The following is a 57,671-nucleotide window of genomic DNA, read 5'->3' as shown; positions in this document are numbered from 1 at the left end:
TCGTGCGCCAGACGCCGTTTGCCGTCGACAGCACCTTCCGCGTGCTGCAGTTCTTTTCCGCCTCGCTCTATTCGCTCGGACATGGCGGCAACGATGCCCAGAAAACCATGGGCATCATCGCCGTGCTGCTCTATTCGCAAGGCATGCTCGGCGAGAAATTCTACGTGCCGCTGTGGGTCGTCCTTACCTGCCAGTCGGCGCTGGCGCTAGGCACGCTGTTCGGCGGCTGGCGTATCGTCCATACGATGGGCTCGAAGATCACCCGGTTGAATCCGATGCAGGGTTTCTGCGCCGAGACCGGCGGTGCCATTACGCTGTTCGCCGCCACCTGGCTCGGCATTCCCGTATCGACCACGCATACGATCACCGGTGCCATCATCGGCGTCGGCGCCGCCCGCCGCGTCTCGGCCGTGCGCTGGGGCCTTGCCGGCAACATCGTCATCGCCTGGATTGTCACCTTGCCGGCGACGGCGGCGATTTCGGCTCTTACTTATTTTGCCGTCAACCTGGCGGGTTGAGGCAACATCGCGGCGCGCGGAGCCCCCGCCAATCGTGATGCGGTCTACTGGCTCACAAGATTGAGGATGTTGCCGTCCGGATCCTTGAACCAGGCGACCTTCATGCCCTGGCCGACATGGACGTCGCCCTCGATCGTCAGCCCGGGCATTTCGTAGTGTTCGAAGGCAACGCCTTTCGATTTCAACGATTTGACGACAGTCTCGATCTGATCGCCGACCGTCCAGGTCACCGCCGTCGCCTTGTTGGTCCCGGCAAATTGTGAATGATAGACGTTGATGAACGTGCCGCCGCTTTTGTAGACGATCAGTTCGCCACCCATGTCGTCGACCTGCTTGAGGCCCAGCGTTCCCTCATAAAAGGTCTTTGCTCTCGCCAGGTCCTTCACCGCGATGTTGGCCGTGGCGTTGCTGTTTTCGAGCATGATCTCTATCCTTCCCTGATTGTCTTCCCTCATGCTCATTGAAATAGGTCGCGCGCCATGCTTGGCGACTTGTGCCCGCCGCGGCTCTCGTTCGCATCAGCCAAGGAGGCGTCAAGGGGTGCGTCGAGGCGGCTGCTTGGTTCTGCCCGAAAACTACACTATCTGAGGGGCCGAACGCCGAGGAAAAGATCATGTCCGTTACCAAGGAAATCGTCACCGAGCGCCTGAAGACGGTCAATGGGCCTGACTTCACCAGCAATATCGTCGATCTCGGCATGGTCTCCGAGATCTTCATCGCCGACGCAAAAGTGTTCTTCTCGATCACGGTTCCTGCTGCCAGGGCGCAGGAGATGGAGCCGTTGCGCGCCGCCGCGGAGCGTGTCGTCAAGGCAATCCCCGGTGTCGCCGGCGCCGTCGTCGCGCTGACGGCCGAAAAGAAGGGCGGCGGCATGGAGGCGCCGGTTCCGGCGCGTCCCGCTGCCAGGCCGGCACCATCGGCTCCGCCCGCCGCTGCCTCACCACGCGCTGCCCCACAGGCTCCCGCCTCGCACAGCCATGGCAAGCGCGGCGTGCCCGGCATTGAGGCGATCATCGCCGTTGCTTCCGGCAAGGGCGGCGTCGGCAAGTCGACCACCGCCGTCAACATCGCGCTTGGCCTTGCCGCCAACGGCCTGCGCGTCGGCGTGCTCGATGCCGACATCTACGGTCCGTCAATGCCCAGGCTGCTCAACATTCACGGCCGGCCGCAGACGGTCGACGGCAAGATCCTGAAGCCGATGGAGAATTATGGGCTGAAGGTGATGTCGATGGGTTTCCTCGTCGACGAGGAGACACCGATGATCTGGCGCGGCCCGATGGTTATGTCGGCGCTGACGCAGATGCTGCGCGAGGTCGAATGGGGGCGGCTCGACGTGCTTGTCGTCGACATGCCCCCCGGCACCGGCGACGCCCAGCTGACCATGGCTCAGCAGGTGCCTCTGGCCGGCGCCGTCATCGTCTCGACGCCGCAGGACCTGGCGCTGATCGATGCCCGCAAGGGGCTGAACATGTTCAGGAAGGTTGACGTGCCGCTGCTCGGCATCGTCGAGAACATGAGCTACTTCCTGGCGCCCGACACCGGCAAGCGCTACGACATCTTTGGCCATGGCGGCGCACGCCGCGAGGCCGAGCGCCTCGGCGTCACCTTCCTCGGCGAAGTGCCGCTGGAGATGGGCATTCGCGAAAGCTCCGACGAAGGTTCGCCGGTGGTGGCGTCGAAGCCCGACAGCGCCGAGGCGAAAATTTATCGCGATATTGCTTCGAAGGTCTGGGATCGGGTCAACGAGGAGCGTGGCGCCGCCGAAGCAGCGGTGCCGAACATCGTCTTCGAGTGATTCTCAAGGGGGAGGGCCTAGCCGCCCACCTTCTCGCCGAATGTCGAAAAGAATTGTCCGGCCAGCTTCTTCGAGGTCGACTCGATCAGCCGGCTGCCAAGCTGGGCGATCTTGCCGCCGACATCGGCCTTGGCCGCGTATTTCAGGACGGTGGCGTCCGGCCCATCCGGTGTCAGCGTCACGTCGGCGCCGCCCTTGGCAAAGCCGGCAATGCCGCCCTTGCCTTCGCCCTGGATGGTGTAGGAATGCGGCGGCTTGAGGTTTTTCAGCGTCACCTCGCCATTGAAGGTCGCCTTGATCGGTCCGATCTTCAGGACGACCGTCGCCGCCATCTCGGTCGGCGACTTCATCTCCAGGCTCTGGCAGCCGGGAATGCTCTCCTTGAGCACCGCCGGATCGTTCAAAGCTTCCCATACTTTCTGTATGGGTGCGGCGATACGTTCCTCGCCCTCGATCACCAAAGCCATCAAAACCTCCCGGATCACCGATGTCGGATTGGTCGTAGCGTGCGGGTCGATACAAGTCTATCGCACCAAAGTGCGGGTTCAGATCACGCGTGCCCCTTGCCTGCATCCGCGCGTTGTCATATCGATTTGTCATACAAATACGGAGATCATGATGGCTGGCGCCCCCACGAAGAAGAAAAAGTTTCGCTCGCAAGAGTGGTTCGACAACCCTGACAATCCGGGAATGACCGCGCTCTATCTCGAGCGCTACCTGAATTACGGGCTGACGCGCGCCGAACTAATGTCGGGAAAGCCGCTGATCGGCATCGCCCAGACCGGCTCGGACCTTTCGCCTTGCAACCGGCACCACATCGAACTCGCCAAGCGTGTGCGCGAAGGCATTGTCTCGATGGGCGGTATTCCGTTCGAATTTCCCTGCCATCCGATCCAGGAAACAGGCAAGCGCCCGACCGCGGCCCTCGACCGCAATCTTGCCTATCTCAGCCTCGTCGAGGTGCTCTACGGCTATCCGCTCGACGGCGTGGTGCTGACCATCGGCTGCGACAAGACGACGCCGGCGCTGTTGATGGCGGCGGCCACTGTCAACATTCCGGCCATCGCGCTGTCGGTCGGCCCGATGCTCAATGGCTGGCACAAGGGCAAACGCACCGGCTCCGGCACCATCGTCTGGGAATCGCGTGAGCGCCTGTCGGCCGGCGAGATCGACTATGACGAGTTCATGGACATCGTCGCCTCCTCGGCGCCGTCCACCGGCTATTGCAACACCATGGGCACCGCCACGACGATGAATTCGTTGGCCGAGGCACTCGGCATGCAGCTCCCGGGCTCGGCCGCCATCCCGGCGCCCTATCGCGAGCGCGGCCAGATTTCCTACGAGACCGGCAAGCGCATCGTCGAGATGGTGCATGAAGACCTGAAACCGTCCGACATCATGACGCGCAAGGCCTTCGAGAACGCCATCGTCGTCAACTCGGCGATCGGCGGCTCCACCAACGCGCCGATCCACCTCAATGCCATTGCCCGCCATCTCGGCGTGCCGCTCGACAATGACGACTGGCAGAAGATCGGCCTCAAAGTGCCGCTCATCGTCAATCTGCAGCCGACGGGCGAGTATCTCGGCGAGGATTACCATCATGCCGGCGGCGTGCCGGCCGTGGTGGCCGAACTGATGAAGGGCGGGCTGTTGCCGCATCCCGATGCGCTGACCGTCAACGGCAAGTCGATCGGTGACAATTGCAAGGGGGTCGCCAACGAGAATGCCGAAGTCATCCGCAGCGTCGACAAGCCGCTGAAGGCCAATGCCGGCTTCATCAACCTCCGGGGCAATCTGTTCGATTCGGCGATCATGAAGACCAGCGGCATCTCGCCGGAATTCCGCGAGCGCTATCTGTCCAACCCGAAGGATCCCGAAGCCTTCGAAGGCAACGCCATGGTCTTCGACGGCCCAGAGGATTACCACGCCCGCATCGACGATCCGGCGCAAGGCATCGACGAGCACACCATCCTGTTCATGCGCGGCGCCGGCCCGGTCGGCTATCCCGGTGGCGCCGAGGTGGTCAACATGCAGCCGCCGGCCTACCTGATCAAGAAGGGCATCCACGCACTGGCCTGTATCGGTGACGGCCGCCAGTCGGGCACGTCGGGCTCGCCGTCGATCCTGAATGCCTCGCCCGAAGCCGCGATCGGCGGCGGCCTGGCGCTGCTCAAGACAGGCGACCGCGTCCGCATCGATCTCAGGAAGGGCACCGCCGATATCCTGGTCACCGATGACGAGATCACGCGGCGCCGCGCCGAACTGCAGAGCAATGGTGGCTATCACTATCCCAAGCACCAGACGCCGTGGCAGGAGATCCAGCGCGGCATGGTCGACCAGTTCTCCGAGGGAATGGTGCTGAAGCCGGCGGTGAAATACCAGGATGTCGCGCACACCAGCGGCGTCCCCAGAGACAATCACTGATCGCTCCGGGGACAATCCCTGATCGCTCCGGGGACAATCGTTGACTGCTCCGGGGACAATCATCGATTATTCCCAGGGATAGTCATAGATTATTCCTGGCGACAATCACCGATGTTGGATCGACGGCTGGCGGCCTGGTCACCCAGGTCGCCAGCCGTGTTTCGTTTGGCGTGGCGCGTCGATGGCGGGCCGAGACCGTGCGCGATGCTTGACAAGGGCGCCCGACAAATCCACTGTCATGGCAAGGGGTGCATCGCGACGACCCCGTGAGGCGTCAGCCCAACGTTCGCGTCCAGGCTTCTCTATCAGGAGGTGGACGCCATGCCGTCAACAACCGCTATCACCGTATCGCAACTGTCCCGTCTGGTCGGTCTGCCGGGTGCACCCGCAATCATCGATGTCCGCATCGATGAGGATTTCGACGCCGATCAGCGCCTGCTGCCGGCCTCAGGCCGACGCAATTTCAAAACCGTTTCGACCTGGGCTTCCGAATTTGCCGGCAGCCAGGTCTCGGTCGTCTGTCAGAAAGGTCAAAAACTCTCGCAAGGCGTAGCCGCATGGCTGCGGCATGAGGGTATTTCCGCTGAATCCCTCGAAGGCGNAGGTCAAAAACTCTCGCAAGGCGTAGCCGCATGGCTGCGGCATGAGGGTATTTCCGCTGAATCCCTCGAAGGCGGCTTCGAAGCCTGGCGCGACGCGAATGGGCTTTTGGTCCGCACCGAAAAATTGCCGCCGCGCGATGAAAAAGGCCGTACAATTTGGGTGACGCGATCGCGCCCGAAGGTCGACCGCATCGCTTGCCCCTGGCTGATCCGGCGTTTCGTCGATCCTCATGCGATCTTCCTGTTCGTCGAGGCGGCCGAAGTGCCTGCTGTCGCCGACCGCTTTCAGGCCGTGCCTTTCGACATCGACAATGTGTTCTGGAGCCATCGCGGCGATCGCTGCACCTTCGACACGATGATCGAGGAGTTCGGGCTGGAATCCGAGGCGCTCGATCGCCTTGCCCTGATCGTGCGCGCCGCCGACACGGCAAGCCTCGATCTGGTGCCCCAGGCCGCCGGCTTTCTGGCGGCATCGCTCGGCCTGTCGCGCATGTTTCGCGACGATTTGGAGCAGTTGGAAGCAGGCATGCTGCTCTACGACGCGTTCTTCCGCTGGTGCCGCGACGCCACCGAAGAAACCCACAATTGGCCAGGAGCAGCTGGGGGTAAACCAGCATGAGCGCTCTTGTGCCGCAGGATGCCGGGGTAAACGTCGAAGTGCCGGCCGCACCGACTTTTGCCGAAGCCCTGAGGCTCTGGGCAAAAATCGGATTGCTCAGCTTCGGCGGGCCGGCCGGGCAGATCGCCTTGATGCACAAGGAACTGGTCGAGGAGCGGCGCTGGATCGGTGAACAGCGTTTCCTGCATGCGCTGAACTACTGCATGCTGCTGCCTGGCCCGGAAGCACAGCAGCTCGCCATCTATATTGGCTGGCTGCTGCACCGGACGATCGGCGGCCTCGTCGCCGGCATGCTGTTCGTCGTGCCGGGCGCGCTCGTCATGCTGGCCCTGAGCGTTCTCTACGCACTCTATGGCGACGTGCCGCTCGTCGAGGCGCTGTTTTTCGGGGTGAAGGCGGCGGTGCTGGCCATCGTCGTCCAGGCGGTGATCCGGATCGGACGGCGCGCCCTGAAAAACCCGGTCATGGTGTCGATCGCGGTCGCGGCTTTCATCGCCATCTATGCGTTGAATGTGCCGTTCCCGCTCATCGTCCTGCTGGCGGGCCTGACAGGATGGCTGGGAGACCGCCTTGTTGCAGGCCTGTTTTCCGGCTCCGCCCATGGCAAGGGCGACACTGCCGATATCAAGGGCGCGGTCGACCTGATGTTCGAGCGCGGCGAACTGGCCCATGTCACGCCGACCAAATGGCATGCGCCGCGCACTGTCGCCATCTGGCTGCCGATCTGGCTCGGACCTGTCCTTGCGATCTGGTGGTTCACCGGCTCCGCGAGCGTCTGGACCGAGATAGGCCGATTTTTCAGCCTTATGGCGGTCGTCACCTTCGGTGGCGCCTATGCGGTGCTTGCCTATGTCGCGCAGGCGGCCGTCCAGTCCTTCGGCTGGCTTGCCCCCGGTGAAATGGTCGATGGTCTCGGGCTTGCCGAGACCACGCCAGGCCCGCTCATCCTGGTGCTGCAGTTTGTCGGCTTCATCGCCGCGTTCCGTCACCCCGGGGGGCTGGACCCATTGCTTGCCGGGTCGCTCGGGGCGCTGCTCACACTGTGGGTGACGTTCACGCCCTGCTTCTTCTGGATATTCCTCGGTGCGCCCTACATCGAAGCCCTGCGCGGCAACAAGGCCTTGTCGGCCGCATTGGGCGCGATCACCGCCGCCGTCGTCGGCGTCATCATGAATCTCGCTTTGTGGTTTGCCTTGCATATCGTTTTTCGTGAGGTTCACACGATAGGCCCAGGCATGAATGTGCCGGTACTCTCGTCGATCGACTGGCGCGCGGCGCTGCTTTCCCTGGCCGCCATGATCGCCATCCTGAAGCTGAAGATCGGCATGCTGCCGACGCTCGCCGGATCGGCTCTGGCCGGTGTCCTGTTGTTGGCGGTAAGCGGCTAATGCATGTCGCCCAAAAGTGACTCGGTTTTGGGAGAACGACATGCATCAAAACAAAGACCAAAGCGCGCGGCGCGCTTTAGGTTCCGCTGCCTTTGTAATCCGCTTGCGAACCACCTAACTGGTTGGAAACGGATTGGACCATCATGGCGGGACGGCGCTCTTCCCTCGGCTTCCTCGGGATGTTCGGCCGCTCGGGCGATCTGAGGCAGCTCGACACGGCCTTGCGCGGCGCCGACCTGCATCCCGCCCTTGTTCCCGAGGGCGTAAAACTCACCATCGTCAATCTGATGAAGGACCACTGGCCCGGCGAGCCGCCGCCGCAGGCCTATCCGCAAGTCGCGCGCCTGTTCAGCTATTGCATTGCCGGGCCGGAGGCGTTCGAGCGGTCCCAAGGCCTGCAGCAGCGCCAGGACGCCGAGCACCGGATCGAGGCCGCGGTCGAGGCCGGCGACAGTTTCGACGCGAAGATCGTGCTGATGGCCCTGCACGCCAAGCTGATCGATGCCGAAGTCGTCGAACGTTATGGGCTCGGGACAGACTGAAGCCTTGACGAAAAGCGGCGCTACCCGCCCATATTGGCGCGCGGCAGCTTGATCATCTCGCCAAAGCGAGCGCGCAATTTGTCGTCGAGCGGCTTCGGCACGTGGCGCGGGAAACGTTCGGCAAGGACGCGCTTCTTCTCGATGATCGCGCGCTGCAGGATGTCGGGCCGGCCCTTCTCGTTCCATTCCTTCGGCGAAAACCGGTCGCCGACGGCGGGATAGAAATATTCCGTCTGCATCAGCCGCAGCGTCTGCTCGTTGCCGAGATAGTGGCCAGGCCCCCTCAGGCAGACATCGGCGATAGTGTCGATCGACAGCGCCTCGTCCGTCACCTCGATGCCGCGCACGCAGCGCAGGCAGTGGCCGAGCATGTCGTTGTCGATGATCAGGCTTTCCAGGCAGAAGCCGAGCAGCGAGGCATGCATGCCCGCCGATTCATAGACCAGGTTGAGCCCGGCAAGGCCGGCCATCACATCGGTGATGCCCTTCTCGTAGCCGGACTGGATGTCGGGCAGTTTCGAGTCCGTCATGCCGGCGGCCGAACCACCCGGCAGATCGTAGAACTGTGCCATCTGCGCGCAGGCTGCCGTCAGCACCGCCTGTTCGGCCGAGCCGCCGGACATGGCGCCGGTGCGCAGATCGGACACGAACGGCCAGGTGCCGAAGATCGCCGGATGTCCCGGCTTCAGGGCGTTGACATAGACCAGACCGGCCAGCACTTCGGCCACGGCTTGCACGACGGCGCCGGCAATCGCCGCCGGCGCGGTCGCGCCGGCCTGTCCGGCCGACAGCAACAGGATCGGGATGCCGCCATCGACGCAGGCTTCGAGCACGCCGCAGGCGTCCTCGGCGAACTTCATCGGCGGCACGACGAAGCAGTTCGAGTTGGACACGAACGGCCTGGCGCGGAAATTCTCCTCGCCGCCGGCGATGGCATAAAGCATTTCGAGTGCCGGCTGCACGTTCTCGCGCACCGTGAACGAGGTGCCGACATGCTTGGACGTGCCCATCACGCAGGCGTAGAGCGTGTTGAAGTCCATTTCGAGCGGATCGGGAATGTCGCGCGGCACCATCGGCCGCTGGAAGAAATGGATGTTGTCGAGCCCCTCGACGATGCGGGCGGCGTCATAGATGTCCTGCAGCAGCGATTCGCGGTATTCGCGCTTTTCGACATCGACCAGGTGGACCGCGGCTCCGGCCGTGCCGTAATGCACGCGCTTGCCCTGGATCACCATATCGTGTTTGGGATCCTGGCCGTGCAAGGTGAAATTCCGGGCAGCTTTCTTGATCGTGTCGAGCACCAGCGCGCGTGGAAAACGAATGCGGCCATCGTCGCCATAGGTGGCGCCGACCTTGGTAAGCGCCTCGATGCAGGAAGGGATGGCGTTGGCAAAGCCGACCGTCTCCAGCAGCGTCAGCACCGCCTCATGGATGCGCTCCTGGTCATTCTCCGCCAGCGGTCCGTAGCTGCCCCCCTCGAGGCCGGCGCGCACCGGCTTGATGTCGTCGGCCAACGGCGCTGCCCGCATCGCGCGGCGCGCTTCGCGCCCGCCGGAGCGGCGCGAACGCTGGTCCGCCGCTTCCTGCTTTTCAACAACCACTGACATGGAGGCACTCCACCTTTTCTTGGAAACAGGGCGGCGGTTGGTCCACCATCGGCTGCTTCTTCCCCTTTGTGCCACGACTATGCCGCCGGCATTGGCACAGACTATGAGCCAGCCGGTCTGGTTGCATGTGCCAGAGCTACAGGAGCCGGAGCCGCTGTTATGCGGCTCCGGTCAAGAGGATCGGAGAGTGGATCAGGCCGCTGCCGGCCTGCGTCCGGCCGCGGTGGCGAGCTCGCGAATGCCGGGCTCGATGTGCTGCAGCGCGATCGAGGAAATGCCCAAGCGCATGAAACGCGAAGGCTTTTCCGTGCGATCGAAGAACCGGTCGCCAGGCTCTATGATGACACTGCGCGAGGCCGCGGCCTCGGCCAGTCCACGCGAATCGGTGCCGCGTGGCCCTTCGAGCCACAGCGAGGTGCCGCCGGCCGAGTCGGTCGAACGCCATTCCGGCAGGAAGGCGGAAATCGCATGGACCAGGCGCTTGCGCCGTTCATCGAAGGCGCTCGACAGCCGCCGCACCAGCGCTTCGTGATGCCCGAGCGACAGGAAGAGTGCCACGGCGCGCTGGTTGTTTGCCGGCGGGTGACGCAGCATGAAGCGGCGCAGGGCCCTGAGCTCCGCGATCAGTCCAGCCGACGCCACGATGTAGCCAAGCCGCAAGCCCGGAGCCAACGTCTTCGACATCGATCCGACATAGACGACGCGGCCGGAGCGATCGAGGCTCTTCAGCGCCTGCTGCGGCGCCTCGTCGAGAAGCTGGCTGTCATAGCCGTCCTCGATGATGATCTGGTTGTGCCGGTTGGCACGCGCCAGGAGATCCTGCCGCCGCTCGGCCGACAAGGGCACCATGGTCGGGCAATGATGGCTGGGCGTGACGAAGACAAAGCCGGAATCATTGGGGATAGAAGAGGTTACGATGCCGGACTGGTCGACCGGCACTGGCTGGATGTCGGCGCCCGCAAGCCGGAAGATCGAGCGGGCGTCGGGGTAGCCGGGATCTTCCATCGCCACCTTGGAACCCTTGGTCATCAAAAGTGTCGCCAGCATGTACAGCGCGTTCTGGGCGCCCAGCGTCACGATGATCTCGTCGGGATTGGCGAAGATTCCGCGCCGGGGCAGGAGCCGCGCCTGGATCTGCTCGATCAACAGCGGATCGTCGCGATCGACCATGTCGGACGCCCAGTTGCGGATTTCCAGCACCGCCAGCGCCATGCGGTTGCACTCGCGCCACTCGGCGGTCGGGAACAGCGCCGGGTCGAACTGGCCGTAGACGAACGGGTAGGACGACTTGATCCAGTTCTCGTGCTTGGCCGGCGGCGGCATGTCGCTTGCCGCGATCTGCCGGCGTGCCTTCCAGTCGATCTCGTTGGCCTGGTCGGGCGCCTTCTGGTGCGGCTTGGCGGGTGTCGCCAGCACGTCGGGATTGACGAAATGGCCGCGACGCTCGCGCGCCACCAGGAACCCCTGGTCGACGAGCTGCTGGAAGGCCAGAACCACGGTTCCGCGCGCCACGCCGAGTTTCTCGGCCAGGATCCGGCACGAGGGCAGCGGCATCGAAGCGGCGATCTGCCGGTCTAGTATGGCGGCCACGATCGCCTGGCGGATCTGTGCCTGGAGGGTCTGGCCGGATTCGGCCGAAATCCGGAACAGGCCGGACCATATGGCCGTGTCGTTGCGCTGTGGCATGGGGAATGTTCCTCGATGGCCAGCCTTTTTCGTTTGGCTGGACCAGTCGAATGTAACGGTGGCACAAGGGGTTGCGCCAATCAATTTTTCTGATCTTTGGGATTTATGCCAGTGATCCTTCCGCCGAGATCGGCGGCTGCAGACTGCGCCGATGTCACATTCTGTCATCGCATCGTGATGCGATGCGGCATAACCGCGTATTGACCGGACCGAGTTCGGCTCAATAGTTGTGGCGCGACGACACGCGCCGGAAACATCCGGTCTGATATTGTGCGTCGAAGACGCCAGGAGTTTCCCGCCAGTGGATCAGTCAGCCTTTCAGAAACAGCTCGCCGCCTTACGCGACCATCGTGCAAGCGCGCCGGGCGACATGCGCCAGGCCTTCGCCGCCGATCCGCAGCGGTTTGCGACGTTCTCCGCCACCGACGATGATATGTTGCTGGACTGGTCGAAATGCGCCGTCGACGCGACCACCATGGATTTGCTGGAAGAGGCCGCCAAGGCTGCCGATCTCGAAGGTCGCCGTGCAGCCATGTTCGCCGGCAAGAAGATCAACATCACCGAGGACCGCGCCGTGCTGCACACGGCGCTGCGCAACCTGAGCGGCAAGGGTGTCACGGTCGACGGCCAGGACGTCAAGGCCGACGTCATCGCCGTGCTCGACGCGATGGGCGCCTTCGCCGACGCTATCCGCTCCGGCAAGGCGGCCGGTGCCACCGGCAAGAAGATCACCGACATCGTCAACATTGGCATCGGCGGTTCGGATCTCGGTCCGGCCATGGTGACCCTGGCGCTCGCCCCCTATCATGACGGCCCGCGCGCGCACTATGTTTCCAATATAGACGGCGCCCATATCCATGACACGCTGAAGAGCCTGTCCGCCGAAACCACGCTGTTCATCATCGCCTCCAAGACCTTCACCACCGTCGAGACGATGACCAATGCGCAGACGGCGCGCGACTGGGTGCAGAAGGCGCTCGGCAAGGAGGCGGTCGGCAAGCATTTCGCCGCCGTCTCGACCGCGCTCGACCTGGTCGCCAAGTTCGGCATCGCGCCCGATCGCGTCTTCGGTTTCTGGGACTGGGTCGGCGGCCGCTATTCGGTCTGGGGCGCGATCGGCCTGCCTGTCATGATCGCGGTCGGTCCGCGGAATTTCCGCGCCTTCCTCGATGGCGCGCACGAGATGGACGAGCACTTCCGCACCGCGCCGTTGCGCGAGAACCTGCCGGCGCTGCTGGGGCTGGTCGGCTGGTGGCACCGGGTGATCTGCAAATACCCGGCCCGCGCCGTCATCCCCTACGACCAGCGCCTGTCCAGGCTTCCGGCCTATCTGCAGCAGCTCGACATGGAATCGAACGGCAAGAGCGTCACCCTCGAAGGCACCGCGGTGACCACGCCGACCGGACCGCTGGTCTGGGGCGAGCCCGGCACCAACGGCCAGCACGCGTTCTTCCAGCTGCTGCACCAGGGCACCGATTTCATCCCGGTCGAATTCCTCGCCGCCGCCGTCGGCCATGAGCCTGATCTCAAGCATCAGCATGACCTGCTGCTCGCCAATTGCCTGGCGCAGTCGGAAGCCTTCATGAAGGGCCGCACGCTGGAGGAGGCGCGCGCGCAGATGCTGGCCAAGGGCATGAAGCCCGCCGACGTCGACCGCGTCGCGCCGCACCGCGTCTTCTCGGGCAACCGCCCCTCGCTGACCATCCTCTACCGCAAGCTCGATCCGCGCACCTTGGGCCGGCTGATCGCGCTTTACGAGCACCGCGTCTTCGTCGAGGGAACGCTCTTCAACATCAACTCCTTCGATCAATGGGGCGTCGAGCTCGGCAAGGAACTGGCCACCGGCCTCCTGCCTGTCGTGGAAGGCAAGGAAAGTGCCGCAAAGCGGGATGCCTCGACCGCCGGCCTTGTCGGACATATCCACCAATTGCGTGGTTCGGAGTGAAGCGTTTGGCCGACATCAAGGGAATATTGTTCGACAAGGACGGAACGCTTGTCGACTTCAACGCGACCTGGCTTGGCGTCGCCGACTTCATGGCCATGGACGCGGCCGAAGGCGATCGCTGGAAGGCCGACAGGCTGCTTGCCGCGGCCGGCTTCGATTTCGCCAACCGCCGCTTCAAGCCTGATTCAATCTTTGCCTCGGGTACCAACATGGACGTCGTCGAATTGTGGTTCCCGCGGCTGTCCGACGAGGACCAGATGCTGGCCGTCGCCCGCTTCAACGAAATCACCTCGATGCAGGGCTCGGCGATGGCGGTGGCGCTGCCTGGTATCGTCGACACGCTGGCGGCGTTGCACAAAAGGGCCTACCGGCTCGGTGTCGCCACCAACGATTCGACCAGCGGTGCTGAAAAGACGCTGGTCACGCTGGGCGTCGCCCAACTCTTCGATGCCGCCTATGGCTACGACGCGGTGGCCAATCCCAAGCCTGCACCCGACACGATCCAGGCCTTCTGCGATCTCACCGGCCTGAAGCCGGCGGCGATCGCCATGGTCGGCGACAACCGCCACGATCTCGAAATGGCGCGGGCCGGTGGCTGCGGCCTCGCGGTGGGCGTGCTCTCCGGCACCGGCACGCGCGAATCGTTGGCCGAGATCGCCGACGTCATCCTGGATTCGGTTGCCGACCTGCCGGATTTCCTGTCAGCGCGGGTCAAGGAGACCGTCTAACCGCCCGATCCGGCCTCGAAACGAAAGACGCTGCTCGGTTTGGTCGCCGCACCCTTCGCGTCGCCAAAATCCGGCACCTGGTATTCGGCGACCAGGCGCAGCCGCGAGCGGGGCAAATAGGCCCGGCCCGGATCGCCGACCAGCACCTCGATGCCGGCGGCGCGGCAGCGGTCGAGGAAAGGCATGACGCGGCGGGCGACGTCCTGCCCGTAGAAGACATCGCCGGCGAGCACCATGTCGACCGCCGGTGGCGCACCCTTGGTGACATCGTCTGCGACCACGCCGATGGCGACGCCGTTGGCAGCCGCGTTGAGCCCGATTGCGGCGACGCCGTTGCGATCGATCTCGGCGGCGATCACAGCGCGCGCCCCAGCCTTCGCGGCGGCGATGCCGACGATGCCCGATCCCGCCCCGAGGTCGAGCACGCGGCGGCCCGCCACGGTCGACGGATTGTCCAGGATGTAGCGCGCCAGCACGGCGCCGCCGGCCCACGCGTAAGCCCAGTAGGGCGGTTGCGATTCGGGCCCGTCGTCGTCCCCATCACCTTCGTTTTCAGGGTCGACGAGCCGTCTCAAGCCGCTGCCCGGATGGGCCGTGTAAAACCGGATTTCGGGAAGCGCGGGCACCGGGACGAGGCGCATGTTCGCTTTGATGAATTCAGCCGGGTCGAGGCGCAATCCAAGATCCGGCCCACTATCGCCGGCACGATCGTTATCCAAGATCGTTCCTATTCGCGCAATGCCCGCCGCAGGATCTTGCCGACCGGCGTCTTCGGCAATTCCGTCCTGAACTCGATGTATCTCGGCCGCTTGTAGCCGGTCAGGTTCTCGCGGCAAAAGGCGGTGATCGTCTCCACGGTCAGGGCCGGATCCTTCTTGACGATGAACAGCTTCGGCACTTCGCCCGAGTGCTCGTCCGGCACGCCGATGGCGGCCACCTCGAGCACGCCCGGATGCATCGCCACCACCTCCTCCAGTTCCGTCGGATAGACGTTGAAACCCGAGACGAGGATCATGTCCTTCTTGCGGTCGACGATCTTGGTGTAGCCGCGCTCGTCCATGAAGCCCATGTCGCCCGACTTGAAGAAGCCGTCCTTGGTCATCACCTTGGCGGTCTCGTCCGGCCGGTTCCAGTAGCCGACCATCACCTGCGGTCCCCGGATGCAGATTTCGCCGACTTCTCCCAGCGGGACGTTGTTGCCGTCATCGTCGCGGATGGCGATTTCGGTCGAGGGCAGCGGCAGGCCGATGGTGCCGGTGAAGTCGCCGGAACTGAATTTGTTGGCCGTCGCGACAGGCGAGGTCTCCGACAGGCCATAGCCTTCCGAGACCGGGCTGCCGGTCAGCGCCTTCCAGCGCTCGGCGACACCCTTCTGCACCGCCATGCCGCCGCCCAACGTCAGGACCAGCGGCTTGAAGTCGAGCTTGCGAAAATCCTCGTTGTTGAGCAGCGCGTTGAACAGCGTGTTGAGACCGGGAAAGATATGGATCGGATACTTTCCCAGTTCCTTAACGAAACCTGGAATGTCGCGCGGATTGGGGATCAGTATATTCTGGCCGCCCATTTGCATGCCCATCAGCGCATTCACGGTCAGCGCGAAGATATGGTAGAGCGGCAGTGCGCAGATGAGGTTGAGATGCGCGGGTTTGGGCTTGATCGTGTAGGCGTCCTCGACCCAGAGCGAATTCTGCGCGACGTTGGCCAGCACGTTGCTGTGCAGCAGGGTAGCGCCCTTCGAGATTCCCGTGGTGCCGCCGGTATATTGCAGGAAGGCGACGTCATTGGCGGCCACCGTGGCCGGCTTGAAATTCATGCCGCCGCCGGCCTTCAGGGCGGCGTTGAACTTGACATGGCCGGGCAACGACCATGTCGGTACCATTTTCTTGACGCGGCGCACGACCAGATTGACGATCGTGCCCTTCAGGCCGCCGAGCATGTCGCCCATGGCAGCGACGACGACATGCTTGACCGAGGTCCTGGCGACGACCGCCTGCAAGGTGTTGGCGAAGTTTTCCAGGATGACGATGGCCTGAGCGCCGGAGTCCTTGAGCTGATGTTCCAGTTCGCGTGGCGTGTAGAGCGGATTGATGTTCACCACCGTGTAGCCGGCGCGGACCACCGCCATCATCGCCACGGGATACTGCAGCACATTCGGCATCATCAGCGCGACGCGTGCCCCCTTCTGCAAACCCGTCGACTGCAGATAGGCGCCGAAAGCCGCCGAGAGCCGCTCGAGCTCCGTATAGGTGATGGATTTTCCCATGCAGGTGAAGGCCGGCTGGCCGGCAAACTGCTTGCAGGCGCCAACGAGAAAGTCGCCGATGGAGTTGTAGGGAAGGGCACCGATTTCGGCCGGCATGTTCTTCGGATAGCTCTTCAGCCACAGTTTTTCCGGCAGGCCGGCGGTAAGTTCGGTGAGCGCTTTCGGCAGCCGCTTGGCCGGCGCCGGCTTCGATGCCGGGACTGCCTTGGCCGGCGATGCGGCCTTCGCCGTCCCGGTCTTGTTCGCCCCAGTTTTTGCCGAGGAAGCCTTTGCTGGAGTAGCCTTTGCTGGAGAAGTCTTTGCGGCGGAGGCCTTTGTCGGAGAAGTCTTTGCCGGGGCGGCTTTCGCCGCCGGCTTGGTGACGCTCTTGGTGGCAGCGGCCGCTTTTGCCGCGGGTGCCTTCACGGCGGGCTTGGCTGCTGTCTTAGCGGCCGCGGTTTTGGCCGTGGCCTTTCCTCGCCCGTCGGTGCCGGCGGCTGGTTTCGAGACTGCCTTGGCCGACGCCTTCACCGGTGTCTTCGATGCTTTTGCCACCCGTTCCCTCCTCGAGAATTCCTGTTCGACTGTTTCTTGGTCGCCCGTGCCGCGCCGCCTCCAAATTGATGGAGACGTCCTCCGCTGCCGCCAGCCTGTCCATCCCAGCCTGTTTATCTATGTATTGCCTCTATCGGCGGCGGTGCAAGTCTTGCCCCAGCGGCAAGGCGCCGAAAGATTTGCCGTCGAAAATCTTTCCTCACGGTAACCTCTGGAACGGGCATCTTTCGAAGCCGTGGATTGGCTGGAAGCGGCCGCGGCATCGATACCGCCAGACGGCAGATCAATAAAAAAATGCGGTGGTTAATAATAGCGTGAATGGAAAAAACTGCTAATTTTTTCTGCGATTTAGCAAAATCGCGGATTTTTTTCCTGCTTCCCGCGGGGTAAGCAAACGGGGTGTTCCAAAGCCGGAAAAACGGTGCTTATATGCGCGCTTCGCGAGCCTGATAGAGGGGCTTGGAAGAACATCAGGGAGTGCTCAATGAAGAAGAAACTGACTTTTGCAGCCGCGTTGCTGGCTGCAAGCGTCCTGGGAGGCGTGGCCAACGCGAAAACTCTGGTTTATTGCGCGGAAGCATCGCCAGAGGGTTTCGACCCGGCGCCGTACACTGCGGGCCAGACGTTCGACGCGTCCTCGCGCACCGTCTTCAACCGCCTCGTCGAATTCGACCACGGCAAGACCACGACCTCGCCGGGGCTGGCTGAAAGCTGGACGATCTCCGACGACGGCAAGGAATATACGTTCAAGCTGCGCAAGGGCGTCAAGTTCGCCGCCACCGACTATTTCACCCCGACGCGCGACTTCAACGCCGACGACGTGGTGTTCTCGTTCCAGCGCCAGGTCGACAAGACCGGCCCCTGGTTCCAGTATATCCCGGGCATCGCCTACCAGTATTACAATGACCAGTTCGGCGACAACATCACCAAGGTCGAGAAGGTCGACGACCTGACCGTGAAGTTCACCCTCAAGGAACCGGCGATCACCTTCATTCCGACGCTGGGCATGGACTTCGCCTCGATCGTCTCCAAGGAATATGCCGACAAGCTGCAGGCTGACAAGACGCCTGAACTGTTCAACCAGAAGCCGATCGGCACCGGCCCGTTCATCTTCGTCGACTATCAGACCGACGCCGCCATCCGCTACAAGGCCAACCCGGACTATTGGGGCGGCAAGCAGAAGATCGACGACCTTGTCTTCGCCATCACCACCGATCCGGCGGTGCGCGCGCAGAAGCTCAAGGCCGGCGAGTGCAACATCATGTCGTATCCGGCACCGGCCGACATCGCCGGCCTCCAGGCCGATGCGAACCTGAAGGTCGACGAGCAGGAAGGCCTCAATGTCGGCGCGCTGATGTACAACACCCAGCAGAAGCCGTTCGACGACGTGCGCGTCCGCAAGGCGCTCAACATGGCCATCAACAAGAAGGCCATCATCGACGCGGTCTTCCAGGGCGCTGGCCAGGTGGCGGTCAACCCGATCCCGCCGACCATGTGGTCCTACAACAAGGACGTGAAGGACGATCCGTACGATCCGGATGCGGCCAAGAAGCTGCTTGAGGAAGCCGGCGTCAAGGATCTCAAGATGAACGTCTGGGCCATGCCGGTGTCGCGTCCGTACATGCCGAACGCGCGCCGCACCGCCGAGCTGATCCAGGCCGACTTCGCCAAGGTCGGCGTCACCGTCAACATCGTCAGCTACGATTGGGGTGAATACCTCAAGCGCGCTTCGGCGGTCGATCACGACGGCGCAGTCATCGTCGGCTGGACCGGCGACAATGGCGATCCGGACAACTTCCTCGGCGTGCTCCTGAGCTGCGCTTCCGTCGGTTCGAACAACCGCGCGGAATGGTGCAACAAGGACTTCGATGCGCTCATCAACAAGGCCAAGACGGTTTCCGACCAGGCCGAGCGCACCAAGCTCTACGAACAGGCACAGGTCATCTTCAAGGAGCAGGCACCGTGGGCGACGCTCGCCCACTCCAAGGTGTTCATGCCGATGCAGAAGACCGTCTCCGGCTTTGCGATGGATCCGCTCGGCATCCACCGCTTCGACGGCGTCGATATCGCCGAATAAGGTTCGCGAAACGGGGGCGGCGCCGCACGGTGCCGTCCCCACTCGCCCGCCATGCTGCGTTATATCCTCGGTAAGCTCGCCCTCATCATCCCGACCTTCATCGGGATAACCATCCTCGCCTTCGGCTTCGTGCGCATCCTGCCCGGTGATCCGGTACTGGTGCTCGCGGGCGAACGCGGCCTGTCGCCCGAACGCCACACGGCGCTGATGCATCAGTTCGGTTTCGACCTGCCGATATGGCAACAATACCTGACCTATCTGACCAACATCCTCAGCGGTGATTTCGGCACCTCGTTTTCCACCAAGACGCCGGTGCTCAAGGACTTCCTGGTGCGGTTCCCGGCAACGGTCGAGCTCGCCATCTTCGCCATGATCTTTGCCGTCGTCCTCGGCGTCGCCGCCGGCATCTTCGCCGCGATCCGCCGTGGCTCCTGGTTCGACCAGCTCACCATGGGCACCGCGCTTGCCGGCTATTCCATGCCGATCTTCTGGTGGGGCCTGCTGCTGATCATCGTGTTCTCCGGCACGCTGCACTGGACCCCGGTTTCCGGCCGCATCGACCTTCTCTACTTCTTCAAGCCGGTCACCGGCTTCATGACCATCGATTCCCTGATCTCGGGGCAGAAGGGCGCCTTCCGCTCGGCACTATCGCACCTCGTCTTGCCCACCATCGTGCTTGGCACCATACCGCTGGCCGTCATCGCCAGGCAGACGCGGTCGGCCATGCTCGAAGTGCTGGGCGAGGACTATGTGCGCACCGCGCGCGCCAAGGGCCTGGCGCCGCGCCGCGTCATCGGCCTGCATGCCTTCCGCAACGCGCTGATCCCGGTCGTCACCACCATCGGCCTGCAGGTCGGCACTCTCCTGACCGGCGCCATCCTGACCGAGAGCATCTTCTCCTGGCCCGGCATCGGCAAATGGATGATCGACGCCATTTCCAAGCGCGACTATTTCACCGTGCAGGGCGGGTTGCTTTTGATCGCCCTCATCGTCATGTCGGTGAACCTTATCGTCGACGTGCTCTACGCCGTCATCAACCCGCGTATACGGGCGAATTGACATGACCAACGAAGGCCCAGCCACAATCGAAGCCGCGACTGTCGTCAAGCCGCAGGACGCGCGGCTGCAGATGTTCGCCGAGTTCTGGCACTACTTCTCCGTCAACAAGGGCGCGGTGATCGGCCTGTTCGTCTTCGCGCTGCTGATCCTGATCGCCATCTTCGCGCCGCTGCTTGCCCCGCATTCGCCTGACGACCAGTTCCGCGACTTCTTCCTGACGCCGCCGGCCTGGCAGGCGGGCGGCAACGCGCAGTTCCTGCTCGGCACCGACGCTGTCGGCCGCGATATGCTGTCGCGCCTGATCTATGGTTCGCGCTTCTCGCTCGCCATCGGCTTCGTCGTCGTCACCACGGCGCTGATCTCCGGCGTCATCCTCGGCCTGCTCGCCGGCTACTGCCGTGGCTGGGTCGACACGCTGATCATGCGCATCATGGACATCATCCTGGCCTTCCCGTCGCTGCTCCTGGCGCTGGTGCTGGTCGCGGTGCTTGGGCCTGGCCTCGTCAATGCCATGATCGCCATCGCCTTCGTGCTGCAGCCGCACTTTGCCCGGCTCACCCGCGCCGCCGTGATGGCGGAAAAGAACCGCGAATATGTCATCTCCGCCAAGGTCGCCGGCGCCAGCCATCTCAGGCTGATGCTGGTCACCATCCTGCCCAACTGCATCGCGCCCTTGATCGTGCAGGCGACGCTGTCCTTCTCCAACGCCATCCTCGAGGCCGCCGCACTCGGCTTCCTCGGCATGGGCGCGCAGCCGCCGACGCCGGAATGGGGCACGATGCTGGCCGAAGCGCGCGAATTCATCCTGCGCGCCTGGTGGGTGGTGACCTTCCCGGGCCTCGCCATCCTGATCACCGTCTTTGCCATCAACCTGATCGGCGACGGCCTGCGCGATGCGCTCGACCCCAAGCTGAAGAGGTCGTGAGCATGTCCCTGCTCGAGATCAAGAACCTCACCGTTTCCTTCGACACCGCGGCCGGGCCGTTCATGGCCGTGCAAGGCATCGATCTGTCGATCGAGCCGCGCGAGGTGCTGGCGATCGTCGGCGAGTCCGGCTCCGGCAAGTCGGTGTCGATGCTGGCGGTGATGGGGCTTTTGCCCAACACCGCGACGGTCAAGGCCGACCGCGTGGCATTCGACGGCGTCGACCTCCTGAAGCTCAGCCCGTCCGAGCGCCGCAAGATCGTCGGCAAGGACATCTCGATGATCTTCCAGGAACCGATCGCCAGCCTCAATCCGTGCTTCACGGTCGGCTTCCAGATCGAGGAGGTGCTGCGCTTCCACATGGGCATGGACCGCGCCCAGAGGCGCGCGCGCGCCATCGAACTGATGAAGCTGGTCGGCATTGCCGATCCGGAAGAGCGGCTGAGTTCATTCCCGCACCAGATGTCCGGCGGCCAGTGCCAGCGCGTCATGATCGCCATCGCCATTGCCTGCAATCCGAAGCTGCTGATCGCCGACGAGCCGACGACGGCGCTCGACGTCACCATCCAGAAGCAGATCCTCGATCTCCTGGTTTCGCTGCAGGCCAAATACGGCATGGGCCTGATCATGATCACCCACAATATGGGCGTGGTGGCCGAGACCGCCGACCGCGTCATCGTCCAGTACAAGGGCCGCAAGATGGAAGAGGCCGACGTGCTGTCATTGTTCGAATCGCCGAAAAGCAATTACACGCGCGCGCTGCTCTCGGCCTTGCCCGAGAACGCCGTCGGCGACCGGCTGCCGACCGTTTCCGACATGCTGTTCGAGCCGGCACCCTCTGCCGCGGGAGCTCCGGCATGAGCACCACGGTCCTCGAAGGCAAGAACATCGTTCGCGACTACCATATCGGCGGCGGGCTGTTCACCGGACCGCGCACCGTGCATGCGGTCAAGGGCGTCTCCTTCACGGTCGACAAGGGCAAGACGCTTGCCATCGTCGGTGAAAGCGGCTGCGGCAAGTCCACGCTTGCCCGCATCATCACGCTGATCGATCCAGCGACGTCGGGTGACCTGTTCATCGACGGCAACAAGGTCGATATCGCCAGGGGCGGATTGACCAGGGAGATGCGCCGCAAGGTGCAGATCGTCTTCCAGAATCCCTACGGCTCGCTCAATCCGCGCCAGAAGATCGGCGACGTGCTGGGCGAACCGCTGCTGATCAACACCGACAAGCCAGCCGCCGAGCGGCGCGACCTGGCGATGAAGATGCTGAAGAAGGTCGGCCTCGGCCACGAGCACTACAACCGCTACCCGCATATGTTCTCGGGCGGCCAGCGCCAGCGCATCGCCATTGCGCGCGCTCTGATGCTGAACCCGAGCCTCTTGGTGCTGGACGAGCCGGTCTCGGCGCTCGATCTTTCGGTGCAGGCGCAGGTGCTTAATCTGCTCGCCGACCTGCAGGACGAGTTCCAGCTGACCTATGTCTTCATCAGCCACGATTTGTCCGTCGTGCGCTACATCGCCGACGACGTGATGGTGATGTATTTCGGCGAAGCGGTCGAATACGGCTCGCGCGACGAGGTCTTCTCAGACCCCAAGCACAGCTACACCAAGACACTCTTCGCCGCGACGCCACGCGCCGACGTCGCCTCGATCAAGGCGAGGTTGGCCAAGAAGAAGGCGGCCTGAGTCGGCGTGTCGATATTCAGGTGAGGCCGGTCTGCGAATGGCAGCTTCCTGCGCTTCCGGTGCTCACGTACTTAAGTACGCTCCGCTCCGGTTCTCGGAAACCGCCACTCTCGACTCGGCCTGACCTGAATCTCGACACGCCTTAGCCACTCGCCATTATCAGCTAGTCACGACAGCTTGGCGATGATGGCGCGCAGCGCTTTGCCGAACCGATGCACCTCATCAATGGTGTTGTAATGGACCAGCGAGGCGCGGATGGCGCCGCTGTCCATCGACAGGTTTAGCCGCTTCATCAGGCGCGGCGCGTACATGTGGCCGTCGCGGATGCCGATCTGCATCTCGGCCATCTCCTCGACGATCCGCTGCGGCGACAGCTTGCCGATGTTGAAGCAGAAGGTCGGCACGCGCTCATGGATGCGGGCCTCCTCGGAGACGCCATAGATGATCGCCCCGCACCCTTTCAGCACAGCCAGCATCTCGCGCGCTAAAAGCAGCTCGTAATCACGGATGGCGCCCATGCCGGCGACGATGTTGTCGCGCCGCGAGCGGTTGTTGGAGGGCGCGAGATTGCGGCCGATCAGCTCCAGATACTGCACGGCCGCGTCCATGCCCGACACGTTCTCGTAGATGAAGGTGCCGGCCTCGACCTTGTAGGGCGGTTCGTCCGGGATGAAATCCTCGCGGAAGGTCGGCAGCCGCTTCAATGTCTCGAAGCGACCCCACAGGAAGCCCATATGCGGCGAGAAGTTCTTGTAGCCGGAGCAGACGAGGTAGTCGCAGTCCCAGGCCTGCACGTCGATCAGCCCGTGCGGTCCGTAATGCACGCAATCGAGGAACACTTCGGCGCCGACCGCATGCGCGATTTCAGCCACGGAAGCGACATCGACGATCGAGCCGATCGAATGCGCCGTCACCGTGCAGGCGACGAGGCGGGTGCGCTCGGAGACCAGCGGGCGCAGATCGTCGACATGCAGATTGCCGTCCTCGCGCATCCGCCACCACTTGAATTTGGCACCGGCGGATTCCAGCGCGAGCCATGTGGCGATGTTGGCGTCGTGGTCCATGTCGGTGATGACGATCTCGTCACGCTCGCCTTCCGTGTCCTTGACAAGCATCTGGCCGATGCCGAGGCTGACCAGGCGGATGAACGAGGTGGCGTTCATGCCGAAGCAGATTTCCGCCGGGCTGTAGGCGTTGATCAACAAGGCCACGCTCTCGCGCGCGTCGGCGACCGACTGGTCGACGGTGACGCTGCGGCCATAACGGCCGCCGCGCTGCACATTGTGCGAAACCAGATGGTTGGTCACCGCGTCGAGCACGCTCTGCGGGATCTGCGCGCCGGCGGCGTTGTCCAGGAAGATGAAATCGCCGGCCCGCTGCAGAGCGGGAAACATGGCCCGGATGGCGTCGACGGGGAACGCGGCGGCGCTCGCATTGTCGGTTTGGTGCTTGTTCACGGGCAGGCTCCTGCGAAGGACTTGGTCGGGGTGGGATTGGTTGGCGAGGTCAGCGTGTCTTTTCGGTCTTGAAGCGGTCTTCAAGCAGGCTGACGAGACGGACCATCGGCCAGAGGAAGATGAGATAGACCAGCGCCGCGCCGATCAGCGGCGAGGGATTGGCGTAGAGCGACTGCGCATTGGTTGCTTCCTTGAGCAACTCCGGCAGCGCCACGGTCGAGGCGAGCGAGGTGTCCTTGAACATGGAGACGCAATTGCTGGTCATCGGCGGGATCACTACGCGCACCGCTTGCGGCAGCACCACCTTGCGCAGGGTCAAGAGGAACGGCAGGCCAAGCGCCTGCGAGGCTTCGAACTGGCCGCGCGGAATGCTCTCTATGCCGGAGCGGAACACTTCCGCCGAATAGGCCGACATGATGATGGCGAACGCTGTCACGGCGGACGCCCAGGATGACAAGCGAATGCCGAGGAAGGGCAGCGCGTAATAGATCAGGATCAGCACCACCAGCACCGGCAGGGCCCGGAAAATGTCGGTGTAGCCGACCGCCAGCCAGCGGAGCGGCTTCGGCGCATAGAGCCGCAGCAGGCTGATCACCAGGCCGATGGGGATGCCGATGCCGATGCTCAGGATTCCGAGCAGCAGCGTGTTCAGGAAACCACGCAACAGCGCCGGCAGGCTCGACGCGATGACATCGGCGTTGAAGAAAGTGTCGATCAGCGACATGGGAGCGTTCCCGAGAGCAACGGATGCTCAGGTTGAAACCAGTTGACCCGCGCCTGCAGCGGGATGGCCTGCGGCAGCCGGTGCCGGAGCATGAAATGAATCGTGCCGGCGTGGAAGGCCGGCACGATGTCAATGCATTGGCGCTCAGGCCTTCGGCAGAGGCATTTCCTTGACGGTCGACGACTCGGCCGGCGCGTCGCTGCCGAACCACTTCTTGTGGATCGCGGCCAGCGTGCCGTCCTTCTTCATCGCGGTCAGCGCGTCGTTCAGCTTGCCGAGCAGCGGGTGGTCCTTGGTCATCATCAGGCCGTACTGTTCGCCGGTCTTGATGCGCTGCTTGACCTTCAAATCCTTCATCTTGGTGAAGGAGTATTCCATGCCCGGAATGTCGCTGACGGCGGCATCGACGCGGCCGGCGCTGAGGTCGAGCAGCAGGTTCTGCTGCGTGTCATAGCCCTTCACGTCGCTGAAGCCATCGGCTTCCTGGTGCCCCTTGACCCAGGTCTCGCCGGTCGAGCCCGACAATACGCCGACGATCTTGCCCTTGAGGTCGGCCTCGGTGCTGACAGCGCTGTCGGTCTTCGTCGCGATGCCCATGTCGGAATCATAGTAGGGCTGCGTGAACGACTGCGACTTCAGCCGCTCGGGCGTGATGGTGATCGACGAGATCGCGACATCGATGCGCTTCGAGGTGGTGGCGGCGAACAGCGCCTGGAAACCGAGATCGGCGATGTCGGTGGTCATGCCGGCGCGCTTTGCCGCTTCGTTGACGATGTCGACTTCGAAACCCTCGAAGGTGCCGCTCTCGTTCTTGTACTCGAAGGGCGGATTGGTCGGGTAGGCGCCGACATTGAGCACATCGGCGGCATAGGCGGTGGCAGGCCCGGCGGCGATACCGATGGTGGCCGCGAGCAGGATGAGATTGCGACGGGTGAGCTTCATTGTTGGTCCCTCTGGGGTGTTCCCTCTGGTTGTTGATCGGGCGGGATTTCCCGCACGGTTTTTTGCCGCCCCACCTCCCAGCGGGGCGTCAATTCATGGCAGCGAGCCTGCGCGCGCGATTGGCGAGATTCTTTGTATGCGGAGCACGGGCGCGCACGCCATCGAAAGCATAGCGCGCGTTCGACGATGACTGGGCCGGTACAAACGACAAGGACTGAAACCCCTCCCACCCCGAACTCGACGACGGACTGGCCGGCAACCCTTTGGCACGGCAGTCGCCCATCGACTTTGAATGCTTATCCAAAGTGAGGCGCTTTTCAAGGCGAAAGTTTTAAGCTTAAAAAGCTTGGCTGGCCTGTTGCCTGGCCGATACGACTTTTTGCCTGGCTGCGCCCGTCTCAAGCCAATTCGTCGCGTGCGGCGGCACAGTTGGCCGCGGTGCCGGCGCCAAGAAACATCGTGTCGCTGGCCAGCACGAAGAAACTCGCCCCGATGGCCGCCCATCGGCTGATAGTCTGCGGGCTGGCGCAAAATATGCCCGCTGTCCTGCCATGCGCGATCGTCGCGCCGATGATCGTCCGGATTGCATCAGCGAGCTTGTCAGCGCCGTTCGGTCCGACCGCATCGATCGACGCCGAGAGATCGCCGGGGCCGACGAAGACCATGTCGACGCCTTCCACGGCTGCGATCGCCTCGATGTTGGCAAGCCCCTCCGCTGTCTCGACCTGGACCGCGACGACGGTGCTGTCGTTGGCGCCGGAAAGATATTCGGGAATGCGATAGCCGTAGCCGGCGGCCCGGCCGGGTCCGACGCCGCGCTCGCCTTTCGGCGGATAGCGAGATGCCTTCACCGCTGCTTGCGCCTGGGCGGCGGTCGAGACGCGCGGCACCAGCACGCCTTGGGCGCCGCTGTCGAGTGCGGCCTGGATCGCTTCCGGCGCATGGCCGGGAACCCGCACCATCGCCGGAACGCGGTGGACATCGGCCGCACGCACCATGGTCTCGATCATGTCGCGCGAAATCTGGGCATGCTCCCAGTCGATGCAGAGGAAATCGAGGCCGGACTGTGCCATCACTTCGACCGCGACGGGATGAGGAATGGCGGCGAAGGAACCGACGAGGTTCGTCTTGCCGATGCATTTCTGGCGGAATTCGCTCATGCCGTCCCCTTTTTCGTGCTGCCTGGATTCATATCCTCAAACCATCGCCAGACGAAGCTGTTTCATGCTTGAAATATTTTCGCGGGGCCGTAGCGTGCGATCTTCGCCGGGAGGTCGCGACATGAACAAACCACATCCCTTGCACGGCCCCAACAAACTGAAGCTCGGCGTCTTTTCCACCAATGCCGATGGCGGTCTGGCCATCACCGATGTGTCGGAACGCTGGACGGCAAGCTGGCAGGACAATCTGACGGCCGCCCAGATCGCCGACCGCGCGGGGCTGGAGTTCATGCTGCCGATCGCCCGCTGGCGCGGCTTCGGCGGCCGCAACAAGGTGCGCGAATGGTCGTTCGAGACTTTTACCTGGGCGGCGGCGCTGGCCATGGCCACCGACCGGATCGGGCTGTTCATGACCGTGCATGTGCCGCTGGTGCATCCGCTCTATGCCGCCAAGGCGCTTGCAACGGTCGACCACATCAGCCGGGGCCGCGCCGGCCTCAACATCGTCTGCGGCTGGAACCCCAGGGAATTCGGCATGTTCGGCACGCCCTTGGTCGAAAAGGGCTACGACCAGGCTGCGGAATGGATCGAGATACTGGAAAGGCTTTATGCATCGAGCGAGCCTCTCGACTATGAAGGCACCTACTATCGTCTCAAGGAAGCCGTCAGCCGGCCGGCCAGCCTGCAGGTTCCGCGTCCGGTGACCATGAACGCCGCTTTCGGCGGGCCGGGCCGCGATTTCGCCGCCGCCCGATGCGACTATCTGTTCACGACTTTCTCCGAAATGGGCGATGCCGGCAAACATGTCGCCGACATCAGCGAGCGGGCCGAAAGAGTGGGCCGCGATGTCGGCGTCTACACCGTGGCGCATGTCGTCTGCCGCCCGACCATGGAGGAGGCGCAGGCCTACTACACGCGCTATGCCGTCGATATGGCCGACCATGACGCGGTCGATGCCCATATGGCCGGCAAGAAGGAATTCTCGCAGTCGCACGACCCTCATGCCTATGACCGTTACCGGCAGCGTTTCGCCGGTGGCGCCGGCACATATCCTTTGATCGGAACACCGGAAACGATCGCCGCCGACATGGCCGCCATTGCCGGGCATGGCTACCAGGGCATCGCCCTGTCCTTCGTCAATTACATGCAGGAGCTGCCCTATTTCTGCGATCACGTGCTGCCGATTTTGCGGAAGGCGGGGCTGCGCGCATAAATTATTCCGGGAACAACGAATTCTTTATTCCGGACGTTAGTCCGGAATCACCGCCGTCGCCTGGATCTCCACCTTGGCGCGGTTCTCGACCAGCGCCATCACCTGCATGGCGGCCATCGCCGGAAAATGTCGGCCGATCACCTCGCGATAGGCCTCGCCGATCCCCCTGAGATTGGCTAGATATTCGGCCTTGTCGGTGAAATACCAGGTCATCGAAGTGATGTGCTGCGGCGTGGCGCCCGCCTCGGCAAGCACCGCCACGATATTAGCAAGCGTCTGCCGCACCTGGCCGACAAAATCGTCGGTTTCGAACTGGCATTGCCCGTTCCAGCCGACCTGTCCGCCGACGAAGACGAGCCGCCCACGCGCCGCGACGCCATTGGCGTAGCCGACCGGTTTGGCCCAGCCCGCCGGCTGCAAAATCTCGTGCATTTCAAGCCTCCCGGTATTTCAAAAATCCAAGTCTCAAAATCGAATATCTCGCCGTCAGGCCGCGCCCATCACTTGCCGCGCGATGACGACTTTCTGCACGTCCGAGGCACCCTCATAGATGCGCAGTGCGCGGATCTCGCGATACAGGCTCTCGACGATGTGGCCTTTGCTGACCCCGTCGCCGCCATGCAGCTGCACGGCCTTGTCGATCACGTCCTGCGCCTTGTCGGTAGCGAACAGCTTGGCCATCGCCGCCTCGCGCGTCACCCGGGCCGCGCCCATGTCCTTGGTCCAGGCGGCGCGGTAGATAAGAAGGGCCGCCGCATCGACGTCGAGCGCCATGTCGGCGATGTGTCCCTGCACCATCTGCAGTTCGCCCATCGGCGCGCCGAACAGCTTGCGCTCGGCCACCCTCTTGATGCTCTCATCCAGCGCGCGGCGGGCAAAGCCGAGCGCCGCCGCGCCGACCGTCGAGCGGAACACGTCGAGCACCGACATGGCGATACGGAAGCCGTCGCCGGGCTTGCCGATCAGTGCGGAGGCCGGCAGGCGCACCTGGTCGAAGGACAGCCGCGCCAGCGGATGCGGCGCGATCACTTCGAGACGCTCGGCGATGCCAAGCCCTTTGGCGTCGCCTGGCACGAGAAAGGCGGAAAGCCCCTTGGCACCCGGCGCCTCGCCGGTGCGGGCAAAGACGACATAGAGATCGGCGATGCCGCCATTGGAAATCCAGGTCTTTTCGCCCGCAAGGACATAGCCGTCGCCGTCCCGGGTCGCCGTCATCTCCGTATTCGCGACATCCGAGCCAGAGCGCGGTTCCGACAGGGCAAAGGCCGAAATCGCCTTGCCGGCGCGTGTCTTCGAAAGCCATAGCTGCTGCTCCGGCGTACCGAACAGGCTGAGCGCGCCAGTGCCCAATCCTTGCATGGCGAAGGCGAAATCCGCCAACCCGTCATGCCGCGCCAGCGTCTCGCGCGTGATGCACAAAGTGCGCACATCGAGTGGTCCCGGATTGTCCGTGTCGAGTGCCGTCGGTTTCAGCCAGCCGTCGCGGCCAAGTTTCGCCACGAGTTCGCGGCAGGCGGCGTCGACGTCGTGGTGGTCGACGGGGAGGTTTTGCTGGCACCAGGATTCGAGGCGCTCGGCGAGGTCGCGATGGCGGTCCTCGAAGAAGGGCCAGTTGAGGAAGGAACGGTCAGGCATTGGTGCCTCCGCGGTACTTTGGGCCTTGCGCTCTACGGCGCCCCCCTCTGTCCTGCCGGACATCTCCCCCTCTAGGGGGGAGATTGGCAGCTTGGGCGCCGGCGCCCATCTTGCGGCGCTGGCGATTGGCGAAAGCGTGCACGACAGCCGATCTCCCCCCTAGAGGGGGAGATGTCCGGCAGGACAGAGGGGGGCGCTGTCCCGCCAACGTCTCCAAAAAACCGCCCATCTCAATCCCCCTCGAACACCGGCTTTTCCTTGGCCACGAACGCCTTGTAGGCGCGCTCGAAATCGCGTGTCTGCATGCAGATCGCCTGCGCCTGCGCTTCGGCCTCGATCGCCTGGTCGAGGCCCATCGACCATTCCTGGTTCAACTGCGTCTTGGTGATGCCGTGGGCGAAGGTCGGACCGGAGACGATGCGCGCCGCCATGTCGAGCGCGTCGGCCTCGAGCGCTGCCGCGTCGACCAGCCTGTTGTAGAACCCCCAGCGCTCGCCCTCGGCGGCCGTCATGGTGCGGCCGGTGTAGAGCAGTTCGGCGGCGCGGCCCTGGCCAATGATGCGCGGCAGGATCGCGCAGGCACCCATGTCGCAGCCGGCGAGGCCGACGCGCGTGAACAGGAACGCGGTCTTGGCTTCCGGGGTGGCGATGCGGATGTCGGAACTCATGGCGATGATGGCGCCGGCGCCGACCGCGACGCCGTCGACCGCCGCGATGATCGGCTTGCCGCAATTCAGCATCGCCTTGACGAAATCGCCGGTCATGCGGGTGAAGGCCAGGAGCTCTTTCATGTCCATCTTGACCAGCGGACCGATAATGTCGTGGACATCGCCGCCGGAGCAGAAGTTGCCGCCGTTGGAGAGGAACACGACGGCATCGACATCGTCGGCATAGACGAGATCGCGGAACGTGTCACGCAACTCGGCGTAGCTGTCGAAGGTCAGCGGATTCTTGCGCTCCGGCCGGTCGAGCCGGACCTTGGCGATCCTGCCTTCGACTTGCCACAGGAAATGCTTCGGCTTGAGCCCGGCCATCGCGGTCATTCGCGTCCCTCCCAGTTGCTGCGGAACGAGGTCAGCATGCCGGTCAGCCGGCGCGCGTCGTCCTCGCTGACCTTGCCCAGCAATTCGCCGATCCAGCCCTCATGCGCGGCGGCGATGGTGGCGAAGGATTTGGTGCCTTCATCGGTCAGCCGCACCATCGAGGTGCGGCGGTCGCCATTGCGGCGCGCGCGGGCCACCAGCCCTTCCGAAACCAGCCGATCGACGATGCCGGTGACATTGCCATTGGACACCAAAAGGAAGCGCGACAGGTCGCTCATCAGCATGCCTTCCGGCGCGCGATAGAGTGCTGCCATCACGTCGAAACGCGGCAGCGTCGTGTTGAAGTCCTTCTTCAGCCGCTCTCGCAATTCAGCCTCTATGGTGCGCGAGGCACGCAGCAGCCTGATCCACAGGCGCAAGCGGTCCTTGCCGGGTCCCGATGGCGCGGGCAGGGGGCCGGCTACCATGTTTCACCTCCCGAGATGGAAATCGCCTGTCCGGTGATCGATTGCGCCGCATCGCCGCACAGCCACAGCACGGCAGCGGCGACCTCTTGCGGCTGGATGAAGCGGCCTTGCGGATTGGTCGAGGCAAGGCTCGCTCGCGCTTCGCCGGCCGAGCGGCCGGTCTTTTCGATGATGCGCTGGATGGACTGTTCCAGCATGTCCGTTTCCACGAAACCCGGACACACCGCATTGACGGTGACGCCGGATTTCGCCGTCTCGGCGGCAAGAGCCCGCATCAGGCCGACGACGCCATGCTTGGCGGCGACGTAAGGCGCGACATAGGCGTAGCCTTTCAATCCGGCCGTGGAGGCGATGAACACGATCCGCCCTGCCTTGCGCGCAGCCATCCTGGCCAGGGCCGGCTTCACCGTCAGGAAGGCCCCGGTCAAATTGACGTCGAGCGTGCGCTGCCAATTGGCGAGCGTCGTCTTGTGCGCCGGCGTGCTGCCGGCCATCCCGGCATTGGCGACGACGATGTCGAAGGCCCCGCGCGCGGCTTCCGCCGTCTCGTAGAGCGAGGACATAGACTCCTCATTGGTGACATCGGCGGTGATGCCAAAAATGCCTTCGCTTTCGCCGGCCACCTTGGCAAGCTCGGCTTCCCGGCGACCGCAAATGGTGACGTCGATGCCGGCGCCCGCCAGCGCCAGCGCAATGGCCCGGCCGACGCCGGAGCCGCCACCGGTGACCAGCGCGTGCTTGCCGGGGATCCCGGTCGCGCCCGTCATACTTTCAGCCCCGCGGCGGCATCGCGTTCAGCCAGGCGGTAGAGCTGATCGCGTCCGGGCAGATAGGGATCGGGCCACTTCACGCCGCGGTCGCCAAGCGTCACGGCGGCATGCAGCGTCCAGTAGGGGTCGGCGAGATGCGGCCGGGCCAGGGCCACCAGATCGGCGCGGCCGGCCATCAAGATCGAATTCACATGGTCCGGCTCATAGATGTTGCCGACCGCCATCGTCGCCATGCCGACCTCGTTGCGGATGCGGTCGGAAAACGGCGTCTGGAACATGCGGCCATAGACCGGCTTCGCCAGCACCGAAGTCTGGCCGGCCGAGACGTCGCAGATGTCGACGCCGGCCTCATGCAGCAGCCGCGCGATCTCGACCGCGTCGGCCGGTGTCACGCCTTCGATGCCGACCCAGTCATTGGCCGAAATGCGCATCGAGATCGGCTTTCCCGCCGGCCAGGCGGCACGCACCGCGCGGAAGATTTCGAGGGGATAGCGCATGCGGTTTTCCAGCGAACCGCCATATTGATCCGTGCGTCGGTTGGTGACCGGGGTGATGAAGGACGACAACAGATAACCGTGCGCGGCGTGGATTTCGAGCATGTCGAAGGCGCAGCGATCGGCCATCTCGGCCGAGGCCACGAATTCGTCGCGCACTTTGTCCATGTCGGCGCGGTCCATCGCCTTCGGCATCTGATTCTGCGGCGACCACGCGACGGCGGAAGCCGCCATGACCGGCCAGTTGCCCGAGGTCAGCGGCACGTCGGTGCCTTCCCAGCCGAGCCGGGTCGAGCCCTTGGCGCCGGAATGGCCGATCTGGGCGCAGATCTTCGTTTCGGTCTCGGAGTGGACGAAATCGACCAGCCGCTTCCATGCCACCTCATGTTCTGGCGCGTAGAAACCGGGACAGCCGGGCGTGATCCGCCCCTCGGGGCTGACGCAGGTCATCTCGATATAGATGAGGCCGGCGCCGCCCTTGGCGCGCTCGGCATAGTGGGTGAAATGCCAGTCGGTCGGGCAGCCATCGACCGCCTTGTACTGCGCCATCGGCGAGACGACGACGCGGTTGCTGAGCTGCATGTCGCGCAGCTTGAACGGGGCGAACATCGGCGCGCGGCGCAGGCTGTTGCCGCCGGCGCCGGCCTGGCGCTGGAACCATTCTTCCGCGCCACCCAGCCATTCGGCATCGCGCAGCCGCAAATTCTCGTGGCTGATGCGCTGCGAGCGGGTCAAAAGCGAGTAATTGAACTGCACCGGATCGAGGCCGAGATAGCGCTCGACCTCCTCGAACCATTCCAGCGAATTGCGCGCCGCCGATTGCAGCTTCAGCACCTCGGTGCGCCGCGCATCCTCATATTTGCGGAAGGCGGCGTCGAGGTCCGGTTCGGTCTCGACATACTCGGCCAGCGCCACGGCGCTTTCCAGTGCGAGCTTGGTGCCGGAGCCGATCGAGAAATGCGCCGATGCTGCCGCGTCGCCCATCAACGCCAGGTTCTTGTACGACCAACGTTCGCAAAGAACGCGCGGGAAATTGATCCAGGCCGAACCACGGATATGGTTGGCATTGGTCATCAGTGCATGGCCGCCAAGATGTTTGGCGAAGATCTTCTCGCAGACGGCGATCGATTCCTGCTGCGTCATCGCGCCAAAGCCGAAGGCAGCCCAGGTCTGTTCGCTGCACTCGACGATGAAGGTCGCGGTGTCGCTGTCGAACTGGTAGGCATGCGCCCACACCCAGCCATGCTCGGTCTTCTCGAAGATGAAGGTGAAGGCATCGTCGAATTTCTGGTTGGTGCCCAGCCAAACGAACTTGCATTTGCGGGTGTCGATGTCGGGCTTGAAGATTTCGACGAAGCTGTTGCGCGCCCTGGAGTTCAGCCCGTCCGCGGCAACGACCAGATCATGCGTCTCCATGTAGGGCTTGGGATCGGCGATATCGCTCTCGAACATCAGCTTGACGCCGAGTTCGCGCGCGCGCCGCTGCAGCAGGATCAACAGCCGCTTGCGGCCGATGCCGCAGAAGCCGTGGCCCGACGAGACCGTGCGCACACCATCATGGATGACGGCGATGTCGTCCCAATAGGCGAAATGCTTCTTGATCCAGACGGCGCTGACCGGGTCGTTCTTCGACAGATTGTCGAGCGTCTCGGCCGACAGCACGACGCCCCAGCCGAATGTGTCGTCGGCGCGGTTGCGCTCGTACACCGTCACATCATGCGCGGCATCCCTGAGCTTCATCGAAATGGCAAAGTAGAGGCCGGCTGGTCCGCCGCCGAGAACCGCAACCTTCATCCGTGCGATCTCCTCTTCGCTTGCTGCATCTCAAGTATCGCGCCGGAAGCCAGATATTTCAAGCTTAAAGTTTTATGCCGAAATCATTGGTCCACGTCGGGCGGCGCGCTTGCGTGTCGCTCCGCAAGCGCACCGCCCGATGTCACTTTTCCGGGTTCTTCGGGCTCCACAGCACTGTCTCGGCGCCCTTCTCATAGGCCATCCCCGTGGGATAGCTGATCGCTTCCAGTTGCAGTCCCCATGGCGCCTGGAAATAGAGGATGGTCTGGCCGGCGGCGGGCCCTTCCTTGACCGGCAATGGCCCCATTCTGGTCTTGACGCCCTTGCCATCGAGATAGGCTTTGGCGGCGGCCACATCGTCGACATAGAAGGCGATGTGGAAGCCGCCAATGTCGCTGTTCTTCGGCGTCAGGTCCTTCTGGTCGGGCGCGGTGTATTTGAACAGCTCGATGTTCGATCCATAGCCGCAGCGGACCATGGTGACCTGCTCGATGACAGCCTTGGGATCGACACCCAGGAGATCCTGCATGAAGGTGCCCTTGTCGTCGGCGAACGGGCCGAACGACATCGCCTTCTTGCAGCCGACCACTTCTGTGAAGAAGTCGACCGCTTGCTTCATGTCGGGAACGGTGATGCCGGTGTGATCGTGGCCGCGCATGCCCGGGATCGAACCGGCGCTGGCCATGCTGGCGCTGCCGAGCATCGCGGCGGCGAGCGTTGCAATTGTGATTGTGGTCTTCATGTCGGTCCTCTCCATTTGACGGGACTTGGGTCTTTGTGGTCGCACGTCCGGACCCGCTCTTCGGCGTGCGTATGCATTCATGTCGGCGCCTTGACGGCGGAAGGAATGTCCAGCCAGCCCGCATCGATCTCGGGCAGCGGAATGGCTGCGATGAGGTCACGCGTGTAGGCCTGCTGCGGCTTGTCGAACAGCGCGTCGGTGGCGCTCGCTTCGACAATCACGCCTTCGCGCATGACAATCACCTGCTGGCAGAGCCGCCGGATGACCGACAGATCATGGCTGATGAAGGCGACCGTCAGCCCCATCTCCGCCGCGAGCTTTTCCAGCAGGGTCAGGATCTGCGCTTGCGTCGAGACGTCGAGCCCGGAGACGATCTCGTCGGCCAGCACGAATTTCGGCGACAGCGCCAGTGCGCGCGCAATGCCGACGCGCTGGCGCTGGCCACCAGACAATTCGTGGCGGTAGCGGCTGGCGAAGCTCTGCGGCAGGCCGACCCGCTGCAAGGCCTCGGCGACGCGTTCCTTGAGCCTGTCGCCAAGACCGTTCTGCTTCAGCGGCGCCGCGATGATGCTGGCAATGGTGCGGCGCGGGTTGAGCGACGACATCGGATCCTGGAAGATCATCTGCAGGTCGCGGCGCAACGGCCGCAGCTCATTCTCCGGCAGATGCGTGATATCGCGGCCGTCGAAGCGGATGCTGCCGGCGCTGGGTTCCGAGAGCCGCACCAAGGCGCGGCCGAGCGTCGACTTGCCGGAACCGGATTCGCCGACGATGCCGGTTACCGATCCCTGGGGCAGGTCGAAGTCCAGCCCTTTCAGGATTTCGGCCAGCGGCGCGCGGCCGATCAGCGGCTTGCGCGTCATGTCGGGCAGCGCGACCTTCAGCCCGCGCACGGAAAACAACGGCTCAGCCATGCGGTCGCCTCCAGGCCTGGTCGGCGGCGGAGATCTCGGCGGCGAGCCCGGCCAGCACCGTCTCGTCCACCGGTTTCAGCGAGGCGAGCGGGTCCGTGTAGCGCGGCGTGGCAGCCATTAGCGCCCGTGTGTAGGGGTGCTGCGGCGCGGCGAACAGAGCAGCCGTGTCGGCCTCTTCCACCACCTTGCCGGCATAAAGCACCGACACTTTCTGGCTGATCTTGGCGACGACGCCGAGGTCATGAGTAACGAACAGGATCGCCGTGCCGTGTTCGCGCTGCAATTGCGCGATCAGCCGCAGGATCTGCTTCTGCACGGTGACGTCGAGCGCAGTGGTCGGTTCATCGGCGACGATCAGCCTTGGCTCGGCGGCAAAGGCTGCGGCGATCAGCACGCGCTGGCGCATCCCGCCGGACAATTCATGTGGATAGCTTTTCAGCACCCGGTCGGGGTCGCGGATCTGCACCTCGTCCAGCAACTGGCGAATTCGGGTGTTGGCCTTCACTGCATTCCAGCCGAGAATGCGTACTAGCCGGTCGGTCATCTGAGGACCGATGCGGCGTGACGGGTTGAGCGCGGTCAGAGGATCCTGCGGGATCAGCGCCGTCCGCGCGCCGATCAGCGTGCGCCGTGCCTTGGGCGCTAGCTTGCCAAGATCCTCCCCTTCGAGCCGCATGTCGCCTTCGACGATGTGCACGCTTGACGGCAGGACACCGAGCACCGCCTTGCCGATCATCGTCTTGCCGGCGCCACTCTCGCCGACCAGCGCGCGGACCTCGCCAGGCTGCACGGAGAGCGAGACCGAGCGCAGCACGCGCTGGCCGTTCGGCAGCAGGGCGCTCAGATTGGTGATGTCGAGACAGGCGCTCATCGCAGCACCGGGTCGAAACGCGTCTTCAGTGCTTCGCCGAACTGGCTGAACGACAGCACGGTGAGGATCAGCGTGACCAGCGGAAACACCAGCACCCACCATGCCTGATGGATCGACAGCCGGCCCTCGGCGATGATGCCGCCCCAGGTCGGATCATCTGTCGAGATCGACAGATTGACGAAGGACAGGATCGCCTCGACGATGACGGCGATGCCCATTTCCAGCGACAGCAGGGCGACGATCGAAGGCACCACATTGGGCAGCACTTCGCGCAGCATGATGCCGATGCGGCCATAGCCGGCGATGCGGGCATTCTCGACATAATCCATGCGCGACTGGCCCATCGTCTCGGCCCGGATCACCCGGCAAAAACGCGTCCAGTCGATGACGGCAATGGCGATGATGACCGAGCTCAGGCCGGTGCCGAGTACGGCGACCAAAAGGATGGCGAACAGCACCGGCGGGAACGCCATCCAGACATCGACGATGCGCGAGATGATGCGGTCGGCCCAGCCGCCGAAATAGCCAGCGATCAGTCCGAGCGTCGAGCCGACCAGGCAGGCGGCGATGGCCGCGGCAAAGGCAACGATGAAGGCGATGCGCCCGCCGAAGATCAGGCGCGACAACAGATCGCGGCCGAGGCTGTCGGTACCGAGCCAATAGCCGGGTTCGGCTCCATCGATCCAGAACGGCGGCAGCCGTTCCAGCATCAAATCCTGCGCCAGCGGATCCTGCGGCGCGACCAGTGGTGCGAAGATCGCGGCCAGCAGTGCCAGCAGCAGCCAGCCGCCGGCCAGCCACAGGCGTGGTGACACACCTCGCCTTCGTGCGCGACCCTCATCCATAGCGCAGCCTCGGATTGAGCAACGCATACATCATGTCGACAGCGAGATTGATCAGCACGAACAGCAGCGCGAAGACCAGCACGATGCCCTGGATCAGCGGCAGGTCGCGGTTGATAACGGCATCGATCGCCATATTGCCGAGGCCCTCATAGGAAAACAGCCGTTCGACGATGACCGTGCCGCCGATCAGGAAGGTGAACTGCACGCCGACCAGGGTCAGCGTCGGCAAAGCCGCGTTCTTCAGCGCCTCGCGCAGGATGACCTGCGTTTCCGAAAACCCCTTCACCCGCGCCAGCACGACATAGTCGAGGTCGAGCACTTCCTTCAGCGACTGCTTCAGCAGCTGCGAGATGATCGCGGCCAGCGGCAGCGCCAGCGCCACAGCCGGCATCAGCATGTGCTTCAGCAGGTCCCAGGTCAGGTCGAAGCGCAGGCGTAAAATGCTCTCGAACAGATAGAACTGGGTGACGAAGGGCAGGTCGAGTTGCGGCGACACGCGGCCGGAAATGTCGAAGATCGGCACCAGCACGCCGAACAAAAGGATCAGCACCAGGCCCCACAGGAAGTCGGGAATGGACAGTGCCGTCCCGCTGGCGACGTCGATGCCGGCTTCGACCGCCGTGCCGCGCTCGCGGGCGCCGAGGACCGCCGTCGTGCCGCCGAGCGCCACCGCCATGATCAGCGCTACGGTGGCGAGTTCCAGCGTCGCCGGCAGCCGGTTGAAGACAAGGCCGAGCACGTCTTGCCTGAGCGAAATCGAGGTGCCGAAATCGCCCCGGACCACGCCGGACAGCCAGATGAAGAATTGCTGCACGATCGTCTTGTCGAGCCCATAGAGCGCCCGCAGCCGGGCAATGTCGGCATCGGTCGCGCCGGGCGGCAGCATCATCGCGATCGGATCGCCGGGCGCGACGCGGATCACGACGAACACGACGACGGCCACGCCGAACAGCGTGATCAGCATCGTCAAAAGACGGATCAGGAGGCGTTGCAGAAGCATGCCGGCGTAAGTCCAGTGCGGTTCAGTAACGGATGGAACGCGCGGCCCCTTCATCCGGCCGCTTCGCGGCCACCTTCTCCCCCAGGGGGAGAAGGGGTCGCCGACAGTTGAGCCAGTCTCTTCTCCCCGCCGGGGAGAAGGTGGCCCGATGGGCCGGATGAGAGGGCCTGCGTAGTCGGAGAGGCACGTCGCCTTCGCGACGGCATGCCTCTTAGCTTGTCTCAGGCCGGGGTCATCAAGGCCGGCAGCAGGGCGCCGGACACATGCTGGACCACGTTGACGCCCTTGGCATGCACGATCGGCTGCGCGTACTGCATCAGCGGCAGCACATAGGCCTGCTCGGCGATGTACTTGTCGACCGCCTTCCAGCCGGCTATGCGCTTGGCTTCGTCCTTCTCGCCCCATAGCGGGTTGATCATGTCGATCAGGTCCTGGCTGTCCCACACGGAGTGCGGGCTCGGGCCATACATGGCAAAGCCGGTCGACGTGGTTGGATCGCCGATGGCATTGCCCCAATTGTAGAAGGCGGCCGGCGCCAGCTTGTCGGCGGCGCGCAACTCGTAGTGCTTGGCGATTTCGTAGACCTCGATCGTCGCCTCGATGCCGACCTTGCGCCACATGCCGACGATCGCCTGGATCATCTCATAGTCCTTGGGCTTGAAGCCCTTGGTCGTCTGGATGGTGAACTTGACCGGCTTCTCCGGCGAATAGCCCGAGGCCGCCAGCAATTCCTTGGCCTTTTCCGGATTGTGCTCGACCTTGATCGAGGCGTCGAAGGCCGTGTACTCCGGTGTCTCCAGCGTAGCGATCGGCTGGCCATAGCCTCGCAGTAGCCGCTTGACCAAAAGCTCCTTGTCCACCGCCATGACGGCGGCTTGGCGGACATTCTTGTCCAGCATCGCTTCAATGTCGTTGAAGAAGATCATGCCGATGTCGGAAACCGGCTTGCAAGAGCCGGCAAGCCCGTCCTTGGCGATCAGCCGGTCATACTCCTCATAGGGGATTTCGAGCGTCACCTGCGAGGAGCCGGACTCGATCTCGGCGACGCGGCTCGCCGCATCGGCGACGAACTTGATCGTCACATTCTCGAACGCCGGCTTGCCGCCCCAGTAGGTCGGATTAGCCTTCAGCCGCAGGAAGGCATTGCGCTCGAACTTCTCGACCATGTAGGGGCCGGTGCCGATCGGCGCTTTCTCGAAGCCTTCGGCGCCGACCTTCTCGTAATAGGCCTTGGGCAGGATGTAGCCGGTCAGGAACGACATCCATTTGAAATAGACCGGGTCGAACTGCACGACATCGCCGGTGATCTTGTTGCCGTCGATCTTGAAGTTGTTGACGTTCTTCCAGACGAACTGGATCGGGTTGCCGGTTTTTTCGTCGCCCGCCCGCTGCAGCGACCACACCACGTCCTCGGGCGTGAAAGGCGAGCCGTCATGCCATTTGACGCCTTCGCGCACCGTCATCATCACCTTGGTGCGGTCGTCGTTCCAGCCCCATTCGGTAAGCAGGCCCGGCGCGAAGGACAGGTCCGGCTTCTGCGGGATGAACTGGTCGAACACCGACTGGTAGAGGCCCTGGATCGTCGGGTTGACCGCCGAAGGGCCGGTCGTCGGATCCCAGGACGGCAGGTTGACGTTATAGGCGATGGTCAGTTCGCCGGCAGCCTTGGCGATCTGTGGCAGGCCAATTGCGGCCACGCCGAGTGCCGCGGCACTGTATCCGAGCAATTCGCGTCTGTTGATTGTCATGGTCGTTCCCCTTGTTGGTTATTGTCGTTGCGCGGCGGTGTCGGTTCATTGTCTCAGGCTTCGTGGGCAGCAGCGCCTTGCCTCCCGTCGCCTCCATAAAATCTTCGGGCCTACCTCCCGCCAAGCTGTTGCGCCAGCATGAAGCCCGAGGCCGCACCGGTGCCCGCGCCCGGCCATGTCGCGGCTCCGGTGAGATGCAAATTGGCGACCGGCGTGTTCCAGCCGGCATGGCCGCGTGCCGGGCGGAACAAAAAGTTCTGCGCCAGATGGTGGCTGCCGCAGACCTGGTCGCCACCGACGAGGTTCGGGTTCTCGCGTTCGAGGTCGATGGGCGAAAACACCGCCCGGCCGAGGATTTTGGTCCGCAGGCCGGGCGCGTAGGTCTCGATGATATCGAGCACGCGCTCGGCGTAGACATCCTTGACCTGGTCCCAATGCGCGGCCGCGATCTTGCCGGCGGCATCGCTGAGGATTTCGGCGGGCAGCATGCGCACCTGCACCCACAGCACGTGCTTGCCCTGGGGCGCGCGCGACGGATCGATCGCGGTCGGCTGGCCGACGACCAGCACCGGTTCGTCCGGCAGCATGCCTGCCATCGCCTGCTGGTAGGTTCGCGACATGGCGTCGAGCGACGGCGACAGATGCACATAGGCGAACTGCCGAAGTTCTGATCCAGCGCGCCAGTCCGGCAAGTCGTCGAGTGCCAGGTGGATCATCATCGTGCCCGGCGCATGGCGGAATTTCTGCATCGCCGTGTCGAAGCCGGCATCGCCCGAACCGTTCGGCAGCAGCTTGCCGGTCAGCGCCTTGGGCGCGACGCCGGCGATGACCGCCTTGGTGGCTGCATGCGTTTCACCCGAAGCGAGCCGCACACCGGTCGCCTTGCCGGCTGAAACCGTGATTTCCGCCACCTCGGCGCCGGTGACGATCCTGCCGCCGGCGGAGGTCACCATGCCCGAGAGCGCCCGGATGATGGTGTCGGCGCCGCCCTTGCCGAGCACCATGCCGAAGCTCTGGCTGGCCATCGATTCCAGATAGGGGAAGACGGCGCCGCCGGCGATGTCCGGCGCGAAGTCGAGATGCATGCCCCAGGTGGCGAGCGTCGCCCGCACATGCGGCGACTCGAAGTTTTCCTCAAGCCAGGCGCGGGGTGAGGACAACAGCAGCCGGCCAGTGTCGAGCGCGCCGGCAATGCCCTTCTTGCGCCACAGGGTCCACGCCGTGCCGGCCAGTGCGCGGGCGCTCATCGGCGAGCCCAGCAGCCGGAAAAGATGCTCGGCCTCGGCCGGGAAGGCGGCAACCAGTCGGCGCCATGTCGCGGCATCGGCGGCCGAGAAGGCGGTCATGCGGCTCGCTGTCTTCTCCAGGTCGTTGCTGACGCCGAACCAGCGCCCGTCGGGAAAGGCGCTGGCGAAACAGTCGGCGACCGGCGCGAACTCCAGCCCCTGGGCTTTCAATTCATTTGCATATTTCCGGTGGAAGGCGGAGCCGGCAAACAGGCTGAGATTCATCGCGCCGAAGTCGTGGCGAAAGCCTGGAAGCGTATACTCGCGCGTCTGGACGGCGCCGCCGATTGCTGCGCTGCGCTCGAAAATCCCGGTTTTCCAGCCTTTGAGCGCCAGATGCGCGGCGCATGCCAGACTGTTGTGGCCCGCCCCGACAAAGATGGCGTCGAACTCGCTCACGCCCCGTTCCCATTTCCTTTATGCTTAAAGATAATTGCAGATGCATATGTTTTCGTCTAGTAGGATATTAAGGGCCGAGACGAGCCTTGATCATCATCGAAAAGAGGGAACCGAGACCATGGACACTCAAAAACTCCTCGGCGAGGTCGCCGGCCAGTTGCTTTCAGGCGCCATCAGGGTGGTCGACCTGTCGGCGCCGCTCGGGCCGGATACGCCGCTGATCAAGCTGCCGCCGGAGCTTGCCGTCGACACCCCGAAGGTCGAGATCCACAACATCTCCCGCTATGACAAGAACGGCCCATGGTGGGCCTGGAACTGGCTGAAGCTCGGCGAGCATTCGGGCACCCATTTCGATGCGCCGCAGCATTGGATCAGCGGCAAGGACTATCCGGACGGCGCCACCGACACCATTCCGGCACAGAACTTCGTCGGCCCGGTCAACGTCATCGACTGCTCGAAGGAAGCCGCAGCCGACCCCGATTTCCTGCTCACCGTCGACCACATCAAGGCATGGGAAGCCGAGCATGGCGCGATCAATGCCGGCGAATGGGTGGTGATGCGCACCGACTGGTACAAGCGCAACGGCTCGGAAGCCGAGTTCCTCAACGCCAACGAGACCGGTCCGCACACGCCCGGCCCGACGGCGGAAGCCATTCAGTTCCTGATCGGCAAGAACATCAAGGGCTGGGGCTCGGAGACGATCGGCACCGATGCCGGCAAGGCCGGCGGCATGGAGCCGCCATTCCCGGCGCACACGCTGATGCACAAGGCCAATCGCTACGGGCTGGCCAGCCTCTGCAATCTCGACCAGTTGCCGCCGAAAGGCGCCATCCTGATCGCCGCGCCGCTGAAGATCGAGCACGGCACCGGCAGCCCGATCCGCGCCCTGGCGCTGGTGTCGGGAAAATAGAGCGAGATGGGTCTTCGGGAGAAGATCATGGGTGAAGGCGATGCGTTGGTGACAGGTGAGGGGTGGCAGGCTTGCAACGCCGCCACTCTACGGCGCCCCCCTCTGTCCTGCCGGACATCTCCCCCTCAAGGGGGGAGATTGGCCTTCACGATTGTTTTCGCCAATCCACGATGTTGCAAGAATGACCAGAGCGCCGAAGCTGCCAATCTCCCCCCAAGAGGGGGAGATGTCCGGCAGGACAGAGGGGGGCGCCGTAGAGCGCTGACCTCGCAAGCCTACCTGCTGCCCGCAGGAAACCCCCGATGAAAGCCCCCGATCACATCATCGTCGGCAGCGGCATCAACGCGCTGGTCTGCGCGGCGATGCTGGGCGGCAAGGGCGCGAAGGTGCTGGTGCTCGAGCGCAACGACCGCATCGGCGGCTGCATGCGCACCGAGGAGATCACTGCGCCGGGCTTCGTCCATGACGTGATGGCGACGACATTCGTGCTGTTCATCACCTCGCCGGCCTTTGCGGCACTGGGCGCCGATCTCGCCCGGCACGGCCTGGAATTCTGCCACACGGCAACGCCGACCGGCGTGCTGCGGCCGGACGGCAGCCATGCCGTGCTCGGCACCGACCGCGCCGCCAATGTCGCCGCGCTCAACGCGATCGCGGCTGGTGACGGCGACCGCCACGCCGACGATGTCGGCGGCATCGAGCGCAATGCCGGCCTTTTGTTCGGCTTGCTCGGCGGCAGCCTGTGGTCCTATCCGACGGCGAAGCTGCTGGCTGGCGATGCCTGGCGGCGCGGCCCGCGCGGCCTTGGCGCCTTTCTCGGCGAAGCTTTGGTGCCGGCGCGCGGCTGGCTGGAAAGCACCTACCAGTCCGAGGCCGTCCGCGCGCTGTGGGCGCCCTGGGTGCTGCATGCCGGGCTCGGGCCCGAGGACGCCTTCTCAGGCCAGATCGCCAAGGTGATCGCCTTCGCGCTGGAAGCGGCCGGCGCGCCGATCGTCAAGGGCGGGGCGAAGAACCTGCTGTCAGCCTTCGAGGCGCTGATCGCCGAGCGCGGTGGCGTCATCTCCACCGAAGCCGACGTTGCCTCGATCATCCTGGCTGGCGGCCGCGCAACCGGCGTGCGGCTGGCCTCGGGCGAAACGGTCCATGCCAGCAAGAGTGTCATCTGCTCGGTGACGCCAACGCAGCTCTATGGCCGGCTGCTCGGCGCGGAGGCGCCCAAGGCCGATGTCGAGGCGACGCAAAAGTATCGCTACGGCAAAGGCAATTTCCAGATCCACTACGCCCTCGACAAGCCGCCTGCATGGCGCGGCGAAGGGCTCGACAAGGTGGCGCTGCTGCATCTGACGCCTGGACTGGACGGCGTCTCGAAGGCCTGCAACGAGGCAGCGCGCGGCATACTGCCGGACGTGCCGACCATCTGCGTTGGCCAGCCGCACGCGCTCGACCCGTCGCGCTGCCCGGAGGGCAAGGCGATCCTGTGGCTGCAGCTGCCCGAGGCGCCTCGCCACGTCAAGGGCGACGCGGCAGGCAAGCTGCAGGTCCCGGCCGACGGGCAATGGACCGACGCGTTGCGCGAGGCCTATGCCGATCGCGCCGAAGCGATCCTCGCCAGCCACATCGACGGCTTCAAGGACAGCATCATCGCGCGTCGCGCCTATTCGCCGGCCGATCTCGAAGCGATGAACATCAATCTGGTCGGCGGCGATCCCTATGGCGGTTCGTCGGCCCTCGACCAGTCCTTCCTGTGGCGGCCGTTCAAGACCAGCCGCAACCATCAGACCGGCATCAAGAACCTCTACCATATCGGCGCCTCGACCCATCCGGGCGCGGGCCTCGGCGGCGGTTCCGGCTTCCTGCTGGCGGGGAGGCTGTGATGGACGAGAAGATCGCCGAACACCGCCAGCGCATCTCGACCCTCGGGCAGATCGGCCTGCAGCAATTCGCGCCCTATCTGATGAACCGCATCATGGGCCGCTACAACGCCACCTTGCGCGACGATTTCCGCAAGCAGGGCCTGACCATTCCGCAGGTCCGCACGCTTGCCGTGCTGTCGGTCACCGACGGCATCACCGTCAACGACCTTTCGGTCTATACGGTGATCGAGCAATCGACCTTGAGCCGCACGCTCGACACGCTGGAAGGCCAGGGCCTCGTGCGGCGTGAGCAAGGCGTCACCGACAGCCGCATCCGCCATGTGTTCCTGACCGACGATGGCCGCGCCGAGTTCGCCCGCGCCTGGCCGGCCATGCATGACGCGTTCGAGGCGATGTTCGACGATGTCGACGATGCCGAATATGCGGCCCTCATCGCCACGCTGCAGAAGATGCTGAAGAACATTCGCAAGCACGACATCTGATGCATGTCGCCCAAAACTGGATCCGATTTTGGGCAAACGACATGCATAAACAAGGACTTTAGATGGACGCCGCCAATTCCGGCGGCAACGGAAGGAGGCAGAGATGGCCGAACGGTCTTTTGCCAAGGAAGTCGAAAAACTCAGGCTTGGCGCCGGCGAGGAATTCGCCGGCGAGGGCATCCTCGCCATCACCAAGGCGCTGCTGCAATGCGGCGTCGGCTATGTCGGCGGCTATCAGGGCGCGCCGATCAGCCATCTGATGGACGTGCTGGCCGACGCGCAGGACATTCTGGGAGAACTCGGCGTCCATTTCGAGGCCAGCGCCTCGGAAGCCACCGCCACCGCCATGCTCGCCGCCTCGGTGCATTACCCGATCCGTGGTGCCGCCACCTTCAAGTCCACCGTCGGTACCAATGTCGCCTCCGATGCGCTGGCCAATCTGGCCTCCGGCGGCGTCACCGGCGGCGCACTGATCATCGTCGGCGAGGATTATGGCGAGGGCTCCTCGATCATGCAGGAGCGCAGCCATGCCTTCGCCATGAAGAGCCAGGTCTGGCTGCTCGATCCCCGACCGAACCTGCCGTCGATCGTCAAGGCGGTGGAGGATGGCTTCGAGCTGTCCGAAATCTCCAATACGCCGGTCATGCTGCAGGTCCGCATCCGCTGCTGCCACGTCCACGGCCATTTCATCGCCAAGGACAACAAGCGGCCGCCGATGACGGTGGCCGACGCGCTGGAAGCGCCGCGCCGCGACACTGGCCGTATCGTGCTGCCGCCCGCCTCCTTCCTGCACGAGAAGGAGAAGGTGCAAAAACGCTGGCCGGCGGCGGTGGATTTCATCACCAGGAACAAGATCAACGAGTTCTTCGGGTCGGACCATGGCTCGGTCGGCATCGTCATGCAGGGGGGCATGTACAATTCGGTCATCCGCGCGCTGCAGCGGCTCGGCCTTGCCGACACTTACGGCGACACCGACGTGCCGCTCTACGTGCTCAACGCCGTCTATCCGCTGATCGACGGCGAGTTCCTGTCGTTCTGCGAGGGCAAGCAGGCGGTGCTGGTCGTCGAGGAAGGCCAGCCCAATTACATCGAACAGGCCTTTGCGGCCATGCTGCACAAGGCGGGACGTGGCACCAGGCTGGTCGGCAAGGAGCACCTGCCGATGGCCGGCGAATACACCGGCCAGGTCATGCTCGACGGCATCGGCGCCTTCCTGCGCGCCGAGGCGCCGCATCTTTTGCCTGGCGAAGTGCGCGCGCCCAACAAGGTCGGCGACGGCGTCGACACCGCGGACCTCATCAACGTCGTGCCGGGCCGTCCGCCGGGCTTCTGCATCGGTTGCCCGGAGCGGCCGATCTTCGCCGCGACCAAGCTGGTCGAACAGGAGTTGGGCAAGCACCACATCGCTTCCGACATCGGCTGCCATTTGTTCTCGATCATGCCGCCTTTCGAATTGGGCGCCACCACCATGGGCTATGGGCTGGGGCCGGCCTCGGCGTCGGCGTTCAATTCGCCCGACGCAAAGCGCCGCTCGATTTCCTTCGTCGGCGATGGCGGCTTCTGGCACAACGGCCTGACCTCCTCGATCGGCAACGCGGTGTTCAACAAGAATGACGGCGTCATCGTCATCGTCGACAATTTCTACTCGGCCGCCACCGGCGGTCAGGACATCCTGTCGTCCCGCGCCGGCAACAAGACCAAGTCGACGAAACATCCGATCACCGAGGCGGTGAAAGGCATGGGCGTAAAATGGCTGCGCCATGTCGACCGCACCTACGATGTCAGCAAGATGCAGGACACGCTGCGCGAGGCGCTGACGACGGAGGAAAAGGGCCCGAAGGTCATCGTCGCCTCGTCCGAATGCATGCTGAACCGCCAGCGCCGTGAAAAGCCGCTGGTCGACAAGGCGATCAAGGGCGGCGAGCGGGTAATAAAACCGAAGTTCGGCGTCGATGAGGACATCTGCACCGGCGACCATGCCTGCATGCGGCTCTCCGGCTGCCCGTCGCTGTCGGTGAAGTCGCTCGACGATCCGCTGCGCGATGATCCGGTGGCATCGATCGACCAGAACTGTGTCGGCTGCGGCAATTGCGGCGAGGTCGCCGATGCGGCGGTGCTGTGCCCGTCCTTCTACCGCGCCGATGTCGTGCACAATCCGAGCCGTTGGGACCGCTTCCTCGAAGCCAGCCGTCGCGCCACCATCGGCCTGTTGCAGCGCCGCCGCGAAAGCCGGCGGCTGACCTTCGCCGATGCTTGACGCCGTGCCGCCATTCCGCGCCCGCCCGGACGCCCAGGATGACGAGCGCGTCATCAAGCTCGCCGTGCTGGCGGTCGGCGGCCAGGGCGGCGGCGTGCTCGCCGACTGGATCACCGACGTTGCCGAGCGCAACGGCTATGTCGCGCAATCGACCTCGGTCGCCGGCGTGGCACAGCGCACCGGCGCCACCATCTATTATGTCGAGATGGCGCGCGACACCGGCCGGCTTCCGGTCTTCGCGCTGTCGCCGTCGCAAGGCGATGTCGATGTCCTGATCGCCGCCGAATTGATGGAGGCCGGCCGCGCCATCATCCGTGGCTTCGTCACGCCAGAGCGCACCACGCTGATCGCCTCCTCGCACCGCATCGCCGCCGTGTCGGAAAAGATCGAGCCGGGCGACGGCCGGGCCTCGTCGTCCAAGGTGCACGCCACGGCGGAGGCGGCATCGAAGCGCTTCATCGCCTTCGACATGGAGAAGATCGCCGCCGACAACGGCTCGATGATCTCGGCCAGCCTGCTTGGTGCTTTGGCGGGGTCCGATGCCCTGCCGTTCACGAAGGAAAGTTACGAGCAGGCGATCGGCGCCGGTGGCCGGGGCGTGAAAGCCAGCCTTGCCGCTTTTGGCGCCGCGTTTGACCGCGCGCGTGGCGCGGCGGCGCCTGCGCCAAAGCCGTCGGAGCCGGCGATTGTCGAATCCGCCCTTGGTGCAGGGCGCGTCAGTGGTCCGCAAAGCCTGCTGCAGGGCTGGCAGGCCTTGGCCGCCCGCATCGACCTGATGCCAGTCGCCATGCGCGACATGGCGCTCCGGGGTCTGAGAAAGGTAGTCGACTACCAGGACATCGCCTACGGGCGCGAATATCTCGACCGGCTGGACAAGGCCATCGCGCTGGACGGCGCCGGACATGGCCATGCTTTGTCCACCGCGGCGGCAAAGCATCTCGCCAACGCAATGTGCTACGACGACATGATCCGCGTCGCCGATCTGAAGACGCGCTCGACGCGCGACAAACGTGTGCGCCGCGAGGTTGGCGTCAAGGCCGGCTCGATCCTGCAGGTGACCGAATATTTCCATCCGCGCATCGAGGAGTTCTGCGGCACGCTGCCGGCGGGGCTCGGCAGCTATATCGAGAACCGGCCGAAGCTTGCCGCCTTTCTCGACCGCCGCATCAACCACGGCCGCCGCATCCGCACCGACAGCTTTGCCGGCTTTGCGGCACTGTGGTTCATCGGCGGCCTGCGCCGCTGGCGCCGTCGCCTGCTGCGCCACCAGGTGGAACTTGCCCATCTGGAACGCTGGTACGCATTGGCGCTCAGTCATGTACCGGCCGACTATGCGCTGGCCGTCGAGATCCTCAATTGCCGCCGGCTGATCAAGGGTTACAGCGACACCCACGTCCGCGCCCAGTCGAAATTCGACCGCGTGCTGTCGGCGCTCGATCTGCTCAAGGGCCGCGCCGATGCCGCCGACTGGATCCGCCGCTTGCGCGAGATGGCGCTGAAGGACGAGAAGGGCGACATGCTCGACGGCGCGTTGAAGACGGTCGCCACGCTGGGGCCAGATTCGGCACCTGGGACGCCCTAATATTGACAGACCCACCGGCCGCCGCTTCCGTTTTCAGCGGCGGTGAACGCTGTTCATTTTTCCGCTTGAACAATGTTCAAGACGTGGTAGAGTGCGATTATGAACGATGTTCATTTAATGGGCATCGATCGCAGTAAGGAAGTTTAACCAGCTCACGACTATCACTGAGATCGAAACAGCGCCTGCAACCCGCAGGGCCCACCGACACTCGCTGTCGCAGGTTCCGCCAAATGGAAATCGCCATGAACACGCATCTGATGTTGTCCCGGCGCTTTGCGCCTCTGTTCTGGACGCAGTTCCTGTCCGCCTTCAACGACAATTTCCTCAAGAACACATTGGTGTTCCTGATCCTTTTCACGCTGGCCGCCGACCAGGCGGCTTCCCTGGTCACGCTCGCCGGGGCAGTCTTCATGGCCCCCTTCCTGTTGTTGTCAGCGCTTGGCGGCGAGATCGCCGACCGCTTCGACAAGGCGCTGATCGCGCGGCGGCTGAAATTCGCCGAGATCGCAGCGGCGGCAGTCTCCGTCGCCGGCATCGCGCTGTCGTCCATCCCGGTGCTGATGACGGCGCTGCTGATGTTCGGCATCATCTCGGCACTGTTCGGGCCGATCAAATACGGCATCCTGCCTGATCATCTCGAGCGCAAGGAACTGCCCAAGGCCAACGCCTGGATCGAGTCGGCCACGTTTGCCGCCATCCTCGGCGGCACCATTGCTGGCGGCGTCGTCTCGGCCGATGGCATCGGCGTCACCGTGTTCGGGCCGATCATGATGGCCCTGGCCGTCGGTTGCTGGTTCGTCAGCCGCTACATTCCGGCAACGGGTTCGGCGGCGCCCGACCTCGTCATCGACAAGAACATCTTTCGCTCGACCTGGCGTCAGGTCTCGGAACTGCGTACCGACAAGCGGATCTGGCGCGCCGGACTGATGACGTCGTGGTTCTGGTTGATCGGCGCCATCGTGCTTTCGATCCTGCCGACCTTGATCAAGGATTCGCTCGGCGGCAACGAGATCGCGGTCACCGCCTATCTCGCTGTCTTCGCCGTCTCGATCGCCATTGGCTCGGCCATTGCCGCATGGATGTCGCAGGGGCGCATCGTGCTCTTGCCCGCGCCGGTGGGCACGGCGCTGCTGGCGTTGTTCGGCCTGCATTTGGCCTGGACCATCTGGAGCATGCAGCCTTCGCCCAAGGCGGAAACCCTCGGCGCATTCTTCGCCGGTCCGAACACGATCCGCGTCGCGATCGACCTTGCCGGCATGGCCATCGCCAGCGCCTTCCTGGTGGTGCCGACCTTCGCCGCCGTGCAGGCCTGGTCGCCCGAAGCGCGCCGTGCCCGCGTCGTCGCAGCCGTCAGCATCGTCAATGCCGGCTTCATGACGGTGGGCGGTATCGTTGTCGCCTTGATCCAGACGAAAGTCTCCACCGGCGGCATCCTCTTCGGCCTCGCCGCGGCCAACGCCGTCGCCGTCTGGCTGATGCTGAAATATCTGCCGACCAACGCCTTCCGCGACTTCGTCTCCATCCTGTTCCGCGCCTTCCTGCGCCTGGAGATAGAGGGCATGGAAAACCTCAAGGCGGCAGGCAAGGCACCGATCCTGGCACTCAACCATGTCAGCTTCCTCGACGGTCCGCTGGCGCTGACGCTGACCGACGAGGAGCCGGTCTTCGCCATCGACTACACCATTGCCCAGGCCTGGTGGATGAAGCCGTTCATGAAGCTCGCCCGCGCTCTGCCGCTCAACCCGGCCAAGCCGATGTCGACCCGCACGCTGATCAAGATCGTGCAAGGTGGCGATCCGCTGGTCATCTTCCCCGAAGGCCGCATCACCGTCACCGGCGGGCTGATGAAGGTCTATGACGGCGCCGCCATGGTGGCGGACAAGACCGGCTCGATGGTCGTGCCGATCCGCATCGATGGGCTGGAGAAAAGCCCGTTCTCCAGGCTGACGTCGCAGCATGTGCGCCGCCGCCTGTTCCCGAAGGTCAAGGTGACCATACTGGAACCGGTCAAGCTGGAAGTGGCGCCGGAGCTGAGGGGCCGCCAGCGGCGCGCCGCGGCGGGCGCTGCCCTCTATCAGGTCATGTCGGATCTCGTCTTCCGCACCCAGGACATCGACAAGACGGTGCTGGAAAAGGTCATCCTGACCGCGAATGAGCGCGGCATGAAACGGCTCGCCGTGCAGGACCCGGTCACCGGCTCGTTGAGCTATGGCAAGCTGCTGACGGCGGCCGCCGTGCTTGGCGAGAAATTCGAGATCCTTTATGCCGGCCAGCAGACGCTCGGCATCATGCTGCCCAACGCCAACGGTTCTTGCGCCACGCTGCTTGGCGTCATGTCGGCCGGCAAGGTGCCGGCGATGATCAACTTCACCGCCGGTGCCGCCAACATCCTCTCCGCCTGCAAAGCGGCCGGTGTGCGCACCGTGCTGACCTCGCGAGCCTTTGTCGAACAGGCCAAGCTCGGCGCCGTGATCGAGGAGATGGGCCGGTCGGTCGACATCGTCTGGCTCGATGACCTGCGCGCAACCATCGGCCTCAAGGACAAGCTGCTTGGCCTGTTGCGCAAGAGCACGCCACGGGTCGCCCGCAAGGCCACCGACCCGGCGGTGATCCTGTTCACCTCGGGTTCCGAAGGCACACCGAAGGGCGTCGTGCTCACCCACCGCAACATCCTGGCCAATGCCGCGCAGGCGGCCTCGCGGATCGACTTCCACTCGGGCGACAAGGTGTTCAACGTCTTGCCGATCTTCCATTCCTTCGGCTTGACGGCCGGCACGGTGCTGCCGCTGATTTCCGGTGTACCGGTCTTCTTCTACCCGTCGCCGCTGCACTACCGCATCGTGCCGGAACTGATTTATGCATCCAATGCGACGATCATCTTCGGCACCGACACGTTCCTCGGCGGCTATGCGCGCTCGGCGCACCCCTACGACTTCCGCTCGATACGCTATTGCTTTGCCGGCGCCGAACCGGTCAAGCCGTCGACCCGCATGACCTATATGGAAAAGTTCGGCGTGCGTATCCTGGAAGGTTATGGCGTCACCGAAACCGCGCCGGTGATCTCCATCAACACGCCAATGTACAACCGGTCCGGCAGCGTCGGCAAAATCATGCCCGGCATGGAGTATCGTCTCGATCCGGTGCCAGGTGTCGACGATGGCGGACGGCTGCATGTGCGCGGGCCCAACGTGATGGCGGGCTATCTTCGCGCCGAGAAGCCGGGCGTGCTCGAACCGCTGCCGGATGGCTGGCATGATACTGGCGACGTCGTCTCGGTGGACGAGGGCGGATTCATCACCATTCGCGGCCGCGCCAAGCGCTTCGCCAAGATCGGCGGCGAGATGATCTCGCTGGCCGCCGTCGAGGCGCTGGCGGGTGAATTGTGGAAAGGTTCGCTATCGGCCGTCGCGGCGGTTGCGGATGCACGCAAGGGCGAAAAGCTGATCCTGATCACCGAGGCTCCGGGCGCCACACGCGCGAATTTCCTGGCCTTCGCCAAGGCGAATGGCGCCATGGATCTGATGGTGCCGACCGAAGTGCGCGTCGTCCCGAAAGTGCCGGTGCTTGGGTCCGGCAAGCTCGACTTCGCCGGCGTCACCAGGCTTGTGCGGGGAGAGCCGGTCGCCGAGGTCGAGGTCGCCTGATCAGGGCAGCGCTGCAGCACTCGCGCAGCGCGTGGCTTCGCAAAGATATCCAGTTTCTTCGGCTGGAGGGGCCAGGCGGCGAAGCCGCCCTGGCCCACACATTTCTACCAGTGGCGGTGCCAGCGGTGCCAATGACGATGCGGATGCCAGCTATGGTAGCCCGGGCCGACGATAAAGGGTCGCACGACGACGCGGTTAGGCACGCAGCGACCCCAACGGTTCGGATGCCAGCCGATCCCGCAACCCCAGCGGACGTGCTCCACCAGGGCGGGAGCCGCCGGTTTGGTAACCGACACGATCGGCATTGCATTGGACGTCGCGGCTGCCGCGACGGTTCCACTAACGGCTAGGACGGCAGCAGCTGCATACTTTGTCAGACGGTTCATCGTTGAACTCCGAGTGCTCGAGTTGGAAGATTGCCTGCCGCATCATGCGATCGGCCAGGCTTGGCCCTTCCCTCATTAAACGGCGTCAAAACCGTTTCCCGTCGGTCGTCACGGCGATTTTTTTGGCGCGGCGGCGGCGCGGCGTTCGACATGGCGCAGCAGCGCCTGCGCCAGCACGCTCCGGTTTTCGGGCGACGTATTCGCCGCGAAGCCGACAATCGCCTGTTCAAGCCGGGTGCGTACGGTCACATCGGCGTTGCGTGCGCGTTCGAGCGCAGCGGACAGGGCCGTGGCGTCCACAACGGGCTGCTGCAACAGCTGCGCTGCCTCTTGCCTTGCCTGCTGGCCATCGAGAATGATCTGACGGGAGTCCATGCGGACCTGACGCAGCGTCCTGCGGAATGCCTTGCGGTCCTGGTCGGGAAGCCGGCCGCTGGCCGATTCCAGCGAGTAACCCGGGCCTGCCCTGGCATTCCTCAGCCAGACGGCGCCGCTGACGAGGGCGCCGGCCAGAAAGACGTTCAGTACAATCGAAGCGATGACCAGACCACGGATCCAGCGCGTGCTCATAGGCTCTCCTCGCTGTTTTCGCCGTCGGGCCCGGCATCGCCGAACGCCGTGGCGTTGGCATCGAGTACATAGTGGTCGGGCTGAACCTCCGGCGTGACGACGGTCACCAGCGCCAGCCCCGCGACGGCGCCGGCAAGACCGACGCCCGCAAGTCCCATCCCAAGCCACCAGAACCGCTGGCGCCGACGCCGGGTGAGATGTTGGCCGGCAGTCCGCAGGATGGCGTCGTGCAGGGCCTTGCCGGGGTGCGGGACGCTGTAGCGATCGAGCAGGGCATCGAGCCTGCCGGCGTGCCCCGAAATAGCCTGGCCCACCTCGCTTGAAGCGAACGCGGTCGCCGCCCCGCGTTCGGCTTGCGGCCATCGGCGCAGGTCGCTGCCATAGGCAGCAGCCAATGTCGCGAAGCGCTTGGCGTCCATCGCCTGACTGTTCTCTTCGGTCATCTGTTTTCCCCTTGCCCAAAGGTGCCGCGTGCCCCGCGCGCTGTCGCAACAATGGAAACCGGTGCCCAGCCAGCAAGGCGTGATGGAAGCCGCGCATTCGTGGTCGTGCGTTTCTCGGTCATGCCCTTCTCAGTCATGCCCTTCTCAGTCATGGACACCATCCCTGGCCAGGATCGTCTGCAAGGACCGCCGGCCGCGCGAAAGCAGGCTTTCCAAGGCATCGACGCTGATCTCCAGGGTCGCGGCCGCCTCTATGTTCGACATCTCCTGATAGTAGACCAGGACGATCGCCTCGCGCTGGCGCGGCGCGATCGCCTGCAGGGCCTGCTCGACGCGAAACGCGTCTTCCCGTGGATGGGCGTCGGGAAGCGGCGCCGGGTCGGCCACGTCCGGCACAGCGTCGGTCACCCATTCGCGGCGCCGGCGCAGCCGGTCGTAGCACAGGTTGAGCGTCACCCGGTGGATCCAGGTGTCGAAGCGTGCATTGCCGCGCCGCCAGCTCGATGCATGACGCCAGATGCGCACGAAGGTTTCCTGCGCGACATCCTCGGCCTCCGCCGCGTCGCCCAGCATGCGCGCGGCCAGCGACAGGATGCGCGGCAGCTTGCGCGCGACGAGCGTCTGCACCGCCGCGGGATCGCCAGCACCGACCCGACGAACCAGCTCCTCGTCCGGATCGGCGCTCATCGGCTGGCGCGCTCCCGATATTCATCACGCTTCATGGCCTCTTGGTCATTGCTCCGGCTTGGGAGCGGATTTGTGGCCTGGCCTCTCGTCGGCCGTCAGAACGCCATCGCCATTCTTGTCCAGTTTGGCGAAGCGCTTGGCGAAGAAGGCATCGAGTTCGGCGCGATCGATGAAGCCGTCATGGTTGGAATCGACGCGCGCGAAGGATTTGGCGGGATCGGCCTTGCCGTTGTGCTTGGCCTGAAAGGCCTCCCATTCCGACAGGCTGATCTTGCCGTCGCCGTCCGTGTCGGCAGCCATGATCGCCTTCTCCCGCCGCTTCTGGAACTTGGCCAGGGTGAGGTCGGGCTTGGCCTTCGGCGCGGCGGGCACGGCAGCCGGCGGCGTGGTGGCAGCGGGCGCGGCGGCAGGCGGCGTAATGGCAGCGGGCGCGTCGGCTGAGGGCTGCGTCGCCGTCTGGGCGAAAGCGGCCACGGCCAGCAGGCTCAAGGCAGCGGCAAGGATCGAACTGCGTATCATGGTTCGGCGTCTCCGGTTGGCGCGTTGGCCACGGCCTGTGCCGAGGTCACGCTTCAACCGTTAAACGCCGCGACGGCGGAAATCCGTCGGTCGCCCTGTACCAATCACGCCGATTGTCGGCGACACCGCGACAGCGCTGGTTCCGAGAGCGGTGGGAATGCCCCTGATCCGGCCCCTTCTGGGACAGGAATTATGTCGATTGGTCGTCGGCCACCAACTGGTCCGATTTGAAACCCGCATGTTGGGGTGTCCAGACGTCGCCTTCCTTGTTGAACCAATGGCACAGATACACGCCCGAAGCGGCACCGTCGCTGACCGTCATCCTCGGGCCTCCCGACTTCAGCTTGACGACGTCTCCGGTCTTGAAAGTGTTGGGCATTTTCGACCTCCCATGCTGACGTCCGAGTGTCCCACCAAACCTTTGTCTCGACAATGGCGGGCATGCTTCGCCAGGGTTGTAAACGCACTGCTAGGCGTAGCCGGCCGCTTTCTCGGGATACTGTACGGCAGACCGTTATGTAACGGCACATCAATCTGCGATCTTGCCCAACGTGTCGGCGACGACCGCACCGCGCTTGCCCATCGGCAGCGGCGGCCCTGTGGTCGAGTCGATGGCCGTCTGGTGCTCCATCTCCGCATTGATCGCGGCGCCGACGATCAGAATGATGACGGAGATCCATGTCCACATCATCAAGCCCACGACCGCGCCCAGCGATCCGTAAGTCGCGTTGTAATTGGCAAAATGTTGCAGGTAAAACGAGAAGAGCCATGATGCGGCGACCCAAATCACGGTGGCTATCACGGCTCCCCAGCTAAGCCATCGCCACTTCGCATGTTCCCGACTTGGTCCGAAACGGTAGAGCAGGGAAACGCCGGTCAGCATGGTGGCGATCAGGATCGGCCATCGAGAAACCGCGACCAGCGTCTCCGTCCAGGCATCAAGATAGAAGTAGCGCAACAGCGCCGGGACGACGCCCACCGTCAGCAACAGCACGATGCCGATCAGCAGGGCTCCGACCGTGAACAGGATCGACATCAGGTTGAGCGTGATGAAGCTGCGTTTTTCGCGCTCTTCATAGGCGATGTTCATGGCATCGAAGAGTGCCTTCATGCCGCTGTTGGCGCTCCAAAGCGCGATGCCAAGGCCGATGAAGAAACCGGTTCCCAAGGCACTCGGCTTCTCTCTGGCTAAAGCCTGCAGCTGATCGCGAATGAGGTCGAGCCCGCCCGACGGCAGCAAGCCGCCGAGATAGGCGACATGATCGGCCACCGAGACGGGGTCCGCGACAAAGCCGTAAATCGAAATGAATGCCGCCAGCGCCGGAAACAGAGCCAAGAGCAGATAGAAGGTGGCGCCGGCCGCCACCAGCAGAACCCGGTCCTTGTTGAATTCGTCCCAGAGCCGCCAGAAAATATCTTTCCAGCCGAGCCGTGGGATCTGCGACGGCCGATCCGCTTCGCGGCCCCGGTCCGTTTGGTGCGATTTCAGGCTCGTTTTGGCGTCTTCGCTCGTCGATGAGGCCCGACCGGCGGCTTCTGCGTCCATCAACGAGGATCGCTCGCCTGTCGTTCTCGGGCTTCTTTTCGCCTTGGAAGCCACTGTGCGCCCCTTTTTCAGCAACTCCATAACGTCGGGGCGGCGCACCTGTTCCGGCGCGTCCCACGTCGATGCGCAGCCGCGTTCCGCGCAATTTCCGGCCGGAGATAAAGGTGAAGCTTGGTGCCGCTTGCGTGACTCGAACACGCGACCCCCGCATTACGAATGCGGTGCTCTACCAACTGAGCTAAAGCGGCCCGGGAGGCCGAAGCCATCCAAGATGGGCTGGGTGATAGACGCAACCGGCCGCGAATTCAAGATGCGACTTGGCAAATCGTTGAGGAGCGTCCATGGCGATGAAAACCGGGTTCACGCATCCCCGAGCGTGAAAATCGCCGCGATATTCCGATTTTGTTTGCCGGAATATCGCGAAGATGGACTTTGGACAGCCCGTCGAGGCAGAATGCGGCTGCCCGCCCGTTGATTGATTGGTCGCCTGCGGCTAACCATCACGCCAGGTTAGGCGATTTGCAGAGGGATTTCGCTTGGACGCGATCGAAAAAGCGATCCGGAACGCCTTGGAAAAGGGCAATGCCGAGGACCGCGCGTTCCGCGAGCGGGTCTACCGGTCGGCCTTTGCCGCGCTCGACCGTGCGCTCCAGGCCAATCCCGGCGTGACCGTGGAGATGGCCATCAAGCGCCGCAAGTCGATCCAGGCGACAATCACCGAAATCGAATCCGAGTTCCTGCCGGCGGTGCCGGATGTTGGCCTGGAGGTCGACGCAGCGGCGGCCGAGCCCGCGCCCGGTGCGGCGCCCGCGATCGAGATCGGCGACAAGTCGCCATCGCCCGCTGCCGCCGTCGACAGCCCCGCGCG

The 57,671-nt window shown here is 64.1% G+C and carries 49 protein-coding genes, 1 tRNA gene and 1 pseudogene (1 of these 51 running past the window's edge); 21 read left to right on the top strand and 30 right to left on the bottom strand.

Features of this window, described 5'->3' with window-relative positions; all coding sequences use genetic code 11:
* Window positions 1-518: the 3' portion of an inorganic phosphate transporter gene (locus X741_RS165890; RefSeq protein ID WP_023766364.1), read on the top strand. The gene continues 487 nt to the left of window position 1, outside the view; only the last 518 of its 1,005 coding nucleotides appear in the window; the start codon falls outside the window, past its left edge; its stop codon occupies window positions 516-518.
* A 44-nt stretch (window positions 519-562) separates the two neighbouring features.
* Here X741_RS165890 and X741_RS165895 read toward each other — a convergent pair whose 3' ends face one another.
* Window positions 563-940, bottom strand: a complete 378-nt coding sequence (locus X741_RS165895; RefSeq protein WP_023775755.1) for a VOC family protein — start codon at window positions 938-940, stop codon at window positions 563-565.
* A gap of 188 nt (window positions 941-1,128) precedes the next feature.
* Here X741_RS165895 and X741_RS165900 point away from each other — a divergent pair, with 188 nt between their 5' ends.
* Window positions 1,129-2,313, top strand: coding sequence for an Mrp/NBP35 family ATP-binding protein (locus X741_RS165900; protein ID WP_245272629.1), 1,185 nt, complete (start codon window positions 1,129-1,131; stop codon window positions 2,311-2,313).
* 17 nt (window positions 2,314-2,330) lie between these two features.
* Here the strand turns inward: X741_RS165900 and X741_RS165905 are convergent, their stop codons facing one another.
* Window positions 2,331-2,780, bottom strand: coding sequence for a carbon monoxide dehydrogenase subunit G (locus tag X741_RS165905; RefSeq protein ID WP_023775753.1), 450 nt, complete (start codon window positions 2,778-2,780; stop codon window positions 2,331-2,333).
* A gap of 151 nt (window positions 2,781-2,931) precedes the next feature.
* Between X741_RS165905 and X741_RS165910 the strand changes: the two genes are divergently transcribed.
* The 4 genes from X741_RS165910 to X741_RS165925 all read left to right on the top strand — a co-directional run bounded on the left by X741_RS165910 (window position 2,932) and on the right by X741_RS165925 (window position 7,888).
* Entirely contained in the window at window positions 2,932-4,737 is a 1,806-nt protein-coding gene (locus tag X741_RS165910; RefSeq protein ID WP_023775752.1) for an IlvD/Edd family dehydratase, read from the top strand.
* Between the two features lie 321 nt (window positions 4,738-5,058).
* The gene (locus X741_RS165915; RefSeq protein WP_023775751.1) at window positions 5,059-5,958 is read left to right on the top strand and encodes a sulfurtransferase/chromate resistance protein; all 900 of its coding nucleotides are present in this window, start codon (window positions 5,059-5,061) and stop codon (window positions 5,956-5,958) included.
* Complete coding sequence (gene chrA, locus X741_RS165920) at window positions 5,955-7,346, top strand: chromate transporter (RefSeq protein ID WP_023775750.1); 1,392 nt, start codon at window positions 5,955-5,957, stop codon at window positions 7,344-7,346. Before X741_RS165915 ends, chrA begins: the two co-directional genes overlap by 4 nt.
* A 143-nt stretch (window positions 7,347-7,489) precedes the next feature.
* Window positions 7,490-7,888: a hypothetical protein gene (locus X741_RS165925; protein WP_023775749.1), complete on the top strand. Its 399-nt coding sequence runs from the start codon at window positions 7,490-7,492 to the stop codon at window positions 7,886-7,888.
* A gap of 20 nt (window positions 7,889-7,908) precedes the next feature.
* Here the strand turns inward: X741_RS165925 and X741_RS165930 are convergent, their stop codons facing one another.
* Window positions 7,909-9,495 (bottom strand): trimethylamine methyltransferase family protein, encoded by a 1,587-nt coding sequence (locus X741_RS165930; protein WP_023775748.1) that lies wholly within the window; start codon window positions 9,493-9,495, stop codon window positions 7,909-7,911.
* Between the two features lie 192 nt (window positions 9,496-9,687).
* Window positions 9,688-11,181, bottom strand: coding sequence for a PLP-dependent aminotransferase family protein (locus X741_RS165935; RefSeq protein WP_013891372.1), 1,494 nt, complete (start codon window positions 11,179-11,181; stop codon window positions 9,688-9,690).
* 301 nt (window positions 11,182-11,482) lie between these two features.
* Here X741_RS165935 and pgi point away from each other — a divergent pair, with 301 nt between their 5' ends.
* The gene (gene pgi, locus X741_RS165940) at window positions 11,483-13,126 is read left to right on the top strand and encodes a glucose-6-phosphate isomerase (RefSeq protein ID WP_023775747.1); all 1,644 of its coding nucleotides are present in this window, start codon (window positions 11,483-11,485) and stop codon (window positions 13,124-13,126) included.
* 5 nt (window positions 13,127-13,131) lie between these two features.
* Window positions 13,132-13,854, top strand: a complete 723-nt coding sequence (locus X741_RS165945) for an HAD family hydrolase (protein WP_013891370.1) — start codon at window positions 13,132-13,134, stop codon at window positions 13,852-13,854.
* Here X741_RS165945 and X741_RS165950 read toward each other — a convergent pair.
* Together X741_RS165950 and X741_RS165955 are read right to left on the bottom strand one after the other, a co-directional pair.
* A complete protein-coding gene (locus X741_RS165950) occupies window positions 13,851-14,495 on the bottom strand; it encodes a methyltransferase (RefSeq protein ID WP_245272628.1) in 645 nt (214 codons plus the stop codon). The genes X741_RS165945 and X741_RS165950 overlap by 4 nt on opposite strands.
* Before the next feature lie 86 nt (window positions 14,496-14,581).
* A complete protein-coding gene (locus X741_RS165955) occupies window positions 14,582-16,651 on the bottom strand; it encodes a long-chain fatty acid--CoA ligase (protein WP_023775745.1) in 2,070 nt (689 codons plus the stop codon).
* A gap of 484 nt (window positions 16,652-17,135) precedes the next feature.
* On the opposite strand from X741_RS165955, the gene X741_RS165960 reads away from it, so the two are divergent.
* From X741_RS165960 to X741_RS165980, 5 genes are all read left to right on the top strand, one after another.
* Window positions 17,136-18,728 (top strand): ABC transporter substrate-binding protein, encoded by a 1,593-nt coding sequence (locus X741_RS165960; protein WP_023775744.1) that lies wholly within the window; start codon window positions 17,136-17,138, stop codon window positions 18,726-18,728.
* Between the two features lie 51 nt (window positions 18,729-18,779).
* A complete protein-coding gene (locus X741_RS165965) occupies window positions 18,780-19,787 on the top strand; it encodes an ABC transporter permease subunit (RefSeq protein WP_013891362.1) in 1,008 nt (335 codons plus the stop codon).
* Window positions 19,788-19,857: 70 nt separating this feature from the next.
* On the top strand, window positions 19,858-20,712 hold the full coding sequence (locus tag X741_RS165970) for an ABC transporter permease subunit (RefSeq protein WP_174324787.1): 855 nt from the start codon (window positions 19,858-19,860) through the stop codon (window positions 20,710-20,712).
* A 2-nt stretch (window positions 20,713-20,714) separates the two neighbouring features.
* The gene (locus tag X741_RS165975) at window positions 20,715-21,572 is read left to right on the top strand and encodes an ABC transporter ATP-binding protein (protein WP_023775743.1); all 858 of its coding nucleotides are present in this window, start codon (window positions 20,715-20,717) and stop codon (window positions 21,570-21,572) included.
* Complete coding sequence (locus tag X741_RS165980; protein ID WP_013891359.1) at window positions 21,569-22,399, top strand: dipeptide ABC transporter ATP-binding protein; 831 nt, start codon at window positions 21,569-21,571, stop codon at window positions 22,397-22,399. The genes X741_RS165975 and X741_RS165980 overlap by 4 nt, the downstream gene beginning before the upstream one ends.
* Before the next feature lie 167 nt (window positions 22,400-22,566).
* Here X741_RS165980 and X741_RS165985 read toward each other — a convergent pair whose 3' ends face one another.
* The 4 genes from X741_RS165985 to X741_RS166000 all read right to left on the bottom strand — a co-directional run bounded on the left by X741_RS165985 (window position 22,567) and on the right by X741_RS166000 (window position 26,682).
* The gene (locus X741_RS165985) at window positions 22,567-23,856 is read right to left on the bottom strand and encodes a cysteine desulfurase-like protein (RefSeq protein ID WP_023775742.1); all 1,290 of its coding nucleotides are present in this window, start codon (window positions 23,854-23,856) and stop codon (window positions 22,567-22,569) included.
* 49 nt (window positions 23,857-23,905) lie between these two features.
* The gene (locus tag X741_RS165990; RefSeq protein WP_023766380.1) at window positions 23,906-24,580 is read right to left on the bottom strand and encodes an amino acid ABC transporter permease; all 675 of its coding nucleotides are present in this window, start codon (window positions 24,578-24,580) and stop codon (window positions 23,906-23,908) included.
* A 144-nt stretch (window positions 24,581-24,724) separates the two neighbouring features.
* Entirely contained in the window at window positions 24,725-25,522 is a 798-nt protein-coding gene (locus X741_RS165995; protein ID WP_023766381.1) for an ABC transporter substrate-binding protein, read from the bottom strand.
* Between the two features lie 398 nt (window positions 25,523-25,920).
* Window positions 25,921-26,682 carry an HpcH/HpaI aldolase/citrate lyase family protein gene (locus X741_RS166000; protein ID WP_023766382.1) on the bottom strand — a complete coding sequence of 254 codons (762 nt, stop codon included), beginning with the start codon at window positions 26,680-26,682 and terminating at the stop codon, window positions 25,921-25,923.
* A 121-nt stretch (window positions 26,683-26,803) separates the two neighbouring features.
* Between X741_RS166000 and X741_RS166005 the strand changes: the two genes are divergently transcribed.
* Window positions 26,804-27,895 (top strand): LLM class flavin-dependent oxidoreductase, encoded by a 1,092-nt coding sequence (locus X741_RS166005; protein WP_023775741.1) that lies wholly within the window; start codon window positions 26,804-26,806, stop codon window positions 27,893-27,895.
* Between the two features lie 36 nt (window positions 27,896-27,931).
* Here X741_RS166005 and X741_RS166010 read toward each other — a convergent pair whose 3' ends face one another.
* From X741_RS166010 to X741_RS166070, 13 genes are all read right to left on the bottom strand, one after another.
* Entirely contained in the window at window positions 27,932-28,327 is a 396-nt protein-coding gene (locus X741_RS166010) for a RidA family protein (protein WP_023766384.1), read from the bottom strand.
* 54 nt (window positions 28,328-28,381) lie between these two features.
* Window positions 28,382-29,530 (bottom strand): acyl-CoA dehydrogenase family protein, encoded by a 1,149-nt coding sequence (locus tag X741_RS166015; RefSeq protein ID WP_023775740.1) that lies wholly within the window; start codon window positions 29,528-29,530, stop codon window positions 28,382-28,384.
* A 230-nt stretch (window positions 29,531-29,760) separates the two neighbouring features.
* Window positions 29,761-30,573, bottom strand: coding sequence for an enoyl-CoA hydratase family protein (locus tag X741_RS166020; RefSeq protein ID WP_023775739.1), 813 nt, complete (start codon window positions 30,571-30,573; stop codon window positions 29,761-29,763).
* Window positions 30,570-31,040, bottom strand: a complete 471-nt coding sequence (locus X741_RS166025; protein WP_013891350.1) for a MarR family transcriptional regulator — start codon at window positions 31,038-31,040, stop codon at window positions 30,570-30,572. The genes X741_RS166020 and X741_RS166025 overlap by 4 nt, the downstream gene beginning before the upstream one ends.
* Window positions 31,034-31,807 (bottom strand): SDR family NAD(P)-dependent oxidoreductase, encoded by a 774-nt coding sequence (locus X741_RS166030; protein WP_023775738.1) that lies wholly within the window; start codon window positions 31,805-31,807, stop codon window positions 31,034-31,036. The genes X741_RS166025 and X741_RS166030 overlap by 7 nt, the downstream gene beginning before the upstream one ends.
* A complete protein-coding gene (locus tag X741_RS166035; protein WP_023775737.1) occupies window positions 31,804-34,098 on the bottom strand; it encodes a bifunctional salicylyl-CoA 5-hydroxylase/oxidoreductase in 2,295 nt (764 codons plus the stop codon). Before X741_RS166035 ends, X741_RS166030 begins: the two co-directional genes overlap by 4 nt.
* Window positions 34,099-34,240: 142 nt before the next feature.
* Window positions 34,241-34,840, bottom strand: a complete 600-nt coding sequence (locus tag X741_RS166040) for a VOC family protein (RefSeq protein WP_023775736.1) — start codon at window positions 34,838-34,840, stop codon at window positions 34,241-34,243.
* 77 nt (window positions 34,841-34,917) lie between these two features.
* Window positions 34,918-35,754: an ATP-binding cassette domain-containing protein gene (locus X741_RS166045; protein WP_023775735.1), complete on the bottom strand. Its 837-nt coding sequence runs from the start codon at window positions 35,752-35,754 to the stop codon at window positions 34,918-34,920.
* The gene (locus X741_RS166050; protein ID WP_023775734.1) at window positions 35,747-36,625 is read right to left on the bottom strand and encodes an ABC transporter ATP-binding protein; all 879 of its coding nucleotides are present in this window, start codon (window positions 36,623-36,625) and stop codon (window positions 35,747-35,749) included. The genes X741_RS166045 and X741_RS166050 overlap by 8 nt, the downstream gene beginning before the upstream one ends.
* Window positions 36,622-37,470 (bottom strand): ABC transporter permease, encoded by an 849-nt coding sequence (locus tag X741_RS166055; RefSeq protein WP_023775733.1) that lies wholly within the window; start codon window positions 37,468-37,470, stop codon window positions 36,622-36,624. Before X741_RS166055 ends, X741_RS166050 begins: the two co-directional genes overlap by 4 nt.
* Window positions 37,463-38,470, bottom strand: coding sequence for an ABC transporter permease (locus X741_RS166060; protein WP_023775732.1), 1,008 nt, complete (start codon window positions 38,468-38,470; stop codon window positions 37,463-37,465). Before X741_RS166060 ends, X741_RS166055 begins: the two co-directional genes overlap by 8 nt.
* Before the next feature lie 221 nt (window positions 38,471-38,691).
* Window positions 38,692-40,218 (bottom strand): ABC transporter substrate-binding protein, encoded by a 1,527-nt coding sequence (locus X741_RS166065; RefSeq protein ID WP_023766393.1) that lies wholly within the window; start codon window positions 40,216-40,218, stop codon window positions 38,692-38,694.
* A gap of 110 nt (window positions 40,219-40,328) precedes the next feature.
* The gene (locus X741_RS166070; RefSeq protein WP_023775731.1) at window positions 40,329-41,903 is read right to left on the bottom strand and encodes an NAD(P)/FAD-dependent oxidoreductase; all 1,575 of its coding nucleotides are present in this window, start codon (window positions 41,901-41,903) and stop codon (window positions 40,329-40,331) included.
* Window positions 41,904-42,021: 118 nt separating this feature from the next.
* On the opposite strand from X741_RS166070, the gene X741_RS166075 reads away from it, so the two are divergent.
* The 6 genes from X741_RS166075 to X741_RS166100 all read left to right on the top strand — a co-directional run bounded on the left by X741_RS166075 (window position 42,022) and on the right by X741_RS166100 (window position 52,652).
* Entirely contained in the window at window positions 42,022-42,813 is a 792-nt protein-coding gene (locus X741_RS166075) for a cyclase family protein (RefSeq protein ID WP_023775730.1), read from the top strand.
* Between the two features lie 302 nt (window positions 42,814-43,115).
* Window positions 43,116-44,687, top strand: a complete 1,572-nt coding sequence (locus X741_RS166080) for an NAD(P)/FAD-dependent oxidoreductase (protein WP_023775729.1) — start codon at window positions 43,116-43,118, stop codon at window positions 44,685-44,687.
* Complete coding sequence (locus X741_RS166085; protein WP_023775728.1) at window positions 44,687-45,169, top strand: MarR family transcriptional regulator; 483 nt, start codon at window positions 44,687-44,689, stop codon at window positions 45,167-45,169. Before X741_RS166080 ends, X741_RS166085 begins: the two co-directional genes overlap by 1 nt.
* 103 nt (window positions 45,170-45,272) lie before the next feature.
* Window positions 45,273-47,426, top strand: a complete 2,154-nt coding sequence (locus X741_RS166090) for an indolepyruvate ferredoxin oxidoreductase subunit alpha (protein WP_023775727.1) — start codon at window positions 45,273-45,275, stop codon at window positions 47,424-47,426.
* Window positions 47,419-49,008 (top strand): indolepyruvate oxidoreductase subunit beta family protein, encoded by a 1,590-nt coding sequence (locus X741_RS166095; protein WP_023775726.1) that lies wholly within the window; start codon window positions 47,419-47,421, stop codon window positions 49,006-49,008. Before X741_RS166090 ends, X741_RS166095 begins: the two co-directional genes overlap by 8 nt.
* Before the next feature lie 242 nt (window positions 49,009-49,250).
* Entirely contained in the window at window positions 49,251-52,652 is a 3,402-nt protein-coding gene (locus X741_RS166100) for an acyl-[ACP]--phospholipid O-acyltransferase (RefSeq protein WP_023775725.1), read from the top strand.
* Window positions 52,653-53,146: 494 nt separating this feature from the next.
* On the opposite strand, the gene X741_RS166105 is transcribed toward X741_RS166100, so the two are convergent.
* From X741_RS166105 to X741_RS166135, 7 genes are all read right to left on the bottom strand, one after another.
* Window positions 53,147-53,608, bottom strand: a complete 462-nt coding sequence (locus X741_RS166105; RefSeq protein ID WP_023775724.1) for a periplasmic heavy metal sensor — start codon at window positions 53,606-53,608, stop codon at window positions 53,147-53,149.
* Complete coding sequence (locus X741_RS166110; RefSeq protein WP_031249620.1) at window positions 53,605-54,051, bottom strand: hypothetical protein; 447 nt, start codon at window positions 54,049-54,051, stop codon at window positions 53,605-53,607. Before X741_RS166110 ends, X741_RS166105 begins: the two co-directional genes overlap by 4 nt.
* Window positions 54,052-54,195: 144 nt before the next feature.
* Window positions 54,196-54,738 carry an RNA polymerase sigma factor gene (locus tag X741_RS166115; protein WP_023775722.1) on the bottom strand — a complete coding sequence of 181 codons (543 nt, stop codon included), beginning with the start codon at window positions 54,736-54,738 and terminating at the stop codon, window positions 54,196-54,198.
* A gap of 45 nt (window positions 54,739-54,783) precedes the next feature.
* The gene (locus X741_RS166120) at window positions 54,784-55,257 is read right to left on the bottom strand and encodes an acid-shock protein (RefSeq protein ID WP_023775721.1); all 474 of its coding nucleotides are present in this window, start codon (window positions 55,255-55,257) and stop codon (window positions 54,784-54,786) included.
* Between the two features lie 190 nt (window positions 55,258-55,447).
* Window positions 55,448-55,636, bottom strand: coding sequence for a DUF2158 domain-containing protein (locus X741_RS166125; protein WP_023775720.1), 189 nt, complete (start codon window positions 55,634-55,636; stop codon window positions 55,448-55,450).
* Between the two features lie 150 nt (window positions 55,637-55,786).
* Window positions 55,787-56,803, bottom strand: coding sequence for a YihY/virulence factor BrkB family protein (locus tag X741_RS166130; protein ID WP_051410384.1), 1,017 nt, complete (start codon window positions 56,801-56,803; stop codon window positions 55,787-55,789).
* Between the two features lie 172 nt (window positions 56,804-56,975).
* Window positions 56,976-57,051, bottom strand: a tRNA-Thr gene (locus X741_RS166135).
* A 288-nt stretch (window positions 57,052-57,339) separates the two neighbouring features.
* Here X741_RS166135 and X741_RS0133760 point away from each other — a divergent pair.
* Window positions 57,340-57,671 (top strand): annotated as a pseudogene (locus X741_RS0133760) (hypothetical protein); the annotation flags it as partial.

It is taken from the genome of Mesorhizobium sp. LNHC221B00, from assembly GCF_000502935.1.
In the GTDB taxonomy this organism is placed as follows: domain Bacteria; phylum Pseudomonadota; class Alphaproteobacteria; order Rhizobiales; family Rhizobiaceae; genus Mesorhizobium; species Mesorhizobium opportunistum.
This window is presented reverse-complemented; position numbering and strand designations above follow the sequence as displayed.

Bases quoted from the DNA above. Each gene is read 5' to 3' on its own strand.
- X741_RS166115 (WP_023775722.1), bottom strand. From the start codon at position 54,738: ATGAGCGCCGATCCGGACGAGGAGCTGGTTCGTCGGGTCGGTGCTGGC.
- X741_RS166075 (WP_023775730.1), top strand. From the start codon at position 42,022: ATGGACACTCAAAAACTCCTCGGCGAGGTCGCCGGCCAGTTGCTTTCA.
- X741_RS166105 (WP_023775724.1), bottom strand. From the start codon at position 53,608: ATGAGCACGCGCTGGATCCGTGGTCTGGTCATCGCTTCGATTGTACTG.
- X741_RS165905 (WP_023775753.1), bottom strand. From the start codon at position 2,780: ATGGCTTTGGTGATCGAGGGCGAGGAACGTATCGCCGCACCCATACAG.
- X741_RS166000 (WP_023766382.1), bottom strand. From the start codon at position 26,682: ATGAGCGAATTCCGCCAGAAATGCATCGGCAAGACGAACCTCGTCGGT.
- X741_RS165950 (WP_245272628.1), bottom strand. From the start codon at position 14,495: ATGCGCCTCGTCCCGGTGCCCGCGCTTCCCGAAATCCGGTTTTACACG.
- X741_RS165980 (WP_013891359.1), top strand. From the start codon at position 21,569: ATGAGCACCACGGTCCTCGAAGGCAAGAACATCGTTCGCGACTACCAT.
- X741_RS166005 (WP_023775741.1), top strand. From the start codon at position 26,804: ATGAACAAACCACATCCCTTGCACGGCCCCAACAAACTGAAGCTCGGC.
- X741_RS166020 (WP_023775739.1), bottom strand. From the start codon at position 30,573: ATGACCGCGATGGCCGGGCTCAAGCCGAAGCATTTCCTGTGGCAAGTC.
- X741_RS166050 (WP_023775734.1), bottom strand. From the start codon at position 36,625: ATGAGCGCCTGTCTCGACATCACCAATCTGAGCGCCCTGCTGCCGAAC.
- X741_RS166055 (WP_023775733.1), bottom strand. From the start codon at position 37,470: ATGGATGAGGGTCGCGCACGAAGGCGAGGTGTGTCACCACGCCTGTGG.
- X741_RS165910 (WP_023775752.1), top strand. From the start codon at position 2,932: ATGGCTGGCGCCCCCACGAAGAAGAAAAAGTTTCGCTCGCAAGAGTGG.
- X741_RS165925 (WP_023775749.1), top strand. From the start codon at position 7,490: ATGGCGGGACGGCGCTCTTCCCTCGGCTTCCTCGGGATGTTCGGCCGC.
- X741_RS166130 (WP_051410384.1), bottom strand. From the start codon at position 56,803: ATGGACGCAGAAGCCGCCGGTCGGGCCTCATCGACGAGCGAAGACGCC.
- X741_RS166080 (WP_023775729.1), top strand. From the start codon at position 43,116: ATGAAAGCCCCCGATCACATCATCGTCGGCAGCGGCATCAACGCGCTG.
- X741_RS165930 (WP_023775748.1), bottom strand. From the start codon at position 9,495: ATGTCAGTGGTTGTTGAAAAGCAGGAAGCGGCGGACCAGCGTTCGCGC.
- X741_RS165975 (WP_023775743.1), top strand. From the start codon at position 20,715: ATGTCCCTGCTCGAGATCAAGAACCTCACCGTTTCCTTCGACACCGCG.
- X741_RS166100 (WP_023775725.1), top strand. From the start codon at position 49,251: ATGAACACGCATCTGATGTTGTCCCGGCGCTTTGCGCCTCTGTTCTGG.
- X741_RS165970 (WP_174324787.1), top strand. From the start codon at position 19,858: ATGTTCGCCGAGTTCTGGCACTACTTCTCCGTCAACAAGGGCGCGGTG.
- X741_RS166110 (WP_031249620.1), bottom strand. From the start codon at position 54,051: ATGACCGAAGAGAACAGTCAGGCGATGGACGCCAAGCGCTTCGCGACA.
- X741_RS166045 (WP_023775735.1), bottom strand. From the start codon at position 35,754: ATGGCTGAGCCGTTGTTTTCCGTGCGCGGGCTGAAGGTCGCGCTGCCC.
- chrA (WP_023775750.1), top strand. From the start codon at position 5,955: ATGAGCGCTCTTGTGCCGCAGGATGCCGGGGTAAACGTCGAAGTGCCG.
- X741_RS166015 (WP_023775740.1), bottom strand. From the start codon at position 29,530: ATGCCTGACCGTTCCTTCCTCAACTGGCCCTTCTTCGAGGACCGCCAT.
- X741_RS165935 (WP_013891372.1), bottom strand. From the start codon at position 11,181: ATGCCACAGCGCAACGACACGGCCATATGGTCCGGCCTGTTCCGGATT.
- X741_RS165965 (WP_013891362.1), top strand. From the start codon at position 18,780: ATGCTGCGTTATATCCTCGGTAAGCTCGCCCTCATCATCCCGACCTTC.
- X741_RS166120 (WP_023775721.1), bottom strand. From the start codon at position 55,257: ATGATACGCAGTTCGATCCTTGCCGCTGCCTTGAGCCTGCTGGCCGTG.
- X741_RS166060 (WP_023775732.1), bottom strand. From the start codon at position 38,470: ATGCTTCTGCAACGCCTCCTGATCCGTCTTTTGACGATGCTGATCACG.
- X741_RS166025 (WP_013891350.1), bottom strand. From the start codon at position 31,040: ATGGTAGCCGGCCCCCTGCCCGCGCCATCGGGACCCGGCAAGGACCGC.
- X741_RS166085 (WP_023775728.1), top strand. From the start codon at position 44,687: ATGGACGAGAAGATCGCCGAACACCGCCAGCGCATCTCGACCCTCGGG.
- X741_RS165990 (WP_023766380.1), bottom strand. From the start codon at position 24,580: ATGTCGCTGATCGACACTTTCTTCAACGCCGATGTCATCGCGTCGAGC.
- X741_RS166010 (WP_023766384.1), bottom strand. From the start codon at position 28,327: ATGCACGAGATTTTGCAGCCGGCGGGCTGGGCCAAACCGGTCGGCTAC.
- X741_RS166035 (WP_023775737.1), bottom strand. From the start codon at position 34,098: ATGAAGGTTGCGGTTCTCGGCGGCGGACCAGCCGGCCTCTACTTTGCC.
- X741_RS166040 (WP_023775736.1), bottom strand. From the start codon at position 34,840: ATGAAGACCACAATCACAATTGCAACGCTCGCCGCCGCGATGCTCGGC.
- X741_RS166125 (WP_023775720.1), bottom strand. From the start codon at position 55,636: ATGCCCAACACTTTCAAGACCGGAGACGTCGTCAAGCTGAAGTCGGGA.
- X741_RS166065 (WP_023766393.1), bottom strand. From the start codon at position 40,218: ATGACAATCAACAGACGCGAATTGCTCGGATACAGTGCCGCGGCACTC.
- X741_RS165995 (WP_023766381.1), bottom strand. From the start codon at position 25,522: ATGAAGCTCACCCGTCGCAATCTCATCCTGCTCGCGGCCACCATCGGT.
- X741_RS165960 (WP_023775744.1), top strand. From the start codon at position 17,136: ATGAAGAAGAAACTGACTTTTGCAGCCGCGTTGCTGGCTGCAAGCGTC.
- X741_RS166030 (WP_023775738.1), bottom strand. From the start codon at position 31,807: ATGACGGGCGCGACCGGGATCCCCGGCAAGCACGCGCTGGTCACCGGT.
- X741_RS165895 (WP_023775755.1), bottom strand. From the start codon at position 940: ATGCTCGAAAACAGCAACGCCACGGCCAACATCGCGGTGAAGGACCTG.
- X741_RS166090 (WP_023775727.1), top strand. From the start codon at position 45,273: ATGGCCGAACGGTCTTTTGCCAAGGAAGTCGAAAAACTCAGGCTTGGC.
- X741_RS166095 (WP_023775726.1), top strand. From the start codon at position 47,419: ATGCTTGACGCCGTGCCGCCATTCCGCGCCCGCCCGGACGCCCAGGAT.